We start from the raw sequence: 45,111 nt of genomic DNA, 5'->3' as shown, positions 1-45,111 counted from the left end.
TGGCCAGGTGCTCACTCGATGGTGGGTGGGGTGGTCCCACCGCGTCGAGTGAGCAGGGAACCTCACGGGTCACGTGACGGGTGTGGCGGGCGTGGCCAGGTGCTCACTCGATGGTGGGTGGGGTGGTCCCACCGCGTCGAGTGAGCAGGGAACCTCACGGGTCACGTGACGTGTGTGGCGGGTGTGGCCAGGTGCTCACTCGAGGGTGGGTGGGGGGTGGCCCCACCGCGTCGAGTGAGCAGGGAACCTCACGGGTCACGTGACGTCTGTGGCGGGTGTGGCCGGGTGCTCACTCGATGCTGAGGGGGGCGCTGGTCAGCAGGACGTGGGCGTGCATGGCGCTCGCAGCGGCGGCCGGGTCCCCGTCGCGGATCGCGGCCGCGACGGCGCGGAGCCCGGTGAGGGCCTCAGCGGGCCGTCCCGGCAGCGACAGCGCCTCGACGCGGGCCTGACGAACCAGGTCGCGCACCTCGTCCAGGAGCCGGGCGAGCAGCGCCGAGCGGGCGGCGGCAGCCACGGCGTCGTGGAACTGCTCGTCACCCACCTCGCCGCGGTGCCCGTCCGCGATCTCGCCGGCGATCTGGGCGAGGGCATCGTCGAGGCGCGCGAGATCGGTGTCCGTGTGCCGCTCTGCGGCGAGGTAGGCGGCCCTGGTCGCGAGGGCGTCGTGCAGGTCGGCGACATCCGACGGCCGGGTCGTGCTGGTCCGGACGGCCTCGGCCAGGCGTCGGTGCCCGGGTGACTCCGACAGCACCGTGCCGTCGCCGTGGCGGACGGTGACGACGCCGCTGACCTCGAGGGCCACGAGAGCCTGGCCCAGCGTGGCCCTGCTGACCCCGAGCCGCTCGGCCAGCTCGCGTTCGGGTGGGAGGCGGTCGCCGGCCGTGAGCCCGGTGCGTTCCACCCATGCCGTGATCTGCTCGGCGACCTGCTCGTAGAGCCGGGTGCGCACCACCCGTCCGGGGGCGCCGAACTCCGGTGGTGTGGGCATGGTCGCCACTGTAGGACCGGATCCAGACATTGGCCCAGTGGTCAGGCCACTGACACCGAGATGGGGCGAGGCGGTGGAGTTCGACCAACGCGACTCGCGTCCGCACACGGCAGGATGCCGTCCATGACCTCGTCGACCGGTCCTCTCAGCGCCGTCCTCGTCATCGACCTGACCCGCGCGCTCGCCGGGCCGCACGCCACGATGATGCTCGGCGACCTCGGCGCCCGCGTCATCAAGGTGGAGGCGCCCGGTCGGGGCGACGACACCCGTGGCTGGGGGCCGCCGTTCGTCGGCCCCGACGGGCAGCGGGAGGCCACGTACTACCTGTCGGCCAACCGCAACAAGGAGTCGATCACCCTCGACCTCAAGGACGCCGGCGACAAGGACGTCCTCCTCGCGCTCGTCGACCGCGCCGACGTGCTCGTCGAGAACTTCCGCACCGGCGTCCTCGAGCGGCTGGGGCTCGGCATCGAGTCGCTCATGGAGCGCAACCCGCGCCTTGTCGTCCTGTCGATCACCGGCTTCGGCCATGACGGGCCCGAGGGCGGGCGCGCCGGCTACGACCAGATCGCCCAGGGCGAGGCGGGCCTCATGTCGCTGACCGGCTCGGGCCCGGACGACCCGCAGCGCGTCGGCGTCCCCATCGCCGACCTGCTCTCCGGCATGTACGGCGCGTACGGCATCGTCGCCGCGCTCAACGAGCGCCACCGCACCGGACGCGGCCAGATCGTGCGCACGTCGCTGCTCGCGTCGGTCGTCGGCGTCCACGCCTTCCAGGGCACCCGGTGGACCGTCGCGGGCGAGGTGGGCCGCTCCGCCGGCAACCACCACCCGTCGATCGCGCCGTACGGGCTGTTCCACTGCCGCGACGGCTCGGTGCAGATCGCCGTCGGCAGCGAGGGCCTGTGGCAGCGGCTCTGCGCCGCGTTCGGGCTCGACGCGTCGGGCGAGGGCGTGGCCACCAACGCCGATCGCGTCGCACACCGCGACCACGTCATCGGGCTCGTCGAGGCCGCCTTCGCCGACTGGGACGCCGAGCTGCTCCTGGCCCGGCTCGCCGAGGTCGGCGTTCCCGCGGGCAAGGTGCGCACCCTCGACGAGGTGTACGGCTGGGACCAGACCGCGAGCCAGGGCCTGCTCGTCGACGTCGAGCACCCGACGCTCGGACGGATCACGCTGCCGGGGCCGCCGCTGCGGTTCTTCGACGCCGCCGGTACCGAGGTGACGCGCCGCGACCACGCCGCGCCGCCGACGCTGGACGAGGACGGCGCGGCCATCCGCGCCTGGCTGCAGGAGGGCTGATGGGCCGGCGTCCGTGGACCGCCCACGAGCTGCTCGACCTCGTCCTCGACCGGGGGTCGTTCGAGTCGTGGGACGAACCGATCGACATCTCCGGCCAGCCGGAGGCGTACCGGTGCCAGCTCGAGGAGGCCGCCGCCGGGGCCGGGACCGACGAGTCGGTGCTGACCGGGCGCGGGCTCGTGCGCGGGCGGCCGGTCGTCGTGGTGGTCAACGAGTTCCGGTTCCTCGCCGGCTCGATCGGGAAGGCCGCGGCCGGTCGCATCATCTCCGCCGTGCGCCGCGCCACGGCCGAGGGGCTGCCGGTGCTCGCCTCGACCGCATCGGGTGGAACCCGGATGCAGGAGGGCACGCCTGCCTTCGTCGAGATGATCGAGATCTGCCGGGCGCTCATGGCGCACCGGACCGCGCGGCTGCCCTACCTCGTGCACCTGCGCCACCCGACGACGGGCGGCGTGTACGCGTCGTGGGGCTCGCTCGGGCACGTCACCGTCGCCGAGCCCGGCGCGCTCGTCGGGTTCCTCGGACCGAAGGTCTACGAGGCGCTCAACGGCACGCCCTTCCCGGTCGGCGTGCAGACCGCCGAGAACCTCGCCGCCAAGGGTGTGCTCGACGCCGTCGTCGCCGCCGAGGACCTGCCGGTGCTCGTCGACCGCGCCCTCCACGTGCTCGTCGACCCGCCCACCGACCCGCGGCTGGAGCGTCGCGACGGCGAGCCCGCGCGGCACGCGTCGGTGTGGGAGTCGATCGAGCTGACGCGCCGGGCCGACCGCGTCGGCGTCCGCGAGCTGCTGCGCCACGGGGCCACCGGCACGCTGCGGCTCAACGGCACCGACGAGGGGGAGCGGGACGCGACGATGCTCGTGGCGCTGACCCGGGTCGACGGCCAGCCGTGCGTGCTCGTCGGGCAGGACCGCGCCCGCCAGTCGGCGGCCTCGCCGATGGGTCCCGGGGCGCTGCGCGAGGCGCGTCGGGCGATGCGCCTGGCCGAGGAGCTCGGTCTGCCGCTCGTCACCGTCATCGACACCCCCGGCGCCGAGCTGTCGGCGCACGCGGAGGAGGGCGCGATCGCCGGCGAGATCGCCCGTTGCATCGCGACACTGACGACGATGACGGTGCCCACGGTGTCGGTCGTCCTCGGGCAAGGCTGTGGCGGAGGCGCGCTCGCGCTGCTGCCAGCCAACGAGGTCATCGCGGCCGAGCACGCCTGGCTCTCGCCGCTGCCGCCCGAGGGGGCCAGTGCCATCGTCCACGGAGACGTGGCGCACGCCGCAGAGCTGGCCGAGCAGCAGCGCGTCGGGGTGCCCGACCTGCACGCCGCCGGTGTCGTGTCGCGCGTCGTGCCCGAGCCGGCGGACGACGACCCGGTCGCGTTCGCGTCGGCGGTCGCCGCCGAGTGCGCGGCCGCCCTCCGACGCGTCACCGGAAGCGAGCCGCGAACTCCCCCGGCGTGAGCCCCGTGGCGCGTCGGAAGTCGCGCGTGAAGTGGGCCTGGTCCGCGTAGCCGAGGTCGGCGGCGATGGCGGCCAGGCCGCCGGAGTCGTCGCGGAGCCGCTCGGCCGCCTCCTGGAGGCGCCGGCGACGGATGAGCCACTTCGGCCCGAGCCCGATCCGCTTGTGCAGCAGGCGCTGCAACGTGCGCTCGGCGACCTCGAAGCGGGCGCAGAGGTCGTCGACGCGGAGCAGGTCGGGGGAGCTCTCGACGGCCTCGACGAGCGCGTTGACGAGCAGGCCCTCGTCGTCGACCGGAAGATGCGCACGAAGGGCCTCCTCGACGGTCGTGCGGGCGGAGGCCTGGGCGTCGCGGCTCGCAGGGTCGACCGCCATCGCCTGCCGCACGGCGCCCGTCAGGGCCGGTCCGTCGAGAGCGTCGAGGGTGTCGAGGTCGACGGCGCGGTCGGTGAGGCGGCGCACGGGACGCCCGGTGAGCAGCCAGCCCGCGGCCGGGCGCAGCATGAGGCCGACCGCCCAGCCGCGTCCCTCGAGCACCTGGCGCGACAGGCCCGAGGCGACGCCGTAGAGGCGGGCGTACGTCGGCGTCACGACGAGCTGGCAGACTGGGTACTGCAGGATGCTCTGGGGCGAGCTCGACCCGACCGGCACGTCCCACACGGGGATCCAGAACCGCTGGGCGAGGTCGGCGAGATCACCTGACACAGCGACGCGCTCGATCGTGAAGGTGCGGTCGGTGGGGTCGATGAGATGGGCCCGTTCGGTGTCCGCCCGGGTGTCCCTCACCGCGCCCACAGGTACTCCACCTCGGGCCGGCCGGCACCGGAGTAGCGGGACCGGCGCACGGCCAGCCTTGTCTCGCAGAGGTGCTCGAGGTAGCGACGGGCGGTGACACGAGCGACGCCGAGCTCGTCGGCCACCTCGCTCGCCGAGCGACCGCCCTCGGCGTCGCGCAGGGCGCGCGACACCCGGGCGAGCAGCTCCTCGCCCATCCCCTTCGGCAGGTGGGCCTCGGCGCCGCCACGCACCCCGGCGAACACCTCGTCGACCTCGGCCTGGGTGGACACCGCGGCGCCCCTCGTCATCTGGTCGCGGTAGGCGCGGTAGGCCACGAGGCGGTCGCGCAGCGTCGCGAACACGAACGGCTTGAGCACGTACTGGACGACGCCGAGTGACACGGCCGAGCGGACGACGTCGAGGTCGCGGGCCGAGGTGACGGCGATGACGTCGGCGCGGTGCCCGGCCGCGCGCATCGCCCGCACGACGTCGAGCCCGTGCCGGTCGGGCAGGTTCATGTCGAGCAGGACGACGTCGACCGCCTTGTCCTGCAGCGCCTTCAGGGCGGCTTGCGTGGTGCCGACGGTGGCGACCACGACGAAGCCGGGCACCCGTTCGACGTACGCGGTGTGGGCCTCTGCCGCGATCGGCTCGTCCTCGACGACGAGCACCCGCAGCGCCGGCGCCGTCGGCGTGGTCGGCGTGGTCATCCGGCCACCTCGTCGACCTCGGTCACCGGCAGGCGCACCGTGAACGTCGCCCCGGGCGGACCGTCGACCTCGAGCGTGCCACCGAGGCGCTCGACGGTCTGGGCCACGAGGGCCAGCCCGATGCCGCGGCGTCCCGCGCTGCCCTGCTCCTTCGTCGACCACCCGCGGCGGAACGCGTCGGCGACGCCGCCCGGCGGCAGGCCCGGACCGTCGTCGCTGACCTCGAGCACGGCGTGCCCGTCCGTGACGTGCGAGCCGAACGCCACGTGGCGGGCAGCTCCCGGCCCGTCGGTGGACGCGACCGCGTCGAGGGCGTTGTCGATGAGGTTGCCGACGATCGTCACGACGTCACGCGTCGGGGCGACGTCGCGGGGGAACCGCGCGCCCGGCTCGATGTCGAAGACGATGCCGCGCTCGTGCGCCTCGGCGGCCTTGCCGAGCAGCAGCGCCGTGAGGGCCGGCTCGTCGACGGCGCCGACGACCTTGTCGGTGAGCAGCTGCGAGACCTGCAGCTCGTCGGTGGCGAAGGCGAGGGCGCGGTCGGTGTGGCCGAGCTCGATGAGGCTGACGATGGTGTGCAGCCGGTTGGCCGACTCGTGGGCCTGCGAGCGGAGCGCCTCGGTGAGGCCGCGGGCGGAGTCGAGCTCGCCGGTCAGTGCCTCGAGGTCGGTGCGGTCGCGCAGCGTCGCGACGTGGCCGAGGGCCCGGCCGCGCCAGCGTGCAGGGGCCCGGTTGAGGACGAGGACCCGGGCGTCCGTCACGTGCAGCTCGTCCTCGTGCACGGCGTCGTCGGTCAGGGCCGCGACGAGGGCGGGGGCGAGGTCGAGGTCGGCGACGCGTCGACCGATGGCGTCGGCCGGGAGGCCGAGCAGCCGCACCGCCTCGTCGTTGGCGAGGCGCAGCGTGCCGTCGAGGTCGGTGATGACGAGGCCCTCGCTCACGGCGTGCAGCACGGCGTCGTAGTACTCGTACATCTCGCGGAGCTGCTGCTCGCCGAGGCCGTGGGTCTGCCGCCGGATCCGGCGCGACACGAGGGCCATGCCGAGGCCCGATAGGAGGGCGGCGCCCAGCCCGGCCAGCAGGATGTTCGGCAGCTGGGCCCGCACCTGTTCGCCGACCGCCGACTTGCGGATGCCGACCGACACGAGCGCGACGACCTTCGACGCGTCGCCCGAGCCGGCGGCCCCGGCACCAGCGCGCACCGGTACGACGACGCGTGCCGACGGCCCGAGCGTGCCGGTGTAGTCCTCCTCGACGACGCCGCCCGCGCGGGCCGCCTCGGTGTGCCCGATGAACCTCTTGCCGATCTGGGTCGGGTCGGGGTGGGTCCAGCGGATCGCGTCGGTGCTCATGACGACGACGAAGTCGGTGGCGGTGTCCTTGCGGACCTGCTCGGCGAAGGGTTGGAGCCGCGCGGTCGGGTCGGGGCCCTGGACGGCCGAGACGACCTCCGGCGTCGAGGCGATGGTCTCGGCGACGGCGAGGGCGCGCGCCATGGCCTCCTGGTCGCCCGCGCGTTGGGCCTGCACCCAGGCGCCCGCGAGCCCCGCGGCGACGACGAGGACGGCCACGAGCACCTGGAGCGCAAAGGTCTGCGCCGCGACGCTCCACCGCCGCGGCGAGAACTCAATGAACACAATCGTGACCCTAGTCACTGCGGCGGACACCCTCGATGTCATCCACCGGTCCGGGTTCTCTCCCGGCCCACGCCAACGGAGGTCACCCGTGAGTTACACCGCCGACAGCGCCGTCGACGCCGCACCAGGCTCGGCCCCGAAGCGCGATCGCACCCATCTGCTCTACGTCGCCGTCATCGTGGCGATGGTCGCCGGCATCCTCGTCGGCTGGGCCTTCCCCGAGGTGGGCAAGAGCCTCAAGCCCCTCGGCACGGGGTTCGTCAACCTCATCAAGATGATGATCACGCCGATCATCTTCTGCACGATCGTGCTCGGCATCGGTTCGGTCCGCAAGGCCGCCCAGGTCGGCAAGGTCGGTGGCCTCGCGCTCGGCTACTTCATCGTCATGTCGACCGTCGCGCTCGGCATCGGCCTCGTCGTCGGCAACATCGTGCACCCCGGTGACAGCCTCAACCTCACCGCCGCCGTCGCCGAGTCCGGCACGTCGCAGGTCGCCGCCGAGGCCGAGGGCGCCGTCGACTTCGTCCTCGGGCTCATCCCCGACACGCTCGTGTCGGCCCTGACGTCGGGCTCGGTGCTGCAGGCCCTGCTCATCGCGCTCCTCGTGGGCTTCGCGCTGCAGAAGATGGGCAAGCAGGGCGAGCCGATCCTCACCGGCATCAAGCACCTCGAGCGTCTCGTCTTCCGCCTCATGGCGATGATCATGTGGGCCGCCCCGATCGGTGCCTTCGGCGCGATGGCCGCCCTGGTCGGCGCCACCGGCATCGGCTCGCTCAAGAGCCTCGGCCTGCTCATGGCCGCCTTCTACGCGACGTGCGCGATCTTCGTCTTCGCCTTCCTCGGCACGATCCTCAAGCTCGTCACGGGCATGAACGTCTTCTCCCTGCTGAAGTACCTCAGCCGCGAGTTCCTCCTCATCCTGTCGACGTCGTCGTCCGAGTCGGCCCTGCCGCGGCTCATCGCGAAGATGGAGCACCTCGGTGTCTCTCGCCCCGTCGTCGGCATCACCGTGCCGACCGGCTACTCGTTCAACCTCGACGGCACGGCCATCTACCTGACGATGGCGAGCCTGTTCATCGCCGAGGCCATGGACAAGCCGTTCAGCATCGGCCAGCAGATCGGCCTGCTCGTCTTCATGATCATCGCGAGCAAGGGCGCCGCGGGCGTCAGCGGTGCGGGCCTGGCGACCCTCGCCGGCGGCCTCCAGTCGCACCGCCCCGACCTCGTGCCGGGCGTCGGCTTCATCGTCGGCATCGACCGCCTGATGAGCGAGGCTCGCGCCCTGACGAACTTCGCGGGCAACGCCATCGCGACCGTCATCATCGGCACGTGGGTCGGCGAGATCGACCGCGACAAGGCGGGGCGCGTCCTGTCGGGCCACTTGCCGTTCGACGAGGCCCGGATGGTCGACTCCGACGACGACGCCACGCCCGACGCGTCGGTGCCCCACCCGTCCCGCGACCGCGCGACCGAGGGCGAGCTCGTCGGGTCCCGCTGACCCCCGCCGGCACCTCACCGACGCGCACCGGCGCGGCCACACAGGCCGCGCCGGTGCTGCCGTGTCCCGCCCGTGACGAGCCCCACCCCGCCGTCGGGAACTTCGAGCACCCTTGCCGGGTATGGTTTTTCGCGGTGCATGCGTCGGAGCATCCTGTGCTGTCAAGGGTGTCGTTTTGCGTATCACGGGAACCTTGTGCACAGTTGAAGGTCGAACGAGAGCTCAGAGAAACCGAAACGTAGAGGAGACTGGCGGCGCCCCTCGTCGGGTGCCGTCGACGACGTATGGCATTGATGACCGGAACCACCGACGAGACCACGCAGGAGTCGCGCGACGCCCTGCATCCTGCACTCGAGCCACCACCCGTCAACCACGACGACGCGGCGCCGTCCCGGCTCGACAAGCCCGTCTTCTGGGTGGCGGCTGCCGTCGCCATCGGCTTCGTCGTCTGGGGCGCGCTCGGCACCGACAGCCTGAGCACCAGCGCCTCGAGCGGGCTCGACTTCGTCGTGCACAACACGGGCTGGCTCTTCTCCCTCGTCGCCTCCGGCTTCGTCGTGTTCGTCATCTGGCTCGCCGCGAGCCGCTACGGCAACATCCCGCTCGGCGGCGACGGCGAGGAGCCGGAGTTCCGCACCTCCTCGTGGGTCGCGATGATGTTCTCCGCCGGCATGGGCATCGGCCTGATGTTCTACGGCGTCACCGAGCCGGTGAGCCACCTCGTCACGCCGCCGCCGGGCACCGGCGCCGCGGGCAACCCCGCCGCCGTGCAGCACGCGATGGCCACGACGATGTTCCACTGGTCGCTGCACCCGTGGGCCATCTACGCCGTCGTCGGCCTCGCCGTCGCGTACGGCGTCTTCCGCAAGGGCCGCCTGCTGCTCATCAGCTCGGCCTTCGCCCCGCTCTTCGGCGAGAAGCGCGCGAACGGCGCGGCCGGCAAGGTCATCGACATCTTCGCGATCTTCGCGACGCTGTTCGGCTCGGCCACCTCGCTCGGCCTCGGCGCCCTGCAGATCGGCTCCGGCCTCGAGATCGTCGGCGGCATCGGCAAGGTCGGCAACGGCCTGCTCATCGGCATCATCGTCGTGCTGACGATCGCCTTCATCCTGTCCGCGGTCTCGGGTGTCGCCAAGGGCATCCAGTGGCTCTCGAACATCAACATGGTGCTCGCCGTGGCGCTCGCCCTCTTCGTGTTCGTCGTCGGCCCGACGATCTTCATCCTCAACCTGTTGCCGACGACCATCGGCTCCTACGTCCAGGACCTCGCGATGATGTCGGCCCGCACCGACGCCGCGGGCGGCGCCGGCATGAAGGACTGGCTGGCCAGCTGGACGATCTTCTACTGGGCCTGGTGGGTCAGCTGGACGCCGTTCGTCGGCATGTTCATCGCCCGCATCTCGCGCGGTCGCACCATCCGCCAGTTCGTCACCGGCGTGCTGCTCGTCCCGTCGGTCGTCTCGCTCATCTGGTTCGCCATCTTCGGCGGCGCCGGCATCTGGCAGCAGCAGCACGGCCAGGACATCGGCGGCCAGTCCTCGGCCGAGGGCTCGCTCTTCACGATGCTCGGCAACCTGCCCTGGCCGACCGTCACCGCGGTCGTCGTCATGGTCCTCGTCGCCATCTTCTTCGTGTCGGGCGCCGATGCCGCGTCGATCGTCATGGGCACGCTCTCGGAGAAGGGCACCCTCGAGCCGTCGAAGAAGACCGTCATCTTCTGGGGCGCGGCCACCGGCGCCGTCGCCGCGATCATGCTGCTGCTCGGTGGGGAGGACGCGCTGGCGGGCCTGCAGAACGTCACGATCGTCGCGGCCCTGCCCTTCCTCGTCATCATGGTGGGCCTCGCCGCGGCGCTCGTGAAGGACCTGTCGCGCGACCCGCAGGTGGTGCGCCGCCGGTACGCGGTGGCCGCCGTCGAGCACGCCGTCGTCACCGGCGTCAGCGAGCACGGCGACGACTTCACCCTCAGCGTGCAGGAGTCCGCGCCCGGTGAGGGCGTCGGCGAGCTCGTGCCGACCGAGTGGTCGGAGGACGCCACTGCGGCGACGGGCGCCGACGCCGACGTGGCGCAGGACGTCGACGAGAACACCGAGCGCGTCGGAGCCTCGATGCGTCTCTGAGGCGCTGCCGCTCCTGCGTCGTTCCTCTGGTCCTCGAGAGTGCGGGAAGTGCGCCGTGGCGGAGTTGGCGCGGTGGCTCGGTCAGCGGAACTCGGCCAGCAGGTCGGGACTGATCTCGTCCATGACCTCGTAGGCGCGCGCCACCGGCACGTCGACGACGTCGTAGTGCGACGCGCCGGCAGCGGTCGTCGCCATGAGCGTCGCCACCCCCGCCCGGCGCTGGAAGAACGACCGGCGCACCGTCCAGCCGATGACGCCGTCGCGCTCGAGGGCCACCCGGTGCCGGTCGAGCGAGCCCTCGCGCACGACGAGGTGGCGCGGTGTGACGCGGTGCCCGAGGCCGGCGTACCGGTCGACCCCGAGCCACGCGGCCACGCCGAGCAGCACCGGCGCGGTCGCGTACCAGCCGGCCGGCGCGTCGGTGGTCGAGCGCAGCACGGCCAGTGCCGCGAGGACGACGACGGTCGGCACGAGGGTGCGGGTCAGCCTACGCCGCAGGGCAGCCCGGCCGTGCCGCTGCAACGGCCCGGCCACGGCCTCGTCGTCCTCGACGACGTCGGTGGCGACGCGGACGACCTCGGCCGCGGGCGCCGGCGGCACGAGCCAGTCGGCGCCGCCGCGCTCGCGGAGCAGCCCCGTGGTGACCACCTTGAGCCGCCGCGCGCCGACGAGGCGCAGCCCCGCGGGCTCGTCGACCTGCACGCCGCGCACCCGCCCGTGGTCGATGCTCGTCTCGCGGGTCGTCAGCAGGCCGCGCCGGGTGTGCAGGCTGCCGAGCCGGTTGCGGGTGAGGCGGAAGCCCCAGAAGTTGAGCACGTAGGCGCCGACGGCGAGCACCGACACGACGGCGAGCAGGAGCAGCACGTCGACCCAGATCGCGAGTCCCCGGACCCACTCGGTGCCCGACGCGATGACCTCGCCCTGGTCGCGCACCCGCCCGACGGCCTGGAAGAGGAAGCCGACGCCGGCCGCCGCGGTGGCGATGCCGGTCAGAGTGAAGGGCGCGTACCTGACCCAGCCCGGGTCGAGCCGGACGAGCTCCTCGTCGATCGGCGCCGGCGCCCCCGCGTCGACACCCGTCGCGACCGACGCGTCGGTGCTGACGGGCGCGCCTGTGGGAGCGGGGAGCCCGGTGACGGCAGGGTCGATCCGGTGCAGCAGCTCGGCCCGCAGCCGCCGCCCCTCGTCGACGCGCAAGGAGTCGAGAACGAGGCGGTCGCGCTGGCTGCCGCCCGTCGAGATCTCGACCTTGGCCAGGCCCAGGACGCGGTGGTACACCCGGGCCGTGAGGTCGACGGTGCGGACCTTGTCGAGCTGGGCCGTCGTCGTCTGCTTGTTGAGCAGGCCGCGCTGCAGCTCGATCCGGCCGCCCGTGATCCGGTAGCGCGTCGTGAACCAGCGCAGCACCCCGAAGGCGACGATGACCGGCAGCGCGTACACCTCCCAGGGCTGGTCGCTGTTCGAGTTCGCGCGGGCCACGAGGAGCGCCAACAGGGCCGGCAGCAGCCGGACGACGGTCTCGACCGGGTGGATGAGGAGCATCCGTGCGTCGAGGCGACGCCACTCGGTCTCCGCACCGGTCACGTGGCGTCGCCCTTCTCGAGGACGGCCGCGGCGGACAGCGTCTCGACGAGCTCGGTGGCGACGGGGAGGTCGAGGGCGTGGATGCGCAACGGTCCGGCGGCGGAGGCGGTCGTCACGGTCACCGACGCGAGGCCCAGCAGCTGGGCGATGGGTCCGCGCTCGAGGTCGACGGTCTGCACGCGGCTCATCGGCGCGATCCGGCGCTCCTGGCGCACCCAGCCGGTCTGCGTGTAGATGGCCCGCCCGGTGGCCTCCCACCGGTGCACACGCCACCGCCACCGCGGCATGACGAGCACGTAGGCCACGGAGGCGAGGAGCCACGCCGCCCCGACCAGCCAGTGCGTGCCACGACCGGTGTCGTCGTCGACGAACCACCAGACGACCTGGGCCACGAGCAGTCCGGTGACGGGCACGAGCGCCTCGACCGTCCAGAGCGTCACGGCGCGGCGTGAGACGAGGTTGGCCGGGGCGCGGAGGGTCGTTGCCTCCTCGGTCTGCATGGGCCCACGGTGCCACACGACGCGTCCTCAGGCGGCGAGCGGTGCCTCGGCGCTGGACTCGACGAGACGCGCGTACCGGCCACCTCGGGCGAGCAGCGTGGCATGGTCGCCGAGCTCGACGACGCGGCCGTGGTCGAGCACCGCGATCTGCTCGGCGTGCCGGACCGTCGAGAGCCGGTGCGCGATGGTCACCGTGGTGCGTCCGGTCATGAGCCGGTCGATGGCCACCTGGACGTCTCGCTCGGTCTCGTTGTCCAGGGCGCTCGTGGCCTCGTCGAGGACGAGGACGCGGGGGTTGCGCAGCAGGGTTCGGGCGAGGGCGAGGCGCTGCTTCTCGCCGCCGGAGAACCGGTGGCCGCGGGCGCCGACGACGGTGTCGAGGCCGGCCGGGAGGTCGGCGACGAGCGGGGCCACCTGGGCGGCGGCCAGGGCACGCCAGAGGTCGTCGTCGGTGGCGTCCGGCGCTGCGAGCAGGAGGTTCTCGCGGATGGAGGCGTGGACGAGGTGGGTGTCCTGCGACACGACCCCGACGATGCCCGCGAGGTCAGCGGAGGCGAGGTCGCGCACGTCGACGCCGTCGATGCTGACGCGTCCGGCGACGGGGTCGTGCAGGCGCGGCAGCAGCGTGGCGAGGCTCGACTTGCCCGAGCCGGTCTCGCCGACGAGGGCGAGCGTCGTGCCGGCGGGCACGTGGAGCGTCACGTCGGCGACGGCGTCGACGCGTCCGTCGTGGCTCACGGTGACAGCGTCGAAGCGCACGTCGCCGCGGGCCGTCGCCGGGTCGAGGGGCACCGGCCGGGCCGGCTCGGGCACGTCGACGGTGAGGTCGAGGTAGCCGAAGATCCGGCTGAACACGGCCATCGAGGTGACCCACTGGGCGCCGACGTCGAGCAGGCCCATGAGCGGGCGGAAGATCGCGCCCTGGAGGCTCGTGAAGGCGATGAGCGTGCCGATGGTCATGCCGCCCGACGTCGCGGGGAAGCCGGCGGCGAGGTAGATGAGGGCCGGGATCGCGGCGAACACGATCTGCATCGTCGCCATCCGCCACCGGCCGGCCAGCTGCGAGCGCAGCTCGAGGTCGATGAGGTCGGCTGAGGTGTCGGTGAAGCGCGCGGCCGTGGCCTCCCCGGCGCCGAGCGTCTTGACGAGGGTGGCGCCGCCGATGCTGAGGCTCTCCTCGACCTGGCTGTGCAGGTCGGCGAGCCGGCGCTGCTGGCGGGCGGTGACGTCGCGGCGCAGGAGGGCGACGCGTCGGGTCATCCACACGGCGGGCGGCACGACGAGCAGTGACAGCAGGGAGAGCCGGGGGCTCAGGGCGACCATGGCGAGGGCAGTGGCGACGGCGGTCGTGACGTTGCTCGCGACGCCGGTGGCGGTGTTGGTGATGACGGCCTGCATGCCGCTGACGTCGTGGGTCAGGCGGGACTGCACCTCGCCGCCGCGGGTGCGGGTGAAGAAGGCGAGCGACTGGCGCTGCAGGTGGCGGAAGACGTCGGTGCGAAGGCCGTGCATGACGCGCTGGCCGACGCTCGTCGTCAGCCAGGTCTGCACGACGCCGAGCAGCTGGCTCACGACGGTGACGCCGAGCATGCCGGCGACGGCGAGCAGCAGGAGGCGGATGTCACGGTGGGGGAGGGCGTCGTCGATCACGGTGCGCAGCAGGAACGGCTGGGCCATCGAGACGACGGAGACGACGACGATGAGCACGGTGACGACGGCGACGGTGGTGCGGTGGGGGCGGAAGAGGGCGGCGACGCGGCGGACCGACACGGGCGACTCGTCGAGCTGGGCACGGTCCTCGGCGGTGGCGCGCTGCGGCCCACGGCGGGTGTTCTGGGGGCGATCCAAGCGATCACGCTCCGTTCAGGTCGGAAGAATATGATGAGGTTACCTCACAATGAGGCAACACGACAAGATCGACCGTATGCTGTGCCCATGCACGACGCCGGGCGCCCCGACGCCGATCCCTCGCTCGACGAGCTCCTGGTCGGCGCCGCCCGCGCGCTCCGCCGCCGGTGGGCCGGGGGCCTCGGGCCCGACCTGACCCCCCACGACGCCCGGGCGCTGCGTGTCATCGGCCACCACGGTCCGACGCGTCTGGGCGTCGTCGCCGACCACCTGCGCATCGCGCCCCGCTCGGTCACCGACGTCGTCGACCGCCTCGAGCAGCGCGGCCTCGTCGCCCGTGCCCCCGACCCCGCAGACCGGCGCGCCCTCACCGTGTCGCTCACCGATCGCGGCGAGTCGGTCCTCGCCGAGGTCGACGCGACCCGACGCGTCGAGTCCGCCGACTTCTTCGGGATCCTCAGCGAGCGTGAGCGTTCCTCTCTCGCAGCCATCCTCAGCCGTCTCGAGGCGCCGCGGCCGTGACCTGTTGCCCTAGAGTGGGTCGCCGCGCCGGGGCAGCACGGCCGCTGCACGCGTCGAGTCGAAGGTGAGGCACATGTCGGGTCTGGTCATGGTCGAGGGGCTGCCCGGCTCGGGCAAGAGCACGACGGCGCACGGGATCGGGTCGTGGCTGGCCGGCCAGGGCGTCGCCGTCGAGCAGTGGCCGGAGGGGCGCACCGAGCATCCGGTCGACCTCGAGCAGGTCTCGGTGCTGACCAACGAGGCCGTCGTCCGGCTGCTCACCGAGATGCCGTCCGCCGCCGACGCCTTCATCCGCACCGCCGAGCGCGCGGGGGATGCGTGGCTCGTCCGGCTCGGCCGGCACCCCGAGCTGCCGGCCGACCTCGTCGAGCGACTCCGTCGCCATGACGGCTACGACGGCGACGTCACGCCCGAGCTGCACGGCCGCGTCCTCACCGACAGCTGGCAGCGCTACGGCGCGCGCCCGCCGCGCACGGCCGTCCAGGTCTGGGAGTGCGTCCTGCTGCAGAACCCGGGCTGCGCGTTCGTCGCACGCTTCGACGAGCCGGCGTCGGCCCTCGAGGCGCACGTCCGCGGCCTCGTCGCCGCCGTGTCGACCCACGCGCCCGCGCTCGTGTACCTCGACGTCGGCGACCCCGAGCCGGTGCTGCGCCGCGCCGCCGCCGAGCGTCCGGACTCGTGGCTGGAGGCCGTCGTCGAGTACCACACGCGTCAGGGCTGGGGCCTGCGGCGCGGCCTCGAGGGCTTCGACGGCTACGTCGAGTTCATGCGGCACCGGCGCGAGCTCGAGCTCGACCTGCTCCCGCGCCTCGCGCTGCCCACGCTCGTCGTGCGCACCGACACCGGTTCGCGGGACGAGCACACCGACCGCATCCGCGCCTTCGTCGGCAGCCACCTCGGCCGCGAGGACGTCCGGGCCGTCGCGCTCGCCCCGGAGCCCGAACGGGCCGCCTGAGCCCATGCCCCTCCACTCGGTCGAAGCGCTGCTCGACGACGCCACCACGGCGGAGGTGCGACGCGAGTGGGAGCTGCTCGCCGCGGCGGGGCTGCCGAGCCAGGCCGGCCACACCGGCCCGACGAACGCGCCGCACCTCACGCTGTCGGTGGCCAGCGCGGTGCCCGACTTCGTCGAACGACGCCTTGTCGAGCGCGTCGCCGCGCTCCTGCCGCGGCCGGTGCGGCTCGGAGGTCTTCTCGTGCTCGGGTCGCGGCGGTTCGTCCTCGCGCGGCTCGTCGTGCCCGACGCCGGTCTGCTCGCCCTCCACGGCGCCGTGGCCGAGGCCATGGTCGCCTGCCCCGACGTACCCGAGCAGGTGCGCGCCGGGCGCTGGACACCGCACGTCACCCTCGCGCGCGGCCTCGGTTCGCGCCAGGTCGGCGAGGCGCTCGCCACCCTCGGCCGCACGCGTCCCGTCGACGGGGCCGTCGCCTCGGTGCGCCGGTGGGACCCCGACGCCGGACGCGCGTGGGGCCTCGCCGGCTGAGGCCTCCCTACGATGGGCCCATGGCTCTCGAACTCGGCCTCGACACCTTCGGCGACATCGCGAACGGTCCCGACGGGCGACCGTTGCACCCAGCAGTCGTGCTGCGCGAGGTCCTGGCCGAGGGCGAGCTCGCCGATCGCCTCGGCCTCGACTTCTTCGGGGTCGGCGAGCACCACCGGCCCGACTACGCCGTCAGCGCGCCCGACACCCTGCTCGCGGCCCTCGCGACGCGCACCGAGCGGATCCGGCTCGGCACGTCGGTGACGGTGCTGTCGTCGGACGACCCGATCCGCGTCTTCCAGCGCTTCTCGACGGTCGACGCGGTGTCGAACGGACGCGCCGAGATCACCGTCGGCCGAGGCTCGTTCATCGAGTCGTTCCCACTGTTCGGCCTCGACCTGTCCGAGTACGAGACCCTCTTCGAGGAGAAGCTCGACCTGCTCGCCGCCGTCGTCGCCGAGGGGCCGGTGCGGTGGGAGGGCTCGATCCGGCCGCCCGTCCAGGTCGACCGGATCATGCCGGCCACCGAGTCCGGGCGGCTGCCCGTGTGGGTCGGCGTCGGCGGCACCCCGCAGTCGGTCGTGCGGGCCGCGCACTACGGCTTCCCCGTCGTGATCGCCATCATCGGCGGCGCCTCGCGGCAGTTCGCACCGCTCGCCGACCTCTACCGCCGGGCGCTGTCGGAGATGGGCAAGCCCGAGCTGCCGATCGGTGTGCACTCGCCCGGCTACGTCGCGGCCACCGACGAGCAGGCCGTGGAGGAGTTCCTCCCGCACTTCCTGCCGTACATGAACAAGCTCGGCCGCGAGCGCCGCTGGGCGCCGATGACCAAGGAGCAGGCTCTGGGCCAGCTCGGGCGTGACGGCGCGGTGTACTGCGGGTCGCCCGAGACCGTCGCGGCGAAGATCGTCGACACGCTGCAGGTGCTCGGGGCCTCGCGCTTCCAGCTCAAGTACTCGATGGGCACCCTGCCGCACGAGCAGCGCGCGGAGTGCATCCGGCTGTACGCCGAGGAGGTCGTGCCGCGGGTGCGCGAACAGCTGGGCTGACGTGGCGATGAGGGTCGCGCTGCTCGGGATGGGGTCGCGCGGCGACGTGCAGCCCTTCGTCGCGCTCGCGCCGCACCTGTCCGCGCTCGGCCACGAGCCCGTCGTCGTCGGGCCGGCGGACTTCCGGTCGTTCGTCGAGGGGCACGGGGTCGCGTTCGAACCGCTGTCGTTCGAGGTGCGCCCCGGCGTCGAGTCCGACCTCGGGCGCCGCTGGCTGCGCGGCTCGTCGACCAACCAGGTGCGCGAGGCCGCGCTGATGCGCCGCGTCGTCGCGTACACGGCCGACGAGCTCGGCGCCGACGTGGCGCGGGTCGTCGGGACGACCGACGCCGTGGTGTCGAGCGCCCTGACCTTCGACGCCGTGGCGAGCCTCTGCGCCCGCGACGGGCGCCCGCACGTGTACGCGACCTTCCAGCCGGTCTGGCCGTCGCGGTACGGGCGGTCGTCGTCGTTCGCGCTGCGGCCCGGGGCGGCATCGACGTTCAACCTAGGCTGGAGCTGGCTCGCCGCCCACGCCGCCTGGTCGATCTTCCGCCAGCCGGGTGACCGGATGCGAAGCCGGATGAACCTGCCCCGCAGAGGTTTCCGCAGTTACGTGCGGGATGCGAGGACGACGCCGACGCTGCTCGCCGCGAGCCCACACGTCGTGCCGCGTGCGCCTGACTGGCCCGACACTCTGACCCAGACCGGGTGGTGGTTCCGCCCCGCCGCGCCCGCCCGGCAGCGACCGGACGCCCTCGCGTCGTTCCTGGACGCCGGCGACCCGCCTGTCTACCTGGGCTTCGGCTCGATGCCGACCCACGACCCGGCATCGGTGCTGCGCACGTTCCTCGACGCGCTGCGACGGGTCGGTCGTCGGGGGATCGTCAGCGCGGGGTGGGCGCAGCTCGGCCGCGGCGGCGTGCGCCCGGGCGACCTGCCGGCGACGGTGCTCGGCATCGAGGGCGCGCCGCACGAGTGGCTCTTCCCCCGGTGCGCCGCGATCGTCCACCACGGCGGGGGAGGAACGACCGCTGCCGCGTTCCGGGCCGGGGTGCCGCAGGTGGTCGTGCCCCACATCGCCGACCAGCCCTACTGGGGCCGACGCGTCCACGACCTCGGCTGCGGCCCGGCGCCCTTGCCGCGCAAGCACTTCCGCACCACGACGCTGACCGCAGCGCTCGAGGAGGCGCTCGCCCCGGCGTCGGTCGAGGCCGCCCGGCGGTTGGGACGGCTCGTCCACGCGGAGGACGGCGCCGCCGACGCAGCACGCGTCGTCGCCGCCGTCATCACGCGCTGATGCGGCGCGGGTGGCGTCAGCCGGCGGCCTTGCGCAGGACGGCGATGAGCTGCTCCTCGACGGCGGCGGTCAGCTTCAGCAGGGCGTAGGCGACGGGCCAGGCGTCGCCGTCGTCGAGGGCGGCCGGGTCGTTGAACCCGAGCGTCGAGTAGCGCGCCTTGAACTTCGCGGCCGGCTGGAAGAAGCAGACGACCTTGCCGCCCTTCGACCACGACGGCATGCCGTACCAGGTGCCGGGCACGAGGTCGGGCGCGGCCTTCTCGACAAGGGCCAGGACACCCTCGGCCATCGCGCGGTCCTCATCGACCATCTCGGCGATCTTCGCGAGCAGCTGGGCCCTCGCCTCGGCCGGGTCGTCACCCTTCCGCCGGGACGCCTTGACCTCGTTCGCGCGCTCCTTCATCGCCGCCTTCTCGTCGTCGGTGAAGGCCGGGCTGGTCCGCTTCGTCGTGGTGCTCATCGCTGGGGTGTCCCCTCTGTCGTGGTGGTGTGTGTCCAGTCTCGGACGCCGGGTGCTCTCGGCGCTTCTCGATTCCTGACCGATGCCCGAAGCATCCCGAAACCGCCTCCTGGAGTGGGGGAGACGCATGGGCGGATAGGGCGCGATCGACGCGTTCAGGGACCAAAGCCGCCGTCTGTCCGGTTCGGCGGTGCGCCCCGGAGCCCGGTCGTAGCCTGCCGAGAGGGGGGAGGCAGGGAACTCCGGCGTCGCCGACGACCGAGGGTCGAGTACTCAGGAGGAACACGCATGAGAAGTGCCATGGGAAGAGCCAGGACACGCCGCGGCATCGCCGTGGCCGCAACGGCCGTCGCCGTCGTGGCCGGCCTCTGGGGCGGGACCCCCGCGGGAGCCCACAACGACGGTCCGAAGGTGGTCGCGTCGGGCCTCAACAACCCGAGACAGCTCGCCTTCAGCCCGGGCGGTCAGCTCTACGTCGTCGAGGCCGGCCTCGGGGGCGAGGGGCCGTGCCAGACCGGCGGGCCCGAAATGGGCAAGGTCTGCTTCGGCCTCACCGGCTCCGTCGCGAAGGTCGGCAAGCACGGCATCACCCGGGTCGTCCGCGGGCTGCCCTCGATCGGTGGCAGCGACGTCATCGGACCCAGCGACCTCACGTTCACGGGCAACCACCGCTTCGCCCTGTCGATCGGGCTCGGTGGCAGCCCCGCCTACCGGGCCGGCTTCGGCTCCCAGGCAAAGCTGCTCGGCACCGTCGTCACCGGCGACCTGCGCCACCCCGGCGCCGGCGTGAAGCTCGTCTTCGACGTCGCGAAGTACGAGAAGAGGGCGAACCCGGACCGCACCGACGTCGACAGCAACGCCGTCGGCCTCGCACGCAAGGGCAACGGCTTCGTCGTGGCCGACGCGGGCGGCAACGACATCGTCTCCACCCGTCACGGCGGGTCGACGGTCGCGGTACTCAAGCCCGTGCCGACGACGAAGCCCGCCACGGCGCCCGACGGCAGCGTGATACCGGCCGGCTTCCCGGCGGACGCCGTGCCGACCGACGTCGTCAAAGGGCCGGACGGTGCCTGGTACGTCTCACAGCTCGTCGGGTTCCCCTTCGAGGCCGGCGCCTCGACGATCTGGCGCATCGTGCCGGGCCACCAGCCGAAGGCCTACGCGACCGGGCTGACGAACGTCACGTCGCTGGCGTTCGACGAGCACGGCCGCCTCTACGCCGTCGAGCTGTCGGCGACGGGCCTGCTGTCGGGCGGTCCCGGCGCCCTCGTCGCCGTGCGGCCGTGGTCGAGCTCGCAACGCGTGGTCGCGAGTGGTCTCTCGCTGCCCTATGGCGTCGCGATCCGCGGTGACTCCGCGTACGTCACGACGTGCAGCACCTTCTGCCCGCCGGGTGCCGGCGCCGTCCTGAAGGTGCGCCTGCACCACTGAGGGGAGGTGTCGGGTCGCCGCTCACGGCTGGGTGGCGACCCGACACCGGGGTGCTCAGATGCGGGCTGCGAGCTCGGTGCCCTGGCGGATGGCCCGCTTGGCGTCGAGCTCGGCGGCCAGCTCTGCCCCGCCGATGACGTGCACCGGCACGCCCAGCCCGCCGAGCGTGGCGGCTAGCCCGTCGACGGACTCCTGACCGGTGCACAGCACCACGGTGTCGACGTCGAGCACCGTCGGGTCGGTGTGGTCCGGGCCGTGCGTGATGTGCAGCCCGGAGTCGTCGACCCGCTCGTAGTTGACGCCGACGTGGTGCTGGACTTCCTTGGCCTTCAAGGCGGCTCGGTGCACCCAACCCGTCGTCCTACCGAGTCCCTTGCCGATGGGGGTGTCCTTGCGCTGGAGCAGGTGCACCTCGCGCGGTGACGCCTCGGGCCGCGGGTCCACGAGGCCGCCGCGTGACGCGTCGGGCGACCCGACACCCCACTCGGCCATCCACTGCTCGACGGTGAGGGGCGAGGCGGTGTGGGTGAGGAACTCCGACACGTCGACGCCGATGCCGCCGGCACCCATGACCGCGACGCGTCGGCCGATCCGCGCCTCGCCGCGCACCGCGGCGGCGTAGGTGACGACCTTCGGGTGGTCGATGCCCGGCACGTCGGGGACGCGGGGCTCGACACCGGTGGCGACGACGACCTCGTCGAACTCGGTGAGGTCGGCCGCCTCGGCCCGACGGCCGAGGTGCACCTTGACGCCGGTCAGCTCGAGGCGTCGCCGGTAGTAGCGGATGGTCTCGGCGAACTCCTCCTTGCCGGGGATGCGCATCGCGATGGCGAACTGGCCACCGAGGTCGTCGCCGGCCTCGAACAGCTCGACGCGGTGGCCGCGCTCGGCGAGGGACGTGGCTGCGGCGAGGCCCGCCGGTCCGGCGCCGACGACGGCCACCGACTTGGCGCGACGCGTCGGGGCGAGCACGAGGACGGTCTCGTGGGCCGCGCGCGGGTTGACGAGGCACGTCGCGGTCTTCTTGGCGAAGGTGTGGTCGAGGCAGGCCTGGTTGCACGCGATGCACGTGTTGATCTCGTCGGCGCGGTCCTGCTCGGCCTTGCGGACCCACTCGGGGTCGGCGAGGAAGGGGCGAGCCATCGAGACGAGGTCGGCACTGCCGTCGGCGAGGGTCTGCTCGGCGAGGTCGGGCATCGTGATGCGGTTGGAGGCCACGACGGGGATCGAGACCTCCGGCCGCAGCCTCGCCGTCACCCGCGTGAAGGCGCCACGCGGCACCGACGTGACGATCGTCGGCACACGGGCCTCGTGCCATCCGATGCCGGTGTTGATGATCGTCGCTCCGGCCGCCTCGACCTCGCGGGCCAGGGCGACGACCTCGTCCCACGACTGGCCGTCCGGCACGAGGTCGAGCATCGAGAGGCGGTACACGACGAGGAAGTCCTCGCCGGCCGCCTCGCGCACGGCCCGCACGACCTCGACGGGCAGGCGGCGTCGGTTCTCGGGGGAGCCGCCGTAGCGGTCGGTGCGCTTGTTGGTCCGCGGCGCGAGGAACTGGTTGAGCAGGTAGCCCTCGGACGCCATGATCTCGACGCCGTCGTAGCCGGCCTGACGGGCCAGGCGCGCGCAGCGGGCGTAGGCGCGGACGGTGCGCTCGACGCCGCGGGTCGACAGGGCGCGCGGCGTGAAGGGGGTGATCGGCGCCTTGAGGCGGCTCGGGGCCACCGATGCGGGGTGGTAGGCGTAGCGCCCGGCGTGCAGGATCTGCAGGGCGATCTTCCCGCCCTCGCGGTGCACGGCGTCGGTGATGCGGCGGTGCCTGCGCGCCTGCCGCGAGGTGACGAGCGCCGATCCGCCCGGGTAGAGGCTGCCCTCGAGGTTCGGGGCGAAGCCGCCCGTGACGATGAGCCCCGCGCCGCCGCGGGCCCGCTCGGCGAAGTACGTGGCCAGCCGGTCGAGGTCACGCGTCCGGTCCTCGAGGCCCGTGTGCATCGAGCCCATGACGACGCGGTTGCGCAGCGTCGTGAAGCCGAGGTCGAGAGGCTCGAGCAGGTGCGGGTACGGGCTCACCCGCTCGAGGGTAGCCGCGGTTACCGCCGGGTAGTGATCCGCGCGGCACACGTCACAATGGCGGGGTGAGCACATCGGACGACGACCAGACCCCCGAGCACCTGGACGTCCTCGTCGTGGGGGCCGGGCTGTCGGGCATCGGCGCCGCCCATCGCCTCAGCACGATGCTCCCGGGCCGGTCCTGGGCCGTGCTCGAGGCTCGTGCGGCGAGCGGCGGCACGTGGGACCTGTTCCGCTACCCGGGCGTGCGCTCCGACTCCGACATGCTGACGCTCGGGTTCCCGTGGGCGCCGTGGCGCGACGACGACGCCATCGCCGACGGCGGGAAGATCCTGCGCTACATGCGCGCGACCGCCGCCGAGCACGGCATCGAGGAGCGGATCCGCTACCGGCACCGGGTCGTCGCGGCCTCATGGTCGACGCCCGACGCCCGGTGGACGGTCACCGTCGAACGGCCGGATGGCGTGCACGAGACCCTGACGTGCGGCTTCCTCTACCTGTGCTGCGGCTACTACGACTACGACCGCGGGCACGACCCCGAGATCCCGGGTCGCGCGGACTTCGCCGGCCGCCTTGTCCACCCCCAGTTCTGGCCCGACGACCTCGACGTCGCGGGCCGGCGGGCGGTCGTCATCGGGTCGGGGGCCACCGCCGTGACGCTCGTGCCGGCTCTCGCCGACCGCGGCGCCGACGTGACGATGCTCCAGCGCACGCCCTCGTGGGTGACGGCGCTGCCGCGCCGCGACCGCTTCGGCGACGCCGTTCGTCGGGTCGTGCCGGGCCGGGTCGGGGACGACGCCGTGCGGTACAAGAACGTGCTCACGACGATGGCGTTCTACCAGCTGAGCCGGCGGCGTCCGGCGCTCGCCCGGGGGCTGTTGTCCCGAGGTGCGGCGCGGGCGCTCGGGTCGAAGGAGATGGCCGAGCACTTCACCGCGTCGTACGACCCGTGGGACCAGCGTCTCTGCATCGTGCCCGACGGCGACCTCTTCCGCGTGCTGCGCGAGGGCCGGGCGCACGTGGTCACGGACACCATCGAGAGGATGACCGACGGGGGGATCCGGCTCGCCTCCGGGCGCGAGCTGCCCGCCGACATCGTCGTCACGGCGACCGGGCTGAGGCTCAAGGTCGCCGGTGGCATCGCGTTCGACGTCGACGGCGAGACGCGCCCGACGAGCGACCTCGTCGTGTACCGGGGCCTCATGTTCGGTGATGTGCCCAACCTCGCCGTCTGCGTCGGCTACGTCAACGCGTCGTGGACGCTGCGGGCCGACCTGGCCTCGCGCTACGTGTGTCGGCTCGTCGACCACATGGACCGCCACGGCTGGCGCGTCGCAGTGCCCCGGCCACCGTCGGGGATGTCCGGGAACGCGTTGCTGCCGCTGTCGTCCGGCTACGTGACCCGGGCCGCGGATCTGCTTCCGCGGCAAGGGGACCGGGCGCCTTGGCTGATGCGCCAGAACTACCTGCTCGACCGGCGCGACCTGCTGCGCGGTGACGTCACCGAGGCGATGGAGTTCGCGCGCTGAATCCCTGGTACGTGAGGCCGGCAAGGACCACCGCGGATGCTCTGCATTGTTCCGCCCGGCGGACCAGGCGTGGACGGCTCGGGCAGATGCAGGCGCTGGCTCAGCAGGTGGAGCAATGCAGAGCATGCGGTCGGCCCCCGGCGCAGGTCTCGTCGCCGCTCAGGCGCTGCTGACATCGGCCGGGCGGGCACGCGGGTCGAGGTCGACGGGGTCGCCGACGCTGATCGTGCCCGAGCCAAGCAGTCGGAACACCGTGCCCGCGCGGTCGTGCAGGGCACGCGCGGCGCCCGGACCGAGCTCGTCGTCGAGGAGGCGGCACGGTGCGGCGACCCGGACCACCTCGAGGTCCACGTCGCGGATGCGGATGCGCTCGCCGGGACGTCGGGGCACCTCGGCACCGCTGATCGTGACGTTGCGCCGCGTCAGGCCCGGGTCGACGGGTCCCCCGAGGTCCGCCGCGGCCGCCTCCAGGGCGTCGATCGCCTGCACCGTGACGTGCCGGTGCCGGCTGCCGTGGTAGCGGTCGCCGACGAGCCCGGCTCCCGCCTCGGCCTCGACGCTCTCGACCGACCGGGTCGGCAGGCGTCGCGCCTTGGCGACGTGGATGGCGACGACCGTGGGGCTCAACCGGCCACCTCGACGCGTCCGGAGACCGCACCGGCGTCCGCGAGCCCGCGCAACCGCGTCACCGCACGCTCGTGCAGCGTCCACGGATCGATGGTGTTGACGTAGATCTTCGTGCCGCCCTCGAAGCCGGCGAGCGTCGAGATGCGCCACTTGATGACCGCGCGCAGGGGGATCGGCACGTCCACCGACGGCGGCCGGTGGTGCCACTCCTCGTTCGAGGGCACGTGGACGCCGGTCGCGGCCTGGCAGGCATGGACGAGGTCGGAGAAGTCGCGGACCTGATCGTCGGACAGGTCCCACGGGCACGGGTCGCCGTCGAGGACGTGCACCACGAGAGCCGGGTAGCGGTGCCCCACGCCCGCGAAGGCGACGGCGTGCTCGGTGCGGGCCACGACGAGCCCCTGCTCCTCGGCGAACTGCGCGCCCCAGCGCAGGAAGAGGTCGGGCTCCCTGCGGACGCGTCGCACCTCGACCTCCTTCTGGGCACTCAGCTCGTCGATCGCGACGACCTGCTTGTGCAGGTGGTCGAACGAGGCACCTGACGCGGCCAGCCAGTTCTGGAACACCGACACGTACCGGGCGTACGGGTTGCCGCGGTAGAGGTCGCGCATGGCCTCGATGCTGAGGCGGACGTACTGCTCGTGCTCGTCGGGGGTCAAGGTGCCCGACGAGGCCAGCTGCGTGTCGTCGGTCGCGCCGTCGACGTAGTGGCGCCTGGCGATGACCACCTGATGGTTGCCGGCGAAGAGGCCCACGGCCTCCCGGTCGAGATCGTCCTCGGCGAGAGGCTCGGCGTCGGCACCGTGAGCACCCCTGGCGCGCATGCGGATCCGCGCCAGCTCGGTGACGTGTGTGCGCCCGGCAGGGGTGGCCAGATAGGCCTCGCGGTGCGCCTGCGACTCCGGCGTCGGCTCGAACCCGTGGGTCAGGTGCCAGTAGTCGTAGCTGAGGATCTCGAAGAGGTTGGGGATGAGCCGGAACTCCGCGACGGTGTCGTCGAGCTGCTCGGCGAGCAGCCCGCGTCGCTGCGTCCACCCGGCGTCGGTGCGCACGAGCCGGGCGATCTCGGGCGTGGTCTCGAGCCTGCGGCCGGCGCAGAAGGCGCAGTGCTGGTCGTGGTCGTCCGGGTCGATCGGCAGCGGCACCCGGTTCGGGACGCCGATGGGCCGGGCCGCGCGCCCCGGCAGTGTCCACACCTTGGTGCCGGTGAGGGGGTTGACCTGCTTGACCGTGCCGTCGGGCAACCGGGTCAGGGGGTGCAGGTTCGGGCGGAGCGATGGCTGGCTCACACCTCCAGACTAGGTGGGCTAGCGTCGGTGCGTGGCCGCCGTCGACCCCACCCAGCCCTACCTCGACCCCCGCCTCGGCGTGGAGGAACGCGTCGCGGACCTCCTCGGGCGGATGACGCTGCCGGAGAAGGTCGGGCAGATGCTCCAGCTCGACGCGAGGGGCGACCTCGAGGACGTCGTCCTGACGCGACTCGCCGGCTCGATCCTGCACGCCTCGCCCGAGCGGATGCTCGAGGCCTTCGACCTCGTCGGCCGGACCCGGCTGCGGATCCCGCTCCTGACGGCCGACGACGCCATCCACGGCCACTCGTTCTGGCCGGGCGCGACGATCTTCCCGACGCAGCTGGCCATGGCCTGCTCCTGGGACCCCGACCTGCTCGAGCAGGCCGCCCGCTCCACCGCCGTCGAGGTCGCTGCCACCGGCATCCACTGGACCTTCTCGCCGGTCCTCTGCATCACCCGTGACCTGCGCTGGGGCCGGGTCGGTGAGACGTTCGGCGAGGACCCGCACCTCATCGGCGAGCTCGGCGCCGCCATGGTCCGCGGCTACCAGGGCGACGGGCTCACCGACCCCACAGCGGTGCTCGCGTGCGCCAAACACTTCGCCGGCTACTCCGAGACCCAGGGTGGCCGCGACGCGAGCGAGGCCGACCTGTCCCGCCGCAAGCTCACCTCGTGGTTCCTGCCGCCCTTCGAGCGCGCCGTCCGCGAGGGCTGCCGCACCGTCATGCTCGGCTACCAGGCGATCGACGGCGTGCCCGTCACGGCCAACGGCTGGCTGCTCGACGAGGTCCTCAAGGGCGAGTGGGGCTTCACCGGCACCCTCGTCACCGACTGGGACAACGTCGGCCGGATGGTCTGGGAGCAGCAGGTCTGCGCCGACGACGTCGAGGCCGCGACGGTCGCGGTCAAGGCCGGCAACGACCTCGTCATGACGACCGCGCAGTTCTTCGAGAGCGCCCAGGAGGCCGTCGCCCGAGGGTTGCTCGACGAGGCGGCCATCGACGACGCCGTCCGCCGCGTCCTGCGTCTCAAGGTCGAGCTCGGTCTCTTCGAGGACCCGCGCGCCCCCGACGCCGCCCGGCAGGCCGCGGTCATCGGCTCCGACGCGCATGCGGCCCTCAACCTCGACGTCGCCCGCCGCTCGCTCGTCCTGCTGACCAACGACGGCTCGCTGCCCTTCGAACCCGAGGCACCCGACGCGTCGCCCCGCACCGTCGCCGTCATCGGCCCCAACGCCGACGACCCGCAGGCGAACCTCGGCGACTGGGCCGGCGCGTCGGGGCAGGTGGACTGGATGCCCGACGGCCACCCGCGCGAGTGCGTCGAGACCGTCCTCGACGGCTTCCGCGCCGTCGTGCCGGCCACGTGGACCGTGACCCACGCCCGAGGTGCCGACATCGAGGTGCTCGTGCCCGACCCCGACGGCCCGACCTTCCCCGACGGCCAGCCGCGCCCACCCGTGTCCGCACCCGCGCCCGTCGACGCCGACCAGCTGGCGCAGGCCGTCGCCGCGGCCCGCGCGGCCGACCTGGCCGTCGTCGTCCTCGGCGACACCGTGGCGCTCACCGGCGAGGGCTGCTCGACCGCCACGCTCGACCTCCAGGGCGGCCAGGTCGCACTGCTCGACGCGCTCGTCGACGGTCTCGCCGGCACCGGGGTCCCGCTCGTGCTCGTGCTGCTCCACTCCAAGCCGAACGTCCTGCCCCCCAGCGCCCTTCGCGCGTCGGCGATCGTCGAGGCGTTCAACCCGGGGATGCGGGGCGGCCGCGCGGTCGCCGAGCTCGTCCTCGGCCACATCGACCCGGCAGGTCGCCTGCCCGTCTCCGTGCCCCGCCACGTGGGCCAGCAACCGACCTACTACAACCAGGTGCGCGGACAGCACGGCCGCCGCTACGCCGACCTCACCCAGGACCCGCAGTTCGTCTTCGGCGACGGCCTCTCGTACACGACCGTCGAGTGGTCCGACCTCGCCCTCGACCCCACCGACCTCGACGTCGACGGCGCCGTCACGGCGCGCGTGACGCTGACGAACACCGGCACGCGTCAGGCGCACGAGGTCGTGCAGGCCTACGTCACCGACGTCGTCACGAGCGTCACGTGGGCAGCGAAGGAGCTCAAGGCGTTCCGCCGCGTCACCGTGCCGCCGGGGGAGTCGGTCGTCACCGACGTGCAGGTGCCCGTTGCGGCGTGCACCGTCGTCGACGCGTCGGGCCGGCGTGTCGTCGAGCCCGGCGAGTTCGAGCTCCTCGTGGGCCCGACGTCGCGCGACGCCGACCTGCTCCGCGCCCCCTTCACCGCCCGTCACCCCGACCACGTAGGAGCCAGATGATGCGCGCAGCACGAGTCACCACCCTCGACGGGCCGACGTCCGTGCACGTCGACGACGTCGAGGCGCCGACCGTGGTGCCCGGGCACGTCCTCGTCGACGTCCACGAGGCGGGCGTCGCCTTTCCCGACGTGCTCCTGACCCGCGGGCTCTACCAGATGCGCCCCGACCCGCCCTTCACGCCGGGCGCCGAGTGCGCGGGCGTCGTCAGCGCGGTTCCCGAGGACAGCGCGTTCGCCATCGGTGACCGCGTCGCAGCCTTCCCGGTGCTCGGCGCCTTCGCCGAGCAGGTCCTCGTACCAGAGTCGCTCGTCTTCCCGCTGCCGGAGTCGGTGTCCTTCGCCGCGGGCGCCGCGCTGCCGATGAACTACCTCACGGTCCACTTCGCCCTGACGCAGCGCGGGCGGCTCGAGCGCGGGGAGGTCGTCCTCGTCCACGGCGCCGCCGGCGGCATCGGCACGGCCGCGATCCAGCTCGCTCGGGCCATGGACGCCCGCGTCATCGCCGTCGTGTCCACGCAGGAGAAGGCGGCCGTGGCGCAGGCGGCCGGCGCCCACCACGTCGTGCTGGTCGACGGTTTCCTCGACGCCACCCGCGAGCTGACCCAGGGCCGCGGCGTCGACGTCGTCGTCGACCCGGTGGGCGGTGACCGCTTCACCGACAGCGTCCGTGCCCTCGCGCCGGAGGGTCGGGTGCTCGTCATCGGCTTCACCGCCGGATCGATCCCCGAGGTCAAGGTCAACCGGCTGCTCCTCAACAACGTCAGCGTCGTCGGCGTCGGTTGGGGAGCGTTCTGGCAGAAGCGGCCCGAGTTCGTCCGCACCCAGTGGGACTCCCTGCAGCCCCTCCTCGAGCGCGGCCTGCTCGACCCGCCGATCGGCAGCCGCCACGCCCTCGACGACGTCGCTGCCGCCCTCACCGAGATCGACGAGCGCCGCGCCACCGGCAAGGTGACGATCACGGTCCGCGGGTCGTGAGCCCGGCCATGCAGCTGCGACGCCACGCCCCCCGCTCGCCTCGACGCGTCCTCGTCACCGGTGGCGCGTCGGGCCTCGGGCTCGCGCTCGTGCGCGCCCTCGACGCCCGCGGTGACCGCGTCCTCGCCACCGACCTGCCCTCCGAGCGCCCCGACGCCCTACCGGCGTCCGTCGGCTACCGGCGTCTGGACGTGCGCGAGGACGGCGACTGGGACGCCGCGCTCGCCCACGTGCGCGGCACCTGGGGCGGTCTCGACGTGCTCGTCAACAACGCGGGCGTCGCGGCCGGCGGCCGCATCGACGTCGCGACGATGGACGAGTGGCGCCGGCTCGTCGACATCAACCTGCTCGGCGTCGTCCGCGGCTGCCGCACCTTCACGCCCCTGTTCAAGGAGCAGCGCAGCGGACACATCGTCAACACGGCCTCGCTCGCCGGCCTCGTCCACGCACCGGGGATGGCCGCCTACAACGCCGTCAAGGCCGGGGTCGTCGCAGTGAGCGAGACGCTCTCGCACGAGCTCGCGCCGCACGGCATCGCCGTCACCGTCGTGTGCCCGTCGTTCTTCCGCAGCGGCCTCGACGCGTCGTTCCAGGGCGCCGACGCCGAGATGGAGGACGCCGGGCGCCAGCTGGTCAGCCGGTCGCGGCGCTCGGCCGACGAGGTGGCCGCCACCGTCGTGCGCGGCATCGACGCCAGGCGGGACGTCGTGCTCACCGACGTCGACGGCCGGATCGCCTGGCGCGCCAAGCGGTTCGCTCGACCGCTCTACACGGCGACGATGCGCCGGGCAGCCACCCGTCGGGTGAGCGGTCGCCCACCTGCCGCCCGGCCTGGCGATGGCCTGCGCAAGGACTGACGCATCGGGCGCGTTGCGGCTCAGGCGTGCCGACGGTCCACGGCCGAGGGTGCCGGAGCGCGCAGGACGTCGCGCAGCGTCGCAGAAAGGAGCTCGGCGGCGTCGCCGGCGGCGTCCGACGTGAACACCCGTGTGAGGTCGGCCTCGTCCTCGACTGACTCCCAGCCGAGCGCCTCAAGGTCGTGGACCTCCGACCTCGAGAGCGCGGTGAGGCCCTCGAACTCCGGGTCGGCGATGCACTCGAGCGCGAGGAGGCCCTCGAGGCGACTGGCCTGCACGAAGACGTCTGCGGTGGTGGCCGGCTCGGGTCGCCCGCGACGGCGAAACCTTCCCGGGCGCTTCGGGGCCCCCGGCTCCCGTGTGGTGCCCCCGGCGTCCGCGTGCACGGTGAACGTCAGCCACCCGCCCTCGGCGAGGTCGGCCAGGTCGGCCGCGACCCGACGCGTCCAGCCCTCCCACGACTCCTCGGAGAGCTCGGCCGGCCCGGTCACGCATCCCCCTCGACGTCGACCTCGGCGTCGACCTCTACGTCGACCTCGACGGCGGCCTCGGACATCAGCGCCCGCAGGTGGTCCGGGATCGGTGTGGGGCGACGCGTGGTGGCGTCGATCTCGACGTGGACCCAGTGGCCCAGGGCGCAGATGGCCCCGTCGGTGTCCTCGCGTCCGCCGACGCGCTCCGGGTCGACGAAGAGCCCGAGCTGGTAGGTGACGCTGCTCGTGCCGAGGCGCGTGACCCGCAGCCCCACGACGAGCGGCGTCGGGAAGGCCACCTCGGCGTAGAACGCGCACCCGGACTCGGCAACGACGCCTTGGGTCGGGTCGCGCGTCGGGTCGATCGTCACGTGCTCGGCCTGCCAGCCGTTGATCGCCGAGTCGAACAGCTCGTAGTACACGGCGTTGTTGAGGTGGCCGTACATGTCGTTGTCCGACCAGCGCGTCGTCACCGGCCGGTGCACGGGGAAGTCGGCGAGCGTCAGGGAGCGTGGGTCGGCCATCCGCCCATCCTGCCGGACCGGTGGACGAGGCCTGCCGGTGTCGGCGGGCCGACCTAGAGTCGGGGGATGGCGTGGAGCGTGGGGCGGGCGACGTGGGTCGCACAGGTCACCGACCCCGACATCGCCCAGCAGGTCGGGTCGCGCACCTTCGGCCGGGGTGAGGCCTATGCCGCCGAGCGCCGCGTCCGGTCCATCGCCACTCGCCCCGACGGGCTCATGATCCTCGGCACGATCGAGGGCAGCGGTGCCGAGACCTACCAGACGATCATCGAGGCCCGCCCGCACCCGAAGGGCCGCGCGCACCTGTGGAACGGCCGCTGCAGCTGCCCGGTCGCCACCGACTGCAAGCACGTCGTCGCACTGCTCATGACCGCCCGCGACGTCGCCAACGGCGTCCTGCCCGAGGCGGTCGTCGAGCCCGAGGCCACCGCACGCGTCGGCGCGCCGGCGGGGGCGCCCCGCCGCGACGCCGCGCCCCGGCTCGTGCACTGGTCCGACGTCCTCGGCCACGTCCGCCCCCGCACCGACGCCGCCCCGAGCACCGACGCGCCGCCGGAGCCGCGCGGCGACCTCATGCCGGCGGGTCTGCTCGTCGACGTCGTCTACCGCGACCCGCGTGGCCGCGGCGGCCTGCCCGAGCCGGGCTACGGTGTCCGGCCCACCCGCTGGACCCGTGCCGGCACGTGGCACCGCACCCTGACCTGGCACGACGCCCTGCCGCAGTGGCGCGCCGGCATCCGCCTGCTGCCCGAGCACGAGCGGGCGCTGACGCGCCTCTACGACGCCGCGCGCCACGGCTCCGGCGGCACCACCCACCTCACCGCCGCGCCGCCCATCGCCCTCGACGCGAGCCCCGACGTGTGGCCGCTGCTCTCACGCGCCCGCGACGCCGGGGTCGCCCTCCTCCCGGGCGAGGGGGTCACCGGGCCGGTCACCGTCCTCGACGACCCGGCCACGCTCGAGCTGCACGTGCGGCGGGCACCCGGCGACTCCGGCGACCTCGTCGTCGACGTGCAGGTCGTGGGTCTGCCCGAGGCCGGCGAAGGCGCCGGCGAGGACGCCGAGATCCTCTTCCTCGGCGACCCGGTGCACGGTGTCGCCGTCTCCGCCGACGACGGCGCGCTGACCTTCGTGCCGCTCGAGCAGGACCTCGGCCTCACCCCCGCCGCCCTCGAGCAGGCCGTGGCGGGGCTGCGCGTCCCGGCCGACGAGCGGGCCCGTTTCCTCGGGTCCACCGTGCCGGGGCTGCGGCAGCGGGTGCGCGTGCGCTCCGAGGTCCCGCTGCCGGTCGCCGACGCGTCCGACGAGGGGCCGGGTGGCCCCGAGCGGGTCACGGTCCACGTCCGCGTCGTCCATGACGTGCCGGGCGAGCTGCGCCTCGACCTCGGCCACGCCTACGACGGCGTCCTGCGGCCCCTCACCGAGCGTCCGGCCCACGGCGTCCACGGTGCCCTCGGCGCTCTCGGCATCCGCCGCACCCGCGACCGCGACGCCGAGACCGCCGCGACGCTCGCGGCCACGTCGCTGCACGCCGTCCCGGGCGCCGTCGGCGGGCTCGCCGAGAAGCTGCCGTGGTTGCGCTCCCGACTGCACCTGCGCGGCGTCGACGCGGCGCGGTTCGTCTCCGAGCAGCTGCCGACGCTCGAGGCCGATGAGCACGTCACCGTCGAGGTCGACGGAGACCTCCCTCCGTACGAGGAGGTCACGGCGCCACCCGTCGTGCACATCGGGGCCGTCGACGCCGGCACGGGCACGAAGGCGCGTGAGCGCGCCGAGCCCGGTGACTGGTTCGACCTGCGGGTCACCGTCGAGGTCGACGGTGAGGAGGTGCCGTTCGAGCCGCTGTTCGCGGCGCTCGCCGCCGGGGACGACATCATGCTCCTCGACTCCGGCTCGTGGTTCCGCCTCGACCGGCCCGAGCTCGTCCGCCTGCGCACCCTCATCGACGAGGCCCGCGACCTCGCCGACCCCGAGAGCGGCGGGCTGCGCCTCAGCGCGCACCACGCCGACCTCTGGGAGGAGCTCGCCGCCCTCGGAGTCGTCGAGCAGCAGAGCGCGCGCTGGGCGGCCAACGTCGCGGCGCTCGCGCCCCTCGCCGACGCCCCCGCGGCCGAGGTCCCACCCGCCCTCCGGGCCACCCTGCGTCCGTACCAGCTCGACGGCTACCACTGGCTGACCCGCCTGTGGGACGCCCGCCTCGGCGGCATCCTCGCCGACGACATGGGCCTCGGCAAGACGCTCCAGGTCATCGCGGCGCTCGCGCGGGCCCACGACCTCGGCGAGCTCGGCGGTGCGACCTCGGAGCGGCCCGACGCCCGGGGCCCGGTGCTCGTCGTCGCGCCGACGAGCGTCGTCGGCACCTGGCTGCAGGAGCTCCACACCTTCGCGCCGCACCTGCGGGCCGTCGCCGTCACCGCCACCGAGCGCAAGCGCGGAACCGCTCTCGCGGAGGCCGTCGCCGATGCGCAGGTGGTCGTCACGTCGTACGCCGTGCTACGCCTCGACGCCGATGCGTTCCACGGGATCGCTTGGGGCGGAGTGGTGCTCGACGAGGCGCAGTTCGTCAAGAACCGTCAGGCCAAGACCCACCTCGCGGTCCGGCGGCTCGGGGTGCCGTTCACGCTCGCGGTCACGGGCACCCCGCTCGAGAACTCCCTCATGGACCTCTGGTCGCTGCTGTCGCTCACGGCGCCCGGCCTCTACCCGCGCCCCGACGTCTTCACCCAGCACTACCGGCGGCCGATCGAGTCCGGGGAGCGGCCCGACCTGCTCGACCTCCTGCGCCGCCGCATCCGTCCGCTCGTGCTGCGCCGCACCAAGGAGCAGGTGGCTCTGGACCTGCCGCCCAAGCAGATCCAGGTCGTGCCGCTCGAGCCGCACCCGGTGCACCGGCACGTCTACGACCAGCACCTGCAGCGCGAGCGCCAGCGGATCCTCGGCCTGCTCGGCGACGCCGACGCCAACCGCGTCGCGATCCTCGCCTCCCTGACGCGCCTGCGCCAGCTCGCCCTCGACCCGTCGCTCGTCGACCCCACCCAGGCGGGTCGTGCCACCGCGGCCAAGGTGGAGTTCCTCGTCGACCAGCTGCGCGAGCTCGCCGCCGAGGGCCACCGGGCCCTCGTCTTCAGCCAGTTCACCGGGTTCCTGCGGCTCGTCGAGGCCGCGGTCACCAAGGCCGGCCTGTCGACCGCCTACCTCGACGGCTCGACCACCGACCGTCAGGCCGTCGTGCGCGGCTTCCGCGAGGGCGACGCCGTCGCGTTCCTCATCAGCCTCAAGGCCGGCGGCTTCGGGCTCACGCTCACCGAGGCCGACTATGTCTTCGTGCTCGACCCGTGGTGGAACCCCGCCGCCGAGGCCCAGGCCATCGACCGTGCCCACCGCATCGGCCAGGACAAGCCCGTCACCGTCTACCGACTCGTGTCGGCGGGCACGATCGAGGAGAAGGTCGTGGCGCTGCAGGAGCGCAAGCGCGACCTGTTCGACCGCGTCGTCGACGAGGGCGGGTCGATGACCGGGGCCATCACCCCCGACGACGTCCGCGACCTGCTGTCGCTGTCGGGCCCGTCACCGGATCACTCGCAAAGGACCATCTGAAGCTCCCGGTGGGGCCTAGCGTGAGACATGGTGCTCGGCGAGCGTCGACGGGTGCCAGGCCAACTCACGAGTGCATCGCTTTGGGAGGCTGTGAATGACAACCACTGTGCAGGAAACAGGCGTCAAGACGACCCGAGGGCTGCGCGGGGTCGTGACCGTCGGGCTGCTCCTGGTGATCTTCGGTGCGATCCTCGCGGTCGCGGGCGTCGTCACGTGGGTCGTCGTGACCAACCAGCTGTCGGCGGAGAAGATCACCGTCTCCGAGGATGCCGACCGGTTCGCGGGCCAGTCGGTGAACAGCCCCTGGACGGCATACGCACAGGCCGAGGTGATCAACAAGCACGCTCTCGAGGCCAGCGGCGGCAAGACCTACGCCGAACTGCCGAAGGACGACCCGAAGCGCCAGACGGTGATGACCGCGTCGTTCCTGCGGGCGTCACTGTTCACGTCGGTGGTCGCCTACGGTGTCGCGCTCATGGCCACCGCGCTCGGCGTGGGGTTCGTCCTCGCGGGGTGGGCGCTGCGAACCGTCGCGAGACGGGCCTAGGTCGCACGGCCCCACGTCCTCGTGACGTCGGTGGGTCAGGGATGCGGGTACGTCATCCACATCCCCGGCTCCCGGACGCCCTGACGGAGGCACTTGCCCCCCGGCATAGAGTGATCGGAGCCGGAAGGTCTCCAGAAAGGAACGACAAGTGGCTTACACGCTTCCCGAGCTCGACTACGACTACGCGGCTCTCGAGCCGCACATCAGCGCTCGCATCATGGAGCTGCACCACAGCAAGCACCACAAGGCCTACGTCGACGGCGCGAACGCCGCGGTCGCCAAGCTCGAGGAGCTGCGCGAGTCCGGTGACTACGCAGCGGTCAACGGCGTCGAGAAGAACCTCGCGTTCCACCTCGGTGGCCACACCAACCACTCGGTGTTCTGGAAGAACATGAGCCCCGACGGTGGCGGCCAGCCCGAGGGCGAGGTCAAGGCCGCGATCGACGAGTACTTCGGCGGCTTCGAGAAGTTCCAGGCGCACTTCAACGCCAACGCCAACGCCATCCAGGGCTCCGGCTGGTCCATCTGGGCCTGGGACACCATCGCGCAGCGGCCGCACATCATGCAGCTGTTCGACCAGCAGGGCAACATCCCGGTCGGCCAGATCCCGCTGCTGCAGCTCGACATGTGGGAGCACGCCTTCTACCTGCAGTACGAGAACGTCAAGGCCGACTACGTCAAGGCCTGGTGGAACCTCGTCAACTGGGAGGACGTCTCGGCCCGCCTCGAGCGCGCCAAGGCGACGTCCGGCCTCATCATCCCGGCCTGACGCTCCCGCAGCACGGTCGTCGACGGGCGGTCACCCCACGGGGTGGCCGCCCGTCGCGTTGCCCGGGGCAGCCACGGCTGCTCGCCGAGCACCCGACTGCTCGCTTTCCGACCGACAGGCGTGGCACGCCGGGTCATTCGTGCAGACGCAGGGCAGTCGGCCGGTCGCGGGGCATTCAGCCCCTCGCGGTGGGTCCTGTGGGGCGGGCGAGGCGGTCGACGACGCCGAGCAGCAGCGCCTCGCGCAGCGCCGGCGGGACGACGTCGAGCAGCGCGTTGACCGGGGCCATCCGCTCGGGCAGCTCGATGGTGCCGCCCTCGCCGCCGAGGCCCGCAGCCGCGAGCAGGGCCGAGAACGTCGCCTCGTCGAGGGCGGTGGGGTCGACGGCGGTGGCCATGGCCGCCAGCTCGGCCGACACGACGACCGGGCCGGCACCGCGGGCCGCGGCCGTGGCGTCGGCGAGGTCGCGGGCGACGAGGTCGGACGACGCGGCCGTCGCCGCGCTGAGCGTGAAGTGCAGCGTCGGCGGCAGGGGTCCGAACCGCATCTGGGGCTGGACGAACCAGCCGCGGGCCAGCATCTCGTCGCTGATCGTGAAGACGTCGCACGACTCGTCGGTGGTCACGGCGAGCAGCGTCGAGTCGGGCGGCGCGGCGAGGGTGAGGCCGGGCACGTCGGACGCTGCGGTAGCGAGGTCGAGGGTGGCGCGACGGGCCGTGCGGGCGAGCTCCGCGTAGCGCTCGGCGCCGATGTGGTGGACGACCGCCCAGGCGGCGGCGACGGGACCGCCCGACTTCGTCGACTGCGCCGTCGTGTTGAGCATCGTGTAGCCGGGCCACCGGGCCGACGCGAACAGGTGCGTGCGCCGCAGGTCGGCCGACGCGTGGAGCAGCACCGACACCCCCTTGGGCGTGTAGGCGTACTTGTGCAGGTCGAGGGAGATGCTCGTGACGCCGGGGACCTCGAAGGTCCACGCCGGCTGGTCGGGTTCGGTGGCCCGCAGGTGCGGCAGCACCCAACCGCCGATGCACGCGTCGACGTGACAGCGGGCCCCGGCCGCGGCCGCCGCGGCGGCGATCGGGGTCACGGGATCGATGACCCCGTGCGCGTACGAGGGAGCCGAGGCGACGACGAGGACGGTGCTGCCGTCGATGGCGGCCGCCATCGACTCGGGCACGGCGCGCTTCGTCACGGGGTCGACGTCGACGAGCACCGGCTCGACGCGGAGCCAGTGGGCGGCCTTGTGGAACGCGGCGTGCGCCGTGACGGGCAGCACCATCCGGGGGTGGGCGACGTCGGGCCGGGCGTCGCGCGCCGCGAGGACGGCCAGAAGGATCGACTCGGTACCGCCGGAGGTGACGACGCCGGCGAATCCCGTTGGGGCGTCGACGAGTCCACCGGCGATGCCCACCAAGTCGTTCTCCATGGCGAGCAGCGACGGGAATGCCGTGGGGTCCAGGCCGTTCGTCGAGGCGAAGTCGGCCAGGGCCTCGCGCCCGATGGCGTCGGCCTCTGCCAGGCCGGAGTCGTAGACGTAGGCCAGCGTGCGGCCGCCGTGGGTCGGCAGGTCGCGGCCGCGCATCGCGACCAGCGCCGCCCGTATCTCGTCGCGGTCCATCACGGCGTGCTCCCTTCACGAGACGGGAAGGTTCGAAGGGCGAGGAGCGAGAGCAGCACGAGCGCAGCCGGCAGCACGGAGAACCCGACCACGATCGCGGTGAGGGCCGAGTCAGACTGTGCCACGGTCGAACCCGCCGACGACTGGTAGCCGCCGACGGCCAGCACCGCCGCGTACAGCCCCGGTCCCAGGGCGAGGCCGAGGGTCTCGCCGGCGGTCCAGACACCGGTGTAGAGGCCGGCCCGGGTGCGGGTCTCGCCGGTGCGGGTCGCCACGTCGGGCAGCATTGCGAGGGGGAACATCTGCGCCCCCGCGTAGCCGACCCCGACGAGCGCCACCGCCCCGTAGACGGCGCCGTCGGGCAGCGCCCTGGCGCCGAGGAGCAGCAGGGCACCGGCGGCGAGCAGCAAGGAGGCGATGAACCAGCCCCGACGCTTGCCGTACGCGGTGCCGAACCGCTGCCACAGCGGCATGACCACGAGAGCCGGCCCGACGAAGCAGACGAAGAGCAGCGTCGCCGCGATCGGGGTGCCGAGGATCCACCGGGCCACGTAGTCGACCCCGGCGAGCATCGCTCCGGTGGCCAGCGCCTGGAGCACGAACGTCAGCAGCAGCGAGCGAAAGGGCTTGTCGGCGCGCACGACCCGCAGCTGCTCACCGAGCGGCGCTGTCGGGGCATCGGCCTCGTGGAGGTGGGCGGACCGCGTCGTGCGCCAGGCCCCGTACGCGCCACCCGCGATGAGCAGCGCGACGAAGCAACCGACCGCGCGGTACCCCCACTCCGGCCCGAGCGCATCGCGGATCGCCGGGGAGGCCCCGCCGCTGACGAGGATGGCGAGGGCGAGCACGGCGACCCGCCACGTCATGAGGCGGGTGCGCTCGTCGTAGTCGTCGGTCAGCTCGGCGGGCATCGCGACGTAGGGCACCTGGAAGAACGCGTACGCCGTCGCGCAGGCCAGGTAGGCGACGGCCACCCAGGCGGCGCCGAGCCACACGGGCGCCGACGGGCCGAGGAAGAGCAGCGCGAACGCGGCCGAGAGGAGCAGTCCCGCGCGGATGAGGAACGGCCGCCGGCGGCCGTCGGGATGGCGCGAGCGGTCACTGACGCGTCCCGCGACCGGGTTGAGGACCACGTCCCACGCCTTGGGGGCGAAGACGATGACGCCGGCCGCGGCCGCGGGCACCCCGAGATGGTCGGTGAGGTAGGGCAGCAGCAGGAGGCCGGGCACCGTGCCGAACGCGCCGGTGGCGACCGAACCGAGCCCGTACCCACGCCGCACGACCGGTGGCAGCGGCGGCGACGCGAGGGTCATGGACGCACCATAGGCGCTCAGGCGTCGCGGTGTGCCGAACTCCCGGCGGTGACGGCGAAGGACGACGGTGCGGTGAAGCCCCGCTCGGCGAACGCCGCGTCGATGGCCCGCGACACCTCGTCGACGGCGTCGGCGCGCACGATGGCGATGCAGGACCCGCCGAAGCCGCCACCGGTCATCCGCGCGCCGAGGGCGCCGAGGCGCCGGGCCGTCTCGGTGGCGACGTCGAGCTCGTCGCACGAGATCTCGTAGTCGTCGCGCATCGAGGCGTGCGAGGCGTCGAAGAGCCGCCCCACCTCGTCGAGGTCGCCGGCACGCAGCGCCGCGACGGCCCGCTCGACGCGGTCGATCTCGGTGACCACGTGCCGCACCCGCCGCCGCATCTCGTCGGTGGGCAGCCGGTCGAGCGCCGCGTCGAGCCCCGACGCCTGCACCTCGCGGAGGGTGTCGACGCCGAGGATCCGGGCGGCCTCCTCGCACGCGTCCCGGCGTGCGGCGTACTGGCCGTCGACGAGCTCGTGGTGCGCGCGGGTGTCGGTGACGAGCAGCGCGTAGCCGGCGGAGGCGAGGTCGAAGGGCACCGGCTCGGTCTGCCACGACCGGCAGTCGAGCAGCAGGGCGGTGGCGTCGTCGCACAGCAGCGCGGCCGACTGGTCGAGCCCGCCCGTGGGGGCGCCGGCGATCTCGTTCTCGGCGCGGATGCAGGCCTGGGCGAGGCGGGCCCGCGCGTCGGCGTCGTCGAGGAGGCCGAGACCGGCGAGGTCGCTGACGGCCGCGCCGACCGAGCACTCGAGGGCGGCCGAGCTCGACAGCCCGGCGCCGACCGGTACGACCGAGTCGATGACGACGTCGAGGCCCGGCACGTCGTGTCCCTCCTGGCGCAGGGCCCACAAGACCCCCGCCACGTAGGACGCCCAGCCGCCCGGACGCTCCGGGGAGACGTCGTCGAGCGCGACCTCCGCCGGTGCCTCGCTCTGCAGCGAGCAGACGCGCAGGACGCCGTCGTCGCGCACGGCGGCCGCCGCGTAGGTGCGGTGCGGCAGGGCGATCGGCAGGCAGAGGCCGCCGTTGTAGTCGGTGTGCTCGCCGATGAGGTTGACGCGCCCCGGGGCCGACCAGACGCCCGCGGGCTCGCGGCCGTACCGCTCGACGAAGTGGGCCCGGACGCTGTCGACGACCTGCGCCGCCTCGCGCGTGCTCACGGGGCCACCTCTCGGAGTCGGGCCGCGGCCTGCTCGGGAGCGACGTCGTTGACCCAGCCGCCGACGCCCGACTCGGACCCGGCGAGGTACTTCAGGCGCCCCGGGCCGCGAAGCACCGACATGAGCTGCAGGTGCAGGCGCGAGGCATCACGTCCGACCTTGGCCGGCGCCTGGTGCCACGCCGCGATGTACGGCAGGGTCACCGGCGCGCCGTCCTCGGCGACGTAGTAGCGGTCGAGCCGGCCGAGCAGGTCGTGGTAGACCGCCGCGAGGTCGTCGCGCTCGGCGTCGTCGAGGGCCACGAGGTCGGGAACGTCGCGGTGCGGCGCGAGGTGCACCTCGACCGGCCATCGGGCCGCGAACGGCACGTAGGCCGTCCAGTGCCGCCCCTCGATGACGATGCGGGACCCGTCGGCGCGCTCGGCCTCGAGCAGGTCGGCGCCGAGGAGACGCCCGGTGCGCTCGAGGTGGCGCTCGGCGGCGTCGAGCAGCTGGCGGGTGCGGCCCGGCACGTACGGGTAGGCGTAGATCTGCCCGTGCGGGTGCGGCAGGGTCACGCCGATCTCGCGGCCGCGGTTCTCGAAGGCGAAGACCTGCTGCACCTCGGGCCGCGCGCCGAGCGCCTCGGTGCGCTGGGCCCACGTGTCGACGACCGTCCGGACGCGGTCGACGGACAGGTCCTTGAACGAGCTCTCGTGGTCGCTCGTGAAGCACACCACCTCACAGCGTCCCTCAGCCGGTCGTGTGTCGAACAGGCCTGCGGCAGCAGAGGACTCGCACCCCTCGGCCTCCACGGCGTACGACGGGAACCGGTTCTCGAAGACGACGACCTGGTACTCGGTCTCGGGGATCTCCGAGGGAGCCGTGCCGCGGCCGGCGGGGCAGAGGGGGCACTCGTCCTTCGGGGGCATGAAGGTGCGGTTCTGGCGGTGCGCGGCCACGGCCACCCAGTCGTCGACGAGGGCGTCGTAGCGCACCTCACCGGACCGGACGCGCGGCTCGACCGGACGCGGGTCGGGAGCCGTGCGCTCCGGCGTACCCGGCTCGTCGACGTAGATGATCTCCCGGCCGTCGGCCAGGGTGCGGGAGGTGAAGCGGTGGCTCATGAGGTGGCTTCCACGATCTCGAGGGAGCCCACGGCGTCTCCGAGGGCGGTGCGGGCGCGCTCGCCGAGGCCGGCGTCGGTGACGAAGACGTCGACGTCCTGCAGGTCGGCGAAGGTGCTGAGCCCGACGGTGCCCCACTTCGAGGCGTCGGCGAGGACGCACACGGTGCGGGCCGAGCCGATGAGGGCGCGGTTGGTCTCGGACTCGACGAGGTTGGGCGTGGTCAGCCCGGCGCGGTCGTCGACGCCGTGCGCGCCGAGGAACAGGACGTCGTAGTGCAGCGACCGCAGGGCGGACACGGCGACCGGCCCGACGAGGGCGTCGGACGGCGTGCGGATGCCGCCGGTCAGCACGACGGTCTGCCCCGGGGCCCCGGACTCATGGAGCAGCTGCGCCACCGGCACCGAGTTGGTCACGACCGTCAGCTGCGGCACGTCCTTGACGGCGCGGGCCAGCTCGTAGGTCGTCGTGCCCGCCGAGATGCCGACAGCCATGCCGGGTGCGACGAGACGGGCGGCGTGCTGCCCGAGGGCCTGCTTCTGCGCCAGCTGCAGGTGCGACTTGGCCGAGAAGCCAGGCTCCTCGCTCGACCTCGTGCCGCCGACGGCGAGGGCGCCTCCGTGGACCCGCTCAAGGAGCCCGTCACCGGCGAGCCGCTCGATGTCGCGGCGGATGGTCATGTCGGACACCCCGAGGCGCTCGACGAGGTCGGAGACCCGGACGGCCCCCTCGCCCTCGACGAGGTCGAGGATGACGGTTCGGCGTTGGCTGGCGAGCACGCTCAATCCTCTCGTACGACGGCGACCGCCCCGGGCGGGAGGGTGACGGCACCCTCGACGCGTCGGTCGGAGACGAGGTCGTACCCCGTGGCGTCGACCTCGTGCGGGGCGTCCGTGTGGTTGAGCAGGAACAGCCACGAGCCGTCCTCGCCGACGCGACGCGTGGTCTCGACGCCGAGGGGGAGACCGGCGACGCCCGGGCCCACCCCCGCGGCGGCGAGCACGTCGTCGAGGAGGGTGCCGAGCGTCGCGTCGTCGGGGAGCGTGCTCAGGTACCAGGCGGCCCCGCTGCCCGCGCCCCGACGTGTCACGGCTGGTCGGCCGACGAGCGGCCCGGACGCGTACGAGGCGAGCACCTCGGTGCCCGGCAGGGCGGTGACGTCCTCGCTCCACCACGTGCCGTCGCCCTGCGACAGCGTGACTCTCTCGTCGCCGTCGAGGGGGAAGAACTCCTCGACGCGGACGCCGAGCAGGTCGCGGAAGGCGCCTGGGTAGCCGCCGAGGCGGACGTGGTCGTGCTCGTCGCTGATGCCGGAGAAGTACGTGACGACGACCTGCGCGCCGCGCTCGGCGGCGGCCGTGACGGCTGCGGCCGCGGCGTCGGTCACGGTGTAGAGCTGCGGCACGACGACGACGTCGTAGCCGCCGAGGTCGGTGTCCGGGTGCACGACGTCGGCGGTGACTCCCCGGCCGTGCAGGACGCGGTGCACGGCGTGGGCCGCCTCGAGCGCGTCGAGGTCGGAGGAGGGCATGCACGGGCCCTCGGACGCCCAGATCGCCTGGTAGTCGTGCAGGATCGCGACGCGCGCCTCGACGCGGCTGCCGACGAGCTCGCCGAGCCGGCCCGCGATGCGGCCGAGCTCCTCGACCTCGCGGAACCGGGCGCTGTCGGGCCCGGCGTGTGGCACGACCGCGCTGTGGAACTTCTCGGCGCCGGCGCGCGACTGGCGCCACTGGAACCAGCCGATCGTGTCGGCGCCGCGCGCGACGTGGGCGAGCGCGTCGCGGATCGTCTGCCCGGGGACCTTGGCGTGGTTGACCGGCTGCCAGTTGACGGCGCTCGTGGAGTGCTCCATGAGCATCCACGGGGCGCCGCCCGCGAGGCCGCGCGTCAGGTCGCCGCTGTAGGCGAGCTCGGCACGCGGGTGGGCCAGCGCGTCGACGATGTAGTGGTCGGTGCTGACGACGTCGACCAGCGGGGTCCACTGCGAGTAGTCGAGGTGGCGGAAGTGGTCGAGCGTCATGAAGTTCGTCGTCACGGGGACGCCGGGCGACAGCTCGGCGAGCACGAGCGTCTCGGCGCGCAGGTGGTCGAGCAGTGCGTCGGAGGAGAAGCGCTTGTAGTCGAGCACGTGCGTCGGGTTGTTGAACGTCGTCGAGCGCCGCGGCGGCAGCACCTGCTCCCACGCGGTGTAGCGCTGGCTCCAGAAGGCGGTGCCCCACGCGTCGTTGAGGGTCTCGAGCGTCGAGTACCGACGCTGCAGCCACGCGCGGAAGTGCCGTGCGCACTCGTCGCAGTAGCAGGGCAGGTTGTGGCAGGCGTACTCGTTGGACACGTGCCACATCGCGAGGGCCGGATGCTCGTGGTAGCGCGTTGCCAGCTGGCGGGTCAGGGCGAAGGCGTACTCGCGGAAGACGGGCGAGGTCGGGCACCAGGCCTGCCGGCTGCCCGGCCACAGGGTGTGGCCGTCGACGTCGACGGGGAGGATCTCGGGGTGGGCCGCCGACAGCCAGGGCGGCGGGGTGGCGGTGGCCGTGGCGAGGTCGACGGCGATGCCCCCGGCGTGGAGCTTGTCCATGACGGTGTCGAGCCACTCGAACTCGTACTCGCCCTTGGCCGGTTCGAGCCAGCTCCACGAGAAGATCCCGAGGCTGACGAACGAGATGCCGGCCCGCCGCATCAGCTCCACGTCCTCGTCCCAGACGGAACGGGGCCACTGCTCGGGGTTGTAGTCACCACCGAGGGCGAGGGTCTTCGTCGGCCATGAGCGCATGCCGTCCAGCGTGGCCCGCGACGTGAGCAATGTCAACATTTTCAAACATCGCGACGTCACTCGTCTTGTCCAGTGGACGAGGCGGCGTGATGGCGATGTCGGGGCGCCACGCGCCCCGACGGTCAGCCGAATTGTGCTCGTGCACAGCCGCATACGACATCGCTTGTCCAAGGTTCGCGTCCGAATCGTTGTGTCCGGTGCTCTTGACAGAATTGTCAGACGTCGAGATTCTCTGTTTGTTGTTGGAAGTTCCTGGTCGGAGATGTTGGATCTCGGGCCACGGCAGCACCTTCTGGTTCAGCGTCAAAGGAGACCGCAATGACCCACCCCTCGAGCGGCGCCGCCACGGCAGCCCGCACGGCGTCCCCCGAGCCCGGCCGGAGTCGCCGGGCCCGCTTCCGCGGCCTGAGGGCGGCCTCGTTGCTCCTCGCGCCGGTGATCCTCGTGGCAGCCTGCGCCTCCAGCGGGGGCGGGTCGTCCTCGGACGGGAGCGCGGCAGCGGGACAGACGAGCGCCGCCGCCTGCGCCCCCACCGGCGGCAAGGTCTCGCTCCAGTTCTGGACGTGGGTGCCGGGCATGGATGCGGTCGTGGCCAAGTGGAACGCGGCCAACCCCGACATCCAGGTGACGGTCAAGAACACGCCGGCCGGCAACGCCGGCACGTACCAGAACATGTTCAACTCGCTCAAGGCCGGCACGGCCCCGGACCTCGGCCAGGTGGAGTACGACACGCTGTCGAGCTTCCGGCTGCAGAACGGGCTCAAGGACATCAGCGGTTGCCCCGGCGTCGCCCAGGCGAAGTCGACGTTCGTCGACTGGTCGTGGGCCCAGGCCCAGATCGGCGGCCCGGGCGTCTACGCGGTTCCC

The 45,111-nt window shown here is 73.2% G+C and carries 37 protein-coding genes (1 of these 37 cut by a window edge); 18 read left to right on the top strand and 19 right to left on the bottom strand.

Going from position 1 to position 45,111, the window contains the following annotated elements; translation table 11 throughout:
- Positions 1–289 precede the first annotated feature (289 nt).
- On the bottom strand, positions 290–991 hold the full coding sequence (locus tag AC3A5R_RS14080) for a FadR/GntR family transcriptional regulator (RefSeq protein WP_487621390.1): 702 nt from the start codon (positions 989–991) through the stop codon (positions 290–292).
- 114 nt (positions 992–1,105) lie between these two features.
- Between AC3A5R_RS14080 and AC3A5R_RS14075 the strand changes: the two genes are divergently transcribed.
- Both AC3A5R_RS14075 and AC3A5R_RS14070 read left to right on the top strand, forming a co-directional pair.
- Entirely contained in the window at positions 1,106–2,293 is a 1,188-nt protein-coding gene (locus tag AC3A5R_RS14075; protein WP_487621389.1) for a CaiB/BaiF CoA transferase family protein, read from the top strand.
- A complete protein-coding gene (locus AC3A5R_RS14070) occupies positions 2,293–3,744 on the top strand; it encodes a carboxyl transferase domain-containing protein (RefSeq protein WP_487621388.1) in 1,452 nt (483 codons plus the stop codon). Before AC3A5R_RS14075 ends, AC3A5R_RS14070 begins: the two co-directional genes overlap by 1 nt.
- Here the strand turns inward: AC3A5R_RS14070 and AC3A5R_RS14065 are convergent.
- From AC3A5R_RS14065 to AC3A5R_RS14055, 3 genes are read right to left on the bottom strand one after another with little or no spacing between them, the layout of a single operon-like run.
- A complete protein-coding gene (locus AC3A5R_RS14065) occupies positions 3,710–4,537 on the bottom strand; it encodes a helix-turn-helix domain-containing protein (protein ID WP_487621387.1) in 828 nt (275 codons plus the stop codon). The two genes, AC3A5R_RS14070 and AC3A5R_RS14065, sit on opposite strands and share 35 nt — an antisense overlap.
- Positions 4,525–5,229 (bottom strand): response regulator, encoded by a 705-nt coding sequence (locus AC3A5R_RS14060; protein WP_487621386.1) that lies wholly within the window; start codon positions 5,227–5,229, stop codon positions 4,525–4,527. The genes AC3A5R_RS14065 and AC3A5R_RS14060 overlap by 13 nt, the downstream gene beginning before the upstream one ends.
- Positions 5,226–6,866: a sensor histidine kinase gene (locus tag AC3A5R_RS14055; protein WP_487621385.1), complete on the bottom strand. Its 1,641-nt coding sequence runs from the start codon at positions 6,864–6,866 to the stop codon at positions 5,226–5,228. The genes AC3A5R_RS14060 and AC3A5R_RS14055 overlap by 4 nt, the downstream gene beginning before the upstream one ends.
- Before the next feature lie 88 nt (positions 6,867–6,954).
- Here AC3A5R_RS14055 and AC3A5R_RS14050 point away from each other — a divergent pair, with 88 nt between their 5' ends.
- Entirely contained in the window at positions 6,955–8,364 is a 1,410-nt protein-coding gene (locus tag AC3A5R_RS14050; RefSeq protein ID WP_487621384.1) for a cation:dicarboxylate symporter family transporter, read from the top strand.
- Between the two features lie 293 nt (positions 8,365–8,657).
- Complete coding sequence (locus AC3A5R_RS14045) at positions 8,658–10,484, top strand: BCCT family transporter (RefSeq protein WP_487621383.1); 1,827 nt, start codon at positions 8,658–8,660, stop codon at positions 10,482–10,484.
- Between the two features lie 81 nt (positions 10,485–10,565).
- Here AC3A5R_RS14045 and AC3A5R_RS14040 read toward each other — a convergent pair whose 3' ends face one another.
- From AC3A5R_RS14040 to AC3A5R_RS14030, 3 genes are read right to left on the bottom strand one after another with little or no spacing between them, the layout of a single operon-like run.
- Positions 10,566–12,068 (bottom strand): PH domain-containing protein, encoded by a 1,503-nt coding sequence (locus tag AC3A5R_RS14040; RefSeq protein WP_487621382.1) that lies wholly within the window; start codon positions 12,066–12,068, stop codon positions 10,566–10,568.
- Positions 12,065–12,568, bottom strand: coding sequence for a PH domain-containing protein (locus AC3A5R_RS14035; protein ID WP_487621381.1), 504 nt, complete (start codon positions 12,566–12,568; stop codon positions 12,065–12,067). The genes AC3A5R_RS14040 and AC3A5R_RS14035 overlap by 4 nt, the downstream gene beginning before the upstream one ends.
- A gap of 27 nt (positions 12,569–12,595) precedes the next feature.
- Positions 12,596–14,416 carry an ABC transporter ATP-binding protein gene (locus AC3A5R_RS14030; RefSeq protein WP_487621380.1) on the bottom strand — a complete coding sequence of 607 codons (1,821 nt, stop codon included), beginning with the start codon at positions 14,414–14,416 and terminating at the stop codon, positions 12,596–12,598.
- Between the two features lie 87 nt (positions 14,417–14,503).
- Between AC3A5R_RS14030 and AC3A5R_RS14025 the strand changes: the two genes are divergently transcribed.
- The 5 genes from AC3A5R_RS14025 to AC3A5R_RS14005 all read left to right on the top strand — a co-directional run bounded on the left by AC3A5R_RS14025 (position 14,504) and on the right by AC3A5R_RS14005 (position 18,750).
- Positions 14,504–14,938 carry a MarR family winged helix-turn-helix transcriptional regulator gene (locus tag AC3A5R_RS14025; protein ID WP_487621379.1) on the top strand — a complete coding sequence of 145 codons (435 nt, stop codon included), beginning with the start codon at positions 14,504–14,506 and terminating at the stop codon, positions 14,936–14,938.
- Between the two features lie 73 nt (positions 14,939–15,011).
- The gene (locus AC3A5R_RS14020) at positions 15,012–15,893 is read left to right on the top strand and encodes a P-loop NTPase family protein (protein WP_487621378.1); all 882 of its coding nucleotides are present in this window, start codon (positions 15,012–15,014) and stop codon (positions 15,891–15,893) included.
- Positions 15,894–15,897: 4 nt separating this feature from the next.
- Complete coding sequence (locus AC3A5R_RS14015) at positions 15,898–16,422, top strand: 2'-5' RNA ligase family protein (RefSeq protein ID WP_487621377.1); 525 nt, start codon at positions 15,898–15,900, stop codon at positions 16,420–16,422.
- A gap of 20 nt (positions 16,423–16,442) precedes the next feature.
- Complete coding sequence (locus tag AC3A5R_RS14010; protein ID WP_487621376.1) at positions 16,443–17,471, top strand: LLM class flavin-dependent oxidoreductase; 1,029 nt, start codon at positions 16,443–16,445, stop codon at positions 17,469–17,471.
- Positions 17,472–17,478: 7 nt separating this feature from the next.
- Positions 17,479–18,750: a glycosyltransferase gene (locus AC3A5R_RS14005; protein WP_487621424.1), complete on the top strand. Its 1,272-nt coding sequence runs from the start codon at positions 17,479–17,481 to the stop codon at positions 18,748–18,750.
- Positions 18,751–18,766: 16 nt separating this feature from the next.
- Here the strand turns inward: AC3A5R_RS14005 and AC3A5R_RS14000 are convergent, their stop codons facing one another.
- Positions 18,767–19,210 carry an iron chaperone gene (locus tag AC3A5R_RS14000; RefSeq protein WP_487621375.1) on the bottom strand — a complete coding sequence of 148 codons (444 nt, stop codon included), beginning with the start codon at positions 19,208–19,210 and terminating at the stop codon, positions 18,767–18,769.
- 300 nt (positions 19,211–19,510) lie between these two features.
- On the opposite strand from AC3A5R_RS14000, the gene AC3A5R_RS13995 reads away from it, so the two are divergent.
- Positions 19,511–20,641, top strand: coding sequence for a ScyD/ScyE family protein (locus AC3A5R_RS13995; protein WP_487621374.1), 1,131 nt, complete (start codon positions 19,511–19,513; stop codon positions 20,639–20,641).
- A 54-nt stretch (positions 20,642–20,695) separates the two neighbouring features.
- Here the strand turns inward: AC3A5R_RS13995 and AC3A5R_RS13990 are convergent, their stop codons facing one another.
- Positions 20,696–22,714: an FAD-dependent oxidoreductase gene (locus AC3A5R_RS13990; RefSeq protein ID WP_487621373.1), complete on the bottom strand. Its 2,019-nt coding sequence runs from the start codon at positions 22,712–22,714 to the stop codon at positions 20,696–20,698.
- 65 nt (positions 22,715–22,779) lie between these two features.
- Here AC3A5R_RS13990 and AC3A5R_RS13985 point away from each other — a divergent pair, with 65 nt between their 5' ends.
- Positions 22,780–24,243, top strand: a complete 1,464-nt coding sequence (locus AC3A5R_RS13985; RefSeq protein WP_487621372.1) for a flavin-containing monooxygenase — start codon at positions 22,780–22,782, stop codon at positions 24,241–24,243.
- A 159-nt stretch (positions 24,244–24,402) separates the two neighbouring features.
- Here AC3A5R_RS13985 and AC3A5R_RS13980 read toward each other — a convergent pair whose 3' ends face one another.
- Both AC3A5R_RS13980 and AC3A5R_RS13975 read right to left on the bottom strand, forming a co-directional pair.
- Entirely contained in the window at positions 24,403–24,870 is a 468-nt protein-coding gene (locus AC3A5R_RS13980; protein ID WP_487621371.1) for an MOSC domain-containing protein, read from the bottom strand.
- Positions 24,867–26,159 carry a DUF4921 family protein gene (locus AC3A5R_RS13975; RefSeq protein ID WP_487621370.1) on the bottom strand — a complete coding sequence of 431 codons (1,293 nt, stop codon included), beginning with the start codon at positions 26,157–26,159 and terminating at the stop codon, positions 24,867–24,869. Before AC3A5R_RS13975 ends, AC3A5R_RS13980 begins: the two co-directional genes overlap by 4 nt.
- A gap of 31 nt (positions 26,160–26,190) precedes the next feature.
- Here AC3A5R_RS13975 and AC3A5R_RS13970 point away from each other — a divergent pair, with 31 nt between their 5' ends.
- The 3 genes from AC3A5R_RS13970 to AC3A5R_RS13960 are packed head-to-tail and all read left to right on the top strand — an operon-like array spanning position 26,191 to position 30,322.
- Entirely contained in the window at positions 26,191–28,491 is a 2,301-nt protein-coding gene (locus tag AC3A5R_RS13970) for an exo-beta-d-1,3/1,6-glucosidase (RefSeq protein WP_487621369.1), read from the top strand.
- A complete protein-coding gene (locus AC3A5R_RS13965; RefSeq protein ID WP_487621368.1) occupies positions 28,491–29,465 on the top strand; it encodes an NADPH:quinone oxidoreductase family protein in 975 nt (324 codons plus the stop codon). The genes AC3A5R_RS13970 and AC3A5R_RS13965 overlap by 1 nt, the downstream gene beginning before the upstream one ends.
- Positions 29,462–30,322 (top strand): SDR family NAD(P)-dependent oxidoreductase, encoded by an 861-nt coding sequence (locus AC3A5R_RS13960; protein ID WP_487621367.1) that lies wholly within the window; start codon positions 29,462–29,464, stop codon positions 30,320–30,322. Before AC3A5R_RS13965 ends, AC3A5R_RS13960 begins: the two co-directional genes overlap by 4 nt.
- 20 nt (positions 30,323–30,342) lie before the next feature.
- Here AC3A5R_RS13960 and AC3A5R_RS13955 read toward each other — a convergent pair whose 3' ends face one another.
- Positions 30,343–30,813 carry a TY-Chap domain-containing protein gene (locus tag AC3A5R_RS13955; RefSeq protein WP_487621366.1) on the bottom strand — a complete coding sequence of 157 codons (471 nt, stop codon included), beginning with the start codon at positions 30,811–30,813 and terminating at the stop codon, positions 30,343–30,345.
- Complete coding sequence (locus AC3A5R_RS13950; RefSeq protein WP_487621365.1) at positions 30,810–31,319, bottom strand: acyl-CoA thioesterase; 510 nt, start codon at positions 31,317–31,319, stop codon at positions 30,810–30,812. The genes AC3A5R_RS13955 and AC3A5R_RS13950 overlap by 4 nt, the downstream gene beginning before the upstream one ends.
- Before the next feature lie 66 nt (positions 31,320–31,385).
- Here AC3A5R_RS13950 and AC3A5R_RS13945 point away from each other — a divergent pair, with 66 nt between their 5' ends.
- From AC3A5R_RS13945 to AC3A5R_RS13935, 3 genes are all read left to right on the top strand, one after another.
- A complete protein-coding gene (locus tag AC3A5R_RS13945; protein ID WP_487621364.1) occupies positions 31,386–34,916 on the top strand; it encodes a DEAD/DEAH box helicase in 3,531 nt (1,176 codons plus the stop codon).
- A 94-nt stretch (positions 34,917–35,010) separates the two neighbouring features.
- A complete protein-coding gene (locus tag AC3A5R_RS13940; protein ID WP_487621363.1) occupies positions 35,011–35,463 on the top strand; it encodes an aromatic ring-opening dioxygenase LigA in 453 nt (150 codons plus the stop codon).
- A gap of 148 nt (positions 35,464–35,611) precedes the next feature.
- Positions 35,612–36,232, top strand: coding sequence for a superoxide dismutase (locus AC3A5R_RS13935; protein WP_242653031.1), 621 nt, complete (start codon positions 35,612–35,614; stop codon positions 36,230–36,232).
- 175 nt (positions 36,233–36,407) lie between these two features.
- Here AC3A5R_RS13935 and AC3A5R_RS13930 read toward each other — a convergent pair whose 3' ends face one another.
- Genes AC3A5R_RS13930 through AC3A5R_RS13905 form a run of 6 tightly spaced genes read right to left on the bottom strand, consistent with a single transcriptional unit; the run spans position 36,408 to position 44,244 of the window.
- Entirely contained in the window at positions 36,408–37,850 is a 1,443-nt protein-coding gene (locus AC3A5R_RS13930) for a pyridoxal phosphate-dependent decarboxylase family protein (RefSeq protein WP_487621362.1), read from the bottom strand.
- Complete coding sequence (locus AC3A5R_RS13925) at positions 37,850–39,163, bottom strand: MFS transporter (protein ID WP_487621361.1); 1,314 nt, start codon at positions 39,161–39,163, stop codon at positions 37,850–37,852. The genes AC3A5R_RS13930 and AC3A5R_RS13925 overlap by 1 nt, the downstream gene beginning before the upstream one ends.
- 17 nt (positions 39,164–39,180) lie before the next feature.
- Positions 39,181–40,365 carry a galactokinase gene (gene galK, locus AC3A5R_RS13920; protein ID WP_487621360.1) on the bottom strand — a complete coding sequence of 395 codons (1,185 nt, stop codon included), beginning with the start codon at positions 40,363–40,365 and terminating at the stop codon, positions 39,181–39,183.
- Entirely contained in the window at positions 40,362–41,471 is a 1,110-nt protein-coding gene (gene galT / locus AC3A5R_RS13915; protein ID WP_487621359.1) for a galactose-1-phosphate uridylyltransferase, read from the bottom strand. The genes galK and galT overlap by 4 nt, the downstream gene beginning before the upstream one ends.
- Positions 41,468–42,250 (bottom strand): DeoR/GlpR family DNA-binding transcription regulator, encoded by a 783-nt coding sequence (locus AC3A5R_RS13910; protein WP_487621358.1) that lies wholly within the window; start codon positions 42,248–42,250, stop codon positions 41,468–41,470. Before AC3A5R_RS13910 ends, galT begins: the two co-directional genes overlap by 4 nt.
- Before the next feature lie 2 nt (positions 42,251–42,252).
- Complete coding sequence (locus AC3A5R_RS13905; protein WP_487621357.1) at positions 42,253–44,244, bottom strand: beta-galactosidase; 1,992 nt, start codon at positions 44,242–44,244, stop codon at positions 42,253–42,255.
- A gap of 318 nt (positions 44,245–44,562) precedes the next feature.
- Here AC3A5R_RS13905 and AC3A5R_RS13900 point away from each other — a divergent pair, with 318 nt between their 5' ends.
- Positions 44,563–45,111, top strand: partial view of an ABC transporter substrate-binding protein gene (locus AC3A5R_RS13900; protein WP_487621356.1) — the 5' end (the start) only. Its footprint extends 876 nt past the window's final position; only the first 549 of its 1,425 coding nucleotides appear in the window; the start codon lies at positions 44,563–44,565; its stop codon lies off the right edge, out of view.

The sequence above is a fragment of the Intrasporangium sp. Soil_C_50 genome (genome assembly GCF_057656595.1).
This window is presented reverse-complemented; position numbering and strand designations above follow the sequence as displayed.

Coding starts and splice junctions, on each gene's coding strand:
- AC3A5R_RS14080 (WP_487621390.1), bottom strand. CDS start 991: ATGCCCACACCACCGGAGTTCGGCGCCCCCGGACGGGTGGTGCGCACC.
- AC3A5R_RS14075 (WP_487621389.1), top strand. CDS start 1,106: ATGCCGTCCATGACCTCGTCGACCGGTCCTCTCAGCGCCGTCCTCGTC.
- AC3A5R_RS14070 (WP_487621388.1), top strand. CDS start 2,293: ATGGGCCGGCGTCCGTGGACCGCCCACGAGCTGCTCGACCTCGTCCTC.
- AC3A5R_RS14060 (WP_487621386.1), bottom strand. CDS start 5,229: ATGACCACGCCGACCACGCCGACGGCGCCGGCGCTGCGGGTGCTCGTC.
- AC3A5R_RS14045 (WP_487621383.1), top strand. CDS start 8,658: ATGACCGGAACCACCGACGAGACCACGCAGGAGTCGCGCGACGCCCTG.
- AC3A5R_RS14035 (WP_487621381.1), bottom strand. CDS start 12,568: ATGCAGACCGAGGAGGCAACGACCCTCCGCGCCCCGGCCAACCTCGTC.
- AC3A5R_RS14025 (WP_487621379.1), top strand. CDS start 14,504: ATGCACGACGCCGGGCGCCCCGACGCCGATCCCTCGCTCGACGAGCTC.
- AC3A5R_RS14020 (WP_487621378.1), top strand. CDS start 15,012: ATGTCGGGTCTGGTCATGGTCGAGGGGCTGCCCGGCTCGGGCAAGAGC.
- AC3A5R_RS14015 (WP_487621377.1), top strand. CDS start 15,898: ATGCCCCTCCACTCGGTCGAAGCGCTGCTCGACGACGCCACCACGGCG.
- AC3A5R_RS14010 (WP_487621376.1), top strand. CDS start 16,443: ATGGCTCTCGAACTCGGCCTCGACACCTTCGGCGACATCGCGAACGGT.
- AC3A5R_RS14005 (WP_487621424.1), top strand. CDS start 17,479: ATGAGGGTCGCGCTGCTCGGGATGGGGTCGCGCGGCGACGTGCAGCCC.
- AC3A5R_RS14000 (WP_487621375.1), bottom strand. CDS start 19,210: ATGAGCACCACGACGAAGCGGACCAGCCCGGCCTTCACCGACGACGAG.
- AC3A5R_RS13995 (WP_487621374.1), top strand. CDS start 19,511: ATGGGAAGAGCCAGGACACGCCGCGGCATCGCCGTGGCCGCAACGGCC.
- AC3A5R_RS13965 (WP_487621368.1), top strand. CDS start 28,491: ATGCGCGCAGCACGAGTCACCACCCTCGACGGGCCGACGTCCGTGCAC.
- AC3A5R_RS13950 (WP_487621365.1), bottom strand. CDS start 31,319: ATGGCCGACCCACGCTCCCTGACGCTCGCCGACTTCCCCGTGCACCGG.
- AC3A5R_RS13945 (WP_487621364.1), top strand. CDS start 31,386: ATGGCGTGGAGCGTGGGGCGGGCGACGTGGGTCGCACAGGTCACCGAC.
- AC3A5R_RS13940 (WP_487621363.1), top strand. CDS start 35,011: ATGACAACCACTGTGCAGGAAACAGGCGTCAAGACGACCCGAGGGCTG.
- AC3A5R_RS13930 (WP_487621362.1), bottom strand. CDS start 37,850: ATGGACCGCGACGAGATACGGGCGGCGCTGGTCGCGATGCGCGGCCGC.
- AC3A5R_RS13925 (WP_487621361.1), bottom strand. CDS start 39,163: ATGACCCTCGCGTCGCCGCCGCTGCCACCGGTCGTGCGGCGTGGGTAC.
- galT (WP_487621359.1), bottom strand. CDS start 41,471: ATGAGCCACCGCTTCACCTCCCGCACCCTGGCCGACGGCCGGGAGATC.
- AC3A5R_RS13905 (WP_487621357.1), bottom strand. CDS start 44,244: ATGCGCTCATGGCCGACGAAGACCCTCGCCCTCGGTGGTGACTACAAC.